Raw genomic sequence first — 55,397 nt, 5'->3', positions numbered from 1 at the left:
GACCCGTAAGCGTTTCTCATCCGGGGACGGCCCCAGCAAAGGAGCCTTATGTCCTGGATAGTCTTGTTTATCGCTGGCCTGCTGGAAGTGGTGTGGGCCGTCGGCCTGAAATATACCCATGGCTTTAGCCGCCTGGTTCCCAGCGTTATCACCATCGTGGCGATGGTGGCCAGCATGGCGCTGCTCTCATGGGCGATGAAAACCCTACCGGTAGGTACCGCCTACGCCGTCTGGACCGGGATCGGCGCGGTGGGCGCCGCCGTGACCGGTATTGTGCTGTTAGGGGAATCCGCCAGCGCCATGCGTATCGCCAGCCTTGTCTGTATCGTGATTGGCATCATTGGCCTGAAGATCAGCGCGCACTAATCATAGCGCTGATTGACCCAGACCAGTTTGCCGACATCAAAGCCCTGTCGGGTGGCAATGTCCAGCATCTGCTGCCTGACCTCCGGGGCGATGGTCGGCGCCCGGGCCAGCAGCCAGAGATAGTCGCGATCGGGGCCGCAGACCAGCGCGTAACGATACTCCTTATCCAGAGCAATGACGTTATAGCTGCCGTAGAAAGGGCCGAAGAAGGAAATCTTCAGCGCGGCGCGGCTGGGCTCCCCGGTAAAGTACGCTACCCCGTCCGTTTTCTGCCACATGCCGCGGTCGGGGTTATAACCTTTATTCACCACATCCAGACCGCTGTCATCACGTGGGTGCCAGGCGATCGTGACCTTTTCCAGACCGCTTTCAAAAGGGTGGTCAAAGCGGGCGATTTCATACCAGGTACCCAGATAGCGCTGAACGTCGAAGGGGCTGACCACGGTGACGCCCGGCGGCGGGGCGGGCGTGCTGCAGGCGACAGACAGGAACGAGACGGCAATCGCGGTGATTATCGGCAGGATACGCATGGCATGCTCCTTGCTGGCTTTTAAGCTAAGTGTAGAGTCCAGCAGGGAAAAGGCGGCAAGATTTTTCTATGAAGCGAGCCCGGTAGCAGAAATGCGACCGGGCTCTTGCAGGATCAGATAAACAGTACGCCAACGAGGGTGATGACGCTGAGGATTGCCGCCAGGCCGTAGAAGACCCATTTACCGTTTGGCACATGGATTTTCAGATCGTGCATGGCGTGGTGAATACGATGCAACCCACACCACAGCGGCAGGACAATCATCAGAAAGATGAACGCGCGGCCGATAAAGCTTTGGGCAAAGGCCAGCACACGCTCATAGCTGAAGGCGTCGGCCGGGGCGAGCCCCAGCGGCAGCAGGATGCCGACCAGCAGCACCATCACCGGCGCGACGATCGCGCCCCACATGCCACCTGCGCCAAACAGCCCCCAGAATACGGGTTCATCGGAACGTTTCGGATTGGGATTAATCATCTCAGCCTCCTTACCAGAACAGGGCGACAAACAGGATCACCACGGTGACCACCCCCGTCACCACCCAGAGCCCTTTAATGACCGGCTCTGGCCCCATTTTTTCGCCTTTGATGATGACGTTGGCGGCTTTCGGCGCCAGCTCAAACCAGGTTTTGGTGTGCAGCAGCGCCGCCGCCAGAGTAATCAGGTTGAGGATCACCACCACCGGGTTTTGCAGGAATCCGATATATCCCGCCCAGCTCTCGGCGCCGTGCTTGAGGGCAAACAGCCCATAAATCAGCACAATGCTAAACCATACCGTCGGTACCGCCGTGCCTTCCCGTACCATGTAGAAGCGATAAAACGGCAGCTTTTTCCACCAGGTGGAGGTCATTGGTCGCACGTAGGGTTTGCGTTTCGTCGTCATAATGCACTCCTTAGCGTGGTTTCAGGGTGGCGATAAGAAAGTCTTTCGAGCTTTCCACCTTGCCCTGCTGGATCGCGGCCGCCGGGTCGACGTGCTTCGGGCACACTTCCGAGCAGTAGCCCACGAAAGTACAGGTCCAGACGCCATTCTGGCCGTTAAGCTGCGCCATGCGTTCCTTTTTACCGTGGTCGCGGCTGTCTTCGTTATAGCGGTGGGCGAGGGTGATCGCCGCCGGGCCGATAAATTCCGGGTTCAGGCCGAACTGTGGACAGGCGGCATAGCACAGCCCGCAGTTGATGCAGCCGGAAAACTGATGGTATTTCGCCATCTGGGCCGGGGTCTGCTTGTTTGGCCCCTGGTCAGGCGTGCGGTTATTGCCGATGATATACGGCTTAATGGCTTCCAGGCTTTCGATAAAGTGGGTCATGTCCACCACCAGATCGCGCTCGATCGGGAAGTTGGCCAGCGCCTCAACTTTGATGCCTTTGGTGTAATCGCGCAGGAAGGTTTTGCAGGCCAGCTTCGGCACCTTGTTGACCATCATGCCGCAGGAACCGCAGATTGCCATTCGGCAGGACCAGCGGTAGCTCAGGTCTGGCGCCAGGTTGTCTTTGATGTAGCCCAGCGCGTCCAGCAGCGAGGTCTGTTCATCATAAGGCACGTCATAGAATGCGCTGTGCGGTGCGGTGTCGACCTCCGGATTGTAGCGCACCACTTCGACTTTCAGGTTTTTCATCTCAGCCATGGGTGGTCTCCTTCTTCTCAGCCGCGTCCGCTTCTGCGCCATAGACACGTTTTGCCGGCGGCAGCGTGGTGATCTTCACATCGCCATATTCCAGACGGGTAGTGCCATCGGCCTCGCGGAAGGCGAGAGTGTGCTTGAGGAAGTTGACGTCGTCGCGTTCGGTACAGCCTTCATCCAGACGCTGGTGCGCCCCGCGCGATTCTTTACGGGCGATGGCCGAGTGCGCCATACATTCGGCAACGTTTAAACCGTGCCCCAGCTCAATGGTGTAAAGCAGATCGGTATTGAACACGCTGGAGTTATCAGTAATGCGCACGCGCTTAAAGCGTTCCTGCAGTTCAGCCAGCTTGTCGATCGTTTTCTGCATCAGCTCCGGCGTGCGGTAGATGCCGCAGCCTTCCTCCATCGACAGCCCCATTTCATCGCGAATTTTCGCCCAGTTTTCGTTACCTTCCTGGTTGACGAGATCTTTCAGGCGCTGCTCCACATCGGCAGCCTGCGCATCGAGGGCGGCGCCGTTTGCCTCGCCCGCCTGAGCGGCGCGCTGCATGGCCTGCTCCCCGGCCAGGCGGCCGAAGACCACCAGCTCGGCCAGCGAGTTGGAGCCCAGACGGTTGGCGCCATGTAAGCCAACGGACGAGCATTCGCCCACGGCAAACAGCCCTTTGATTCGGGTTTCGCACTGCTGATCGGTTTCAATACCGCCCATGGTGTAGTGCGCGGTCGGGCGCACCGGGATCGGCTCTTTCACCGGATCGACGCCGACGTAGGCTTTCGCCAGTTCACAGATAAACGGCAGACGCTCGAGCAGTTTTTTCTCGCCGAGGTGGCGGAGATCGAGGTAGACCACGTCGCCGCGCGGCGTCGGGATAGTGTTCCCTTTCCGCCACTCGTGCCAGAAGGCCTGGGACACTTTGTCGCGTGGGCCCAGCTCCATATATTTATTCTTCGGTTCGCCGAGCGGGGTTTCCGGGCCCATGCCGTAATCCTGCAGATAGCGGTAGCCGTTTTTGTTGACCAGAATCCCGCCTTCGCCGCGGCAACCTTCGGTCATCAGGATCCCGGAGCCCGGCAGGCCGGTCGGGTGATACTGAACGAATTCCATGTCGCGCAGCGGCACGCCGTGTCCCAGGGCCATCCCCATCCCGTCACCGGTGACGATGCCGCCGTTGGTGTTGTAGCGGTAGACGCGCCCGGCGCCGCCGGTAGCCAGGACCACGGCGTTAGCGCGGATCTGCACCAGGGTGCCTTCCATCATATTCATCGCCACCAGGCCGCGGGCCTGCCCGTCATCGACCAGCAGGTCAAGGACGAAATGTTCGTCAAAGCGCTGAATTTGGGGAAACTGAAGGGAGGTCTGGAAGAGGGTATGCAGCATGTGGAAGCCGGTTTTGTCGGCGGCAAACCAGGTGCGTTCGATTTTCATGCCACCGAAGCGCCGGACGTTGACGCTGCCGTCGGGGCGGCGGCTCCATGGGCATCCCCACTGCTCCAGCTGGGTCATTTCCGTCGGGCAGTGATGAACAAAATAGTCGACGACATCCTGCTCGCACAGCCAGTCGCCTCCCGCGACGGTGTCGTGAAAATGGTACTCAAAGCTATCGTGATCCTGGGCAACGGCTGCGGACCCCCCTTCTGCAGCGACCGTATGGCTGCGCATCGGATAGACTTTAGAAATCAGGGCGATTTTAGCGTTGGGGTTGGCCTGAGCGGCGGCGATAGCGGCACGAAGGCCTGCCCCGCCGGCGCCAATTACGGCGAGATCGGCTTGAAAAGTTTGCACGACATTCCTCCAGTTTTAGTGTATTTCGCCGCCGGGCTGGCGAAAAAGTATCACTGCTCCTTTATAGGTACAGGAGTATAGCCTTAGGGTCAGTATGGAAAATTGACGTGTTCGATTTTTTTATCGATATGTGCGGTTATTTATCAGTGGTATTTATGCGTCAGGGTTAACGATAGATTAATGGCATGTAGTCTGCCGGAGATTGCACAAAATTTGTTTCACTCGCCGGTTGCGAGTAGACTTCGTGCCCTTAATTTGCAATCGGAGAAAGTACCATGAGCGAGACGGCAACCTGGCAGCCGAGCGCACCCATTCCCAATCTGTTGAAGCGCGCGGCGGTGATGGCGGAAATCCGCCGTTTCTTTACCGATCGCGGCGTGCTGGAGGTGGAGACGCCTTGCATGAGTCAGGCGACGGTAACGGATATTCATTTGTTCCCGTTCGAAACCCGTTTCGTCGGCCCGGGCCATTCTCAGGGGCTTAACCTGTACCTGATGACCAGTCCGGAATACCACATGAAGCGCCTGCTGGCGGCAGGTTGCGGCCCGGTCTTCCAGCTGTGCCGCAGCTTCCGAAATGAAGAGATGGGGCGTCATCACAATCCGGAATTCACCATGCTGGAGTGGTATCGTCCATGCTATGACATGTATCGCCTGATCAATGAGGTGGACGATCTGCTGCAGCAGGTGCTGGAGTGCCAACCGGCGGAAAGTCTCTCCTATCAGCAGGCGTTTCAGCGCCATCTGGAAATTGACCCGCTCTCTGCCGATAAAGCTCAGCTGCGTGAAGTCGCAGCGAAGCTGGATCTGAGCAATATCGCCGATACTGAAGAAGATCGCGATACCCTGCTGCAGCTGCTGTTCACCATGGGCGTGGAGCCGCACATCGGCAAAGATCGACCAACGTTCATTTATCATTTCCCGGCGACTCAGGCCTCTTTAGCGCAGATCAGCCCGGAAGATCATCGGGTCGCTGAGCGCTTTGAGGTCTATTACAAAGGTATTGAGCTGGCGAACGGTTTCCACGAGCTGACCGACGCCCATGAACAGCGCCTGCGGTTTGAGCAGGATAACCGCAAACGCGCCGCGCGCGGCCTTCCGCAGCAGCCCATCGATAACAACCTGCTGGCGGCGCTGGAGGCGGGTTTGCCGGACTGCTCCGGCGTGGCGCTGGGCGTTGACCGCGTGGTCATGCTGGCGCTGGGCGCTGAAAGCATCGGCGAAGTGATTGCCTTTACGGTAGACCGCGCCTGATCGCTTTTTCACCTCCCTCCGCCGGCGGGTGGGGGAGGTGAAAGACGACTTTGGACCTGACACCCTCGCCCCGGCTTTAGCCCGAATACCCACAATTTCCATCCGTGATTTTGCTACTATCCGCGCTCTTTTTATGAGGCCAGGCGTCGCTCGTCGGGCGATGCCCACGTTTGGATAGATTTATGCATCAACAACTCAAGAAGATGAGCCTGATCGGGCTGATTCTGATGATCTTCACCTCGGTGTTTGGCTTTGCCAACAGCCCATCGGCGTTTTATCTGATGGGCTATAGCGCGATGCCGTTTTACCTTTTTTCCGCCCTCTTTTTCTTTATCCCGTTCGCGCTGATGATGGCGGAGATGGGCTCAGCTTATCGTCGCGAAGAGGGCGGGATCTATTCCTGGATGAACCACAGCGTCGGGCCGCGCTTTGCCTTCATTGGTACCTTTATGTGGTTTGCCTCGTACGTAGTGTGGATGGTGAGTACCGCCGCTAAGATCTGGGTCCCGCTATCTACTTTTTTGTTTGGCGCGGACAAAACCCAGACCTGGGCGCTGGGTAGCCTGACGCCGACGCAGACGGTCGGTATTCTGGCGGCCTGCTGGATGGTCGTGGTGACCTTTATTGCCGTCAAAGGGATCAATAAAATCGCTAAAATTACCGCCGTCGGCGGTATCGCGGTGATGGGGCTTAACCTGGTGCTGCTGCTGGTGAGCGGGGCGATCCTTCTGCTTAACGGCGGTCATTTCGCCCAGCCGTTAAACTTCACCCTTTCGCCTAATCCCGGGTATCAGTCGGGCATGGCGATGCTGTCGTTTGTGGTATTTGCCATCTTTGCCTATGGCGGAATTGAGGCGGTTGGCGGCTTAGTGGATAAGACCGATAAGCCGGAAAAGAACTTTGCCAAAGGTATTATCATCGCGGCGATTGTTATCTCGATCGGTTACTCGCTGGCGATTGTGCTGTGGGGCGTGAGCGCCAACTGGCAGCAGGTGCTTGGCGCGCGTTCGACCAACCTCGGCAACATCACCTATGTGCTGATGACCAGCCTCGGGGCGACGCTGGGCCAGGCCCTGCACCTGACCCCTGCGGCGTCAGCCCTGACCGGGGTCTGGTTCGCCCGTATTACCGGCCTGTCGATGTTTCTCGCTTACACCGGCGCGTTCTTCACCCTCAGCTATTCTCCCCTGAAAGCGATTATCCAGGGCACGCCAAAAGCGCTCTGGCCGTCGGTGATGACCCGTCTCAACGTCAACGGAATGCCCGCCGCGGCGATGTGGCTGCAGTGTCTGCTGGTCGGGGTGTTTATCGTACTGGTATCGTTCGGTGGGGATAGCGCTTCCGCGTTTTATAACAAGCTGACGCTGATGGCCAATGTCTCTATGACCTTGCCTTATCTGTTCCTGACCATCGCCTTCCCGTTCTTCAAGGCGAAAACCCATCTTGACCGGCCGTTCGTGATCTTCAAAAACCGTCCGTCGACGCTGCTGGCGACCGGCGTGGTGCTGCTGGTGGTGACCTTCGCCAATATCTTCACCATTATCCAACCCGTCATCGACAGCGGGGACTGGAACAGCACCCTGTGGATGGTCGGTGGGCCGATCTTCTTCTCACTGCTGGCGCTGGGGATCTACGAAAGCTACCGTCGGCGCATGGCGTCCGGCGCGCTGGTGATGGAGAGTTAAAGAGCCTGCCCGGCGGTGCCGCCGGGCAGGGGATGGTTTACAGGCTACCAGCCGTACGGCGGCTGGTTTTTCCGGCCGAGGTCATGGTTTTACTGCTTTGCCTGCCGTCAATACTTTCCAGACGCATCTGGAACGGAGGGAACGGCATATCAATGCCATGCTCGCGGAAGCCCGCCAGGATCAGCTGATGCATCTCATGGCGCAGCGGCATGCGGTGCCCCATCTCCGCGGCAAAAATACGTAGCTCGAAAATCTGGATCCCCTGCTGCAGGTCGACGAGAAACGCCTCCGGCGCCGGGGTATCGATGACCAGCGAGCAGCGATGCGCCGCGGCGATGAGAATTTTCGTCACCTCTTCGGTATCGGCGTCCACAGGCGCCGGCACCGTCAGCACCACGCGGGTAACCGAGTCCGACAGCGACCAGTTGATAAACTGTTCGGTAATGAACGCCTTGTTCGGCACGATAATCTCTTTCCGGTCCCAGTCGCTGATGGTGGTCGCACGGGTATTAATGCGGGTGACGCTGCCCGTCAGGTCGCGAATGGTGACCGTATCGCCGATGCGGATCGGCTTCTCAAACAGGATAATCAGGCCGGAGATAAAGTTGGCGAAGATCTCCTGCAGGCCAAACCCGAGACCCACACCCAGCGCGGCGACCAGCCACTGCAGCTTCGACCACTCAATACCGATCATCGAGAAGCCCACCAGCCCGCCGACCAGCATCAGCAGATATTTAGTGATGGTGGTGATGGCGTAGCCGGTGCCGGGCGTTAAATCGAGATGCTGGAGGATCGCCAGTTCCAGCAGCGCGGGCAGGTTGCGTACCAGCTGAGTGGTGATGATCAGCACCAGAATGGCAATCAACACCGCGCCAAGCGTAATAGGCTCAAGGCTTTCCACCCCTTGTACCGTCGAGGTCACGTCCCACAGCGAGATATTCTCAAGGAAGCCAAACGCCGAGTGAATTTCCGACCACAGCACGATGACCGATAGCAGCGCGATCAGCATCAGCAGGGAGCGGACAAGCCGCAGCGACTGGGTACTGATGGCATCGAGGTCGACCTCGCTGACCTCCGTCTCCACCGACCCTTCCGGGCTGCTGACGTGAACGGGCTCATCTTCGCCGCGGGCGCGCTGAGCGAGAATTTCCGCGCGACGATGGCGGGCCCGGTCGAAGGCCAGCCGGCGGCGCTGGATCAGCATCCAGCGGCGGATGATGTGATAGACCACCAGCAGCAGGAACCAGATGGCGACCGAGGTTTCCAGACGCGCAAGCAGCGCCTGGGCGGTGGCGAGGTAGCCGACGGCGGCCGCCAGCATGGCCACCAGCGGGGCGCCAAGCATCAGGTTCCACAGCAGGCGGTTCACCATATTGTCGCCATTCCCCTCTTTATCCAGATAGAGCGGAATACCGGCGTGCTTAAGGCTCAGGGTGACCACCGCCAGCGCGCCGCAGATCAGCAGGAAGCACAGGCGGCCCAGCGAAGCGGAGAATTCGCGGTCGTTAAGATTATCGAACATGATCAGCGCCATAATCAGCGGCACAATCAGCCCGATGCTCATCAGGTAGTAGCGCATCGCCTTCGCCACGCGGCTACGCGGCCAGCCGAAGTGGGCGATAAACAGCCCGTTTGGCCGGGCGAAGGTGGCGCAGATCATCACCACCCACAGCAGAGGCACCGTCGCGGTGACTCCATCGCCAATCGCCACCGCCAACGGGAACGGCCAGGCGGACTGCAGACCATAGCCGAGCGTCATCCACAGCACCGGCAGCGGCGAGGCCACCAGTATCGACCAGAAGACCGTGCGCAGCGTCAGCCAGAAGTGATCCTGAGTGACTTTCCCCACCCGGGCGCTGGAGCGCTCGAGAAAGCGGGTGAAATGGCGCCGCGAGCTGATGCTAAAGCCAACCAGCAGCAGGGCGGCAAACAGCGGCAGCAGGGTCTCTTTGCTGGTAAGCATCATCGCGCTGGCTTTGCCCAGTTCGCTGATGGTATCCAGGGAGATCAGGCGCCGCAGATCCTGGACGATTTCCAGCGGCCAGGAGAAGCCGATGGGGCTGACGTCCGAAGTCCAGAACAGATAGCGGTGGGTGGCTTCGTTGATCTCTTTCAGCGCGTCTTCCAGCTGGCCGTTGGCGACCTTCAGCTTGGTGAGCTCCAGCATCAGGGTGTCGCCGCCGCGCAGCAGCGAGTTCAGCAGCTCGTTCTGCGTGCGCAGCTGCGCCTGCAGGATCTTGTTCTGCTCGCTGGTCAGCGGTTCGCCGTCGGCCTGGCGGATCTGCCGCAGCTGCGGCTGCTTACTCAGCAAATCTTCAAAGCGCAGACGCTGCACGCGCAGCTGCGCCATTTCCGTATCCAGCTGCTGCGGGCGAGGGCGCTCCGGCAGCCGCGCCACCTGGGCGCGCAGGGCTTCGCCCAGCAGATTGGAGGAGCCCAGCCACTGCGACTGCTCGCGCAGGGTGTTTAACGCCTGGCGCACCTGCAGCGTTTGATTCGTCGCCTGCCGCTGCTGGGACGCCACCAGATCCATGCGCTGCGCCTGCTGGTTCAGCGCCTGGGAGAGCTCACGGTTGACCTTAAACTGGGCGGTGATGTCCGGCGGCAGGTTTTCACTGTTCTCCGCCAGCAGTTCGGTACTCTCCAGCGCCTTTTCCGCCTCCCGCTGGCGCTGGCTGTTTTGCAGATTGCGCAGCGCCTGCAGATAGGCATCCAGCTGCTCGCTCTGCTTTTGCGCCAGCTCGGAACGGGCGCGCGACAGCTCCTGGCGGTTGTTGGCGGAGAGCTGGGCGAGGTCGAGTTCATCTACCAGCGCCTTCAGACGCGCTGATTCCGCCTGCAGAGCAAGATTTTGCGCCTGGGCGAGAGCATTGTTGCCGGTTTGCGTGCCGATGCGGCGCTCAACCTCATTGAGCTGACGACGGGCATCGGTTTGCTGCTGCGGCAGCTGGTTCAGGGAGTCGGCGATTTCACGCGCGCGATCCTGCTCCTGCTGCGCCTGGCGGCTCGATTCCAGCAGCTGGCTGCTGACCTGCAGGATCTCCTGGTTCAGCGCATCGGCGGTCAGGCCGGTTGGCACCTGGCGCGGCTCTTCGCTCAGATTATTGAGCTGGGCACGCAGGCTTTGAAACAGTTTGGGGAAATTGTCGATAACGTCCTGATACTGACGGGCGCGCTCGAGGGATGATTTTCGCTCCTCAAGCGCGTTCAGCGCGGACTGCAGAACTTCAACGGTTTCAGGCTGGGCGGGCTTTGCCGCCTTCGCCTGTTCCAGTTCCTGGGTTATCTGTTTAGCATCCGGGGCTGTCGCAGCGTACGCCCCGAAACTGAGGCTCAAGGCCAACAGGAAAGTGTATATCAGGCGCACGGCATAACCCTTTTGCTGAAGAATTAACCTTGGTCTTGTTTATCGTCAACCAGCGGGCTGGCGCGGTGTTCGGCGCGGATCTCTTCTTCCGGTAACGGCGCGGGTTCAGCGGCGGCGGTCGCTTCCACTGCTGTCGCCAGCGGTTGGCCGATCTTGGTCACGGACAGGCTTTGCAGCGTGTCGACCAGCTTCACCTGGCCCGGGGCAAACAGGTTGATCACGGTGGAACCCAGTTTGAAGCGGCCCATCTCCTGGCCTTTCAGCAAGGCGATGGAGCCTTCGTTGTCGCCAGCGGGCCAGGTCCAGCGTTTAATAATGCCTTCGCGCGGCGGGGTCACGGTGCCGGACCACACGGTCTCGATGCTGCCGACGATAGTTGCGCCCACCAGAATTTGCGCCATCGGGCCAAACTCAGTATCAAACAGGCAGATGACGCGCTCGTTACGGGCGAACAGGTTCGGGACGTTCTGCGCCGTCAAGTGGTTAACAGAGAACAGGTCGCCAGGAACGTAGATCATTTCGCGCAAGATGCCGTTGCACGGCATGTGTACGCGGTGATAGTCGCGCGGCGACAGGTAGGTGGTGGCGAAGCTGCCGTTACGGAACAGGTCGGCCATCTGATAGTTGCCGGCCAGCAGGGCTTCCAGACTGTAGTCATGACCTTTAGCCTGCAGGATTTTATCGTTCTCAATGGCGCCAAGCTGGCTGATCACGCCATCGGCCGGCATCACCAGCACGTTTGGATCGGTATTCAGCGGGCGAACGTCGTCGCGCAGCGGGCGCACGAAGAAATCGTTGAAGGTGCGATAAGCCGCGGTATCCGGCTTCTGCGCCTCTTTCATATCGACCTTGTAGTATTTCACGAACAGATCGATGACCAGCTTCGTCAGCCAACCTGCGCGTTTGCTCGCACCCCAGCCTGCGAGGCGGGTGAGCCACAGTTTAGGCAGAATGTATTGCAGTGAAAGTTTAAGATCGTTTAACAAAGTAGCCTCCAGGCCATGATATGTCGTTCCTGACCCCGCCTGCGGGCGGGGACCTGAAAAAAGGGGACGATTCTATACGTAAAACTCGCCAAATGGCATCCGCGTAAGCTGCGTCATCATCGCTGCCCGGCAGCGCCTGACGTGATGCTCAGCTTAATGATCAGTCATCGGACGAGGAAAAGTTTTTACGCGTTTTTACCTGTACCTGCGCCATGCTTTCCAGGATGCGGTGGTAGTTCTCAAAACGGCTTTCGGCGATCTTGCCGTTCTCTACCGCTTCGCGAAGCGCACAGCCAGGATCGGTATCGTGTTTACAGTCGCGATATTTGCAACGGCCTAAATAATCATGGAATTCGACAAAGCCGTTGGTGATTTGTTCCGCTTCCAGATGCCACAGGCCGAACTCACGTACCCCCGGTGAATCAATCACATCGCCGCCGTGCGGGAAGTGGTAGAGGCGTGCAGCGGTGGTGGTGTGTTGACCTAAGCCGGAAACGTCCGAGACATCATTGGTGAGGATCTGATCCTCGCTCAACCCGAGCAGGGCGTTCAGCAGGCTCGATTTACCGACCCCGGACTGCCCGGCGAAGATACTGATGCGGTCGGTCAGGGCCGCTTCCAGCGGCTTAAGGCCGTCCTGAGTCCGACTGGAAACCAGCAGCACGCGGTAACCGATGTTGCGGTAGATATCCATTTGCTCATTGACGAAGCGCAGACCATCATCATCCAGCAGATCGATTTTATTCAGCACAATGAGCGGCTCGATATCCTGCGCTTCGCAGGCCACCAGATAGCGATCGATAATATTCAGCGACAGCTCAGGCAGGATCGCGGAAACCACCACGATCTGGTCGATATTGGCGGCGATAGGCTTCACGCCGTCGTAAAAATCCGGACGCGTCAGGACGGAGTCGCGATCGTGCACCGCCTCGACGATCCCTTTGACGCTTACGCCGTCGGCGGCGTCTTTGCCCGGCCGCCAGACCACGCGGTCGCCGGTGACCAGCGAGCGGATCGTCCGGCGGATATTGCAGCGATGCACGCTGCCGTCAGCGGATTCGACGTCGGCATGCATACCAAAGCGACTGATGACAATGCCTTCCGACGTTTCGCCAAACAGGTTGTCATCGTAGTCGGCCTTCTCCGCAGTGGTTTTCAGACGGCGCTGGTGGTTGGCTTTGACGCGGCGCTGCTGGCCTTTGGAGAGTTTATTTTTACTCAATCGAACTGGCTCCTGGTCGCCCTGATGGGGCAAAACCTCTATGATACACGCTATTTTAGATGAATATAGTCACGCGAGAAGGGTGGAAAATAGCATGAGTGCAAATGAAAACAACCTCATTTGGATCGATCTTGAGATGACAGGGCTGGATCCGGAGCGCGATCGCATTATCGAAATCGCCACCCTGGTGACCGATGCCAACCTGAACATTCTGGCTGAGGGCCCGACCATCGCGGTGCATCAGTCGGACGCTCAGCTGGCATTAATGGACGAGTGGAATGTGCGGACGCATACCGGCAGCGGTCTGGTGGATCGCGTAAAGGCCAGCACCGTCAGCGAGCACGATGCCGAACTGGCGACCATTGAGTTTCTTAAGCAGTGGGTGCCGGCGGGCAAGTCGCCGATCTGCGGCAACAGTATCGGCCAGGATCGTCGCTTCCTGTTTAAGTACATGCCGCAACTGGAAGCCTATTTCCACTATCGCTATCTGGACGTTAGCACGCTGAAAGAGCTGGCGCGCCGCTGGAAGCCGGAAATTCTCGACGGCTTTAAAAAGCAGGGCACTCATCAGGCGATGGACGATATCCGCGAGTCGGTCGCCGAGCTGGCTTACTACCGCGAACACTTCATTAAGCTGTAAACCGCGACCGGGCCCTGTGCGCGGCCCGGTACACTTTTCTGCGTTATTTAAACCACTTCTGCTGCATCTGCTGGAAGTCAGGTGTCGCCATGACCGCGGCCAGGGCATCGTTGATGGCGTTCAGCAGCTCCGGATCGTCTTTGCGCACCGCAATCGCATACTGCTTACCGTAATAAGCCGGGTCGGTGGCCCGTTCATCCATGATGGCGTAGTCAGGGTTCTCCTGCTGCCAGGCGTCGAGGGTGGCGAAGTCGCCCATGACGCCGGTTATTTGCCCGGCTTTCAGCGCGGCCAGGGCGCTGGCGACATCGTCGTAAGGGACAGCCTGTACGGCTTTCTGTTTATCACGCAGGTAGCGCTGATGCAGCGTGCCTTTCACCACGCCGACTTTTTTAGCCTTCAGATCGGCAAAGGTATGGGCGACATCTTTGTTGACGATCACTACCCCGGAGAGCGCCTGGCGATAGGGTCGGCTGAAGGCGACCTGCTTCTCACGCATCGGGATCACTTCCATGCCGGCAATCACCGCGTCAAATTTCTTAAAGCGTAAAGCCGGGATCAGGGTATCGAAACGCTGCGCCGTGAACTGGCACTGCGCCTGCATCTGCTGGCACAGGGCGTGCGCGAGATCGATATCGAAGCCAACGGGCTGATTTTTGCCGTTGGCGGTGACAAACGGTGGATTGGCCGTGGTGGTGCCAAAATGGAGCGTCTCGGCTGACGCGGTTCCGATGGCCAGCGTGCTCAGCAGCAGGACGGTGAGGACTTTTCTCATGCTAATTCCCTGTTTGGCGTCGGGGTGGCCTCGTTATACGTCGCGCCACCGCTGTATGATGCGAGCGATTTTGCGTCATTCAGCCGGGCGGAAAAAGCGATTTTGCCCGTTATGACGCTTATTTATACAATTCAGCGGCGTAGATGGCGAGAAAATGTCCATTTAAACAAAAAACGCAAAAAAGTGATCGTCAGGGGGTTGCAGGGGCATCGAATTCTCGTATAATGCGCCTCCCGTAACGACGCAGAAATGCAAATTACGACGCCATCGAAATATGGCAAAAAATGCAGTAACGCGGGAATAGCTCAGTTGGTAGAGCACGACCTTGCCAAGGTCGGGGTCGCGAGTTCGAGTCTCGTTTCCCGCTCCAAAATTTGAAAGCACCATCCTGATCAAAGGATTTCATCTCGCAGATGCGGGGCGAAAGCCGAAGATTAAGCGGGAATAGCTCAGTTGGTAGAGCACGACCTTGCCAAGGTCGGGGTCGCGAGTTCGAGTCTCGTTTCCCGCTCCAAAATTTGAAAGACACACCACACCAGTCGCAGTTTTCAGGTTGCTAGACGGTAGCTTGAATGACGATGATTAAGCGGGAATAGCTCAGTTGGTAGAGCACGACCTTGCCAAGGTCGGGGTCGCGAGTTCGAGTCTCGTTTCCCGCTCCAAATTTTCTTCCATCTCTTATTTATCCACAGTGCAATCCAGCGCCGGGGATGATTTTCGTTTGGTCCGCAGAAATACTGTGAACAGAGTTATCCACAGGTTGTCGTTCCGTCACTGGCGGCGCAAATGCTTCGCTTTGTAAATAGTATCTTTGTATGTGATTGAAATTTAACAAATAAATTTCATTTCAAAATGTTAATCCGATCACTTGACCTTGGTCTGCGCCTTGAAACGCAATGTGTTTTAGATTTTATTCACAGCCTGTGAATGAATCAGGCGTCGCGCGGCAAGCCTTTCTCTACCACTCTGACCAGACGTAATTTTTTCGGCAGCTGTACTTCAACGGCGTCGGCGTTCCGCTTTTTCAGTTGCTGGGCAATCGCCCACTCAATGTGTTCATCGAGAAGCGGGTGCTCGCCCCGGCGGCTCTCCAGGGCGCGAAGATGGGCTTCATCCCAGGGCGCATTGCCCAACGCGACGGCGATATTGCGCAGCCAGCGCAGGTGGCCAATGCGACGAATCGCCGACCCTTCGGTCACCTTCAGAAACCACGCTTCGCTCCAGGCGAACAGCTCCACCAGCGGCGGGGCATGCAGCGCTTTGCGTGGGCTGAAATCCTCTTCATCGGTGAGCTGTGAGAAACGGTTCCACGGGCAGATCAGCTGACAATCATCACAACCGTAAATACGGTTGCCGATTAGTGGACGGAACTCCTCGGGGATTGCACCTTCCAGTTCAATGGTGAGATAGGAGATGCAGCGCCGGGCGTCGACGGTATAGGGCTCAACGATGGCCCCGGTGGGACAGATGGTCATGCAGGCGACGCAGCGCCCACACTCCTCCGCGACCGGGCTGTCGACCGGCAGGGGCAGATCAATCAGCAGTTCGCCGAGGAAAAAGAACGATCCGGCGTCGCGGCTTAAGATAAGTGAGTGCTTACCTGTCCAGCCTAGGCCCGCTTTTTCTGCGATTGGCCGTTCCAGGATAGGCGCGGAATCGACAAAAGGTCTAAAATTGAGCGAAGCACACTGTTCCTGAATCTTCTCCCCCAGCTTTTTCAGGCGATTACGTAGCAGCTTATGATAATCACGCCCGAGGGCATAACGGCTGACGTAACCCAGCGTGGGATCTTTCAGGGTGCGGGCAAAGGCGGCGTTAGCGGGCAGATAGTTCATCCGCACGCTGATGACGCGTAACGTACCGGGCAGCAGTTCGTGGGGACGGGCGCGCATCATACCGTGACGGGCCATCCATTCCATTTCGCCGTGGTATTGTTTATCCAGCCATGCCTGCAGTTTGGGTTCACTGGCGCTGAGGTCGGTATCGGCGATCCCCACCTGCTGGAACCCAAGCTCTGTGCCCCATTGTTTGATTTGTTGCGCTAACTGAACGAGATCGAGGGGCTGTGACATGATGGACCATACAATGACGAAAAACCCTGACAGTATACCATACAACATTTGGCCTGCGGAGGCGCTGCGCCTGGCCGAACGAGAGGCGGCGGACAGCCTGGGGCTGACGCTGTTCGAACTCATGCAGCGCGCGGGCGAGGCGGCGTTCCAGCTGGCCAGCGGCGCTTATCCTGCCAGCGCGCACTGGCTGATCCTCTGCGGACATGGCAACAACGGCGGCGACGGATATGTCGTTGCGCGTCTGGCACAGGCCGCGGGGCGGCGAGTGACGCTGCTGGCGGTGGAGAGTGACAGCCCGCTGCCGGAAGAGGCGCAGGCGGCGCGGGAGGCGTGGCTTAACGCCGGCGGCGTGATCCATGCGGCGACTATCCCATGGCCCGACGATATCTCACTGATTATTGATGGCCTGCTCGGCACCGGTCTGCACAGCGCGCCGCGCGATCCCGTTGCGGCGCTCATCCACCAGGCGAACCACCACCCGGCGCCGGTGGTGGCGCTGGATATCCCTTCCGGCCTGAATGCGCAGACGGGCGCGACGCCAGGTGCAGTGGTACAGGCCGACCATACGCTGACCTTTATCGCCCTCAAGCCGGGGCTGCTGACCGGCAAGGCGCGGGATGTCGTCGGGCAACTCCACCATCATGCGCTGGGGCTCGAACGCTGGCTCGCCGGACAAAGCACTCCTCTGACGCGGTTTTGCGCCGCCCACCTCGCCGACTGGCTGCCGCCGCGGCGGGCCACCTCCCATAAAGGCGATCACGGTAAACTGGTGATTGTCGGCGGCGATCGCGGCACGGCAGGCGCTATCCGTATGTGCGGTGAAGCGGCCCTACGCAGCGGCGCGGGACTGGTGCGAGTACTTACTCACCCGGAGAACGTGGCGCCCATTGTCACCGTGCGGCCGGAATTAATGGTAGATGAACTGACGCCGCAGACTCTGAAAGCCGCGCTGGAGTGGGCTGATGTGGTGGCGATTGGCCCTGGCCTGGGGCAGCGCGAATGGGGACGCAGCGCCCTGCGCACGGTGGAAAGTTTTAACAAACCGATGGTCTGGGACGCCGACGCGCTGAACCTGCTGGCATTCAATCCCGATAAACGTCACAATCGCGTGCTAACGCCGCACCCCGGCGAAGCGGCCCGTCTGCTGAACGTCAGCGTGGCAGAAATTGAAAGCGATCGCTTACTTTCTGCGCAGCGTCTGGTAAAACGGTATGGTGGCGTGGTTGTGCTGAAAGGCGCGGGCACGGTGGTAGCCAGTGAAAGCGGGGCGATGGGCATTATCGATGCCGGCAATGCCGGGATGGCCAGCGGCGGGATGGGCGATGTGCTCACCGGCATCATCGCCGCGTTGTTAGGACAGCACCTGACGCCGTATGATGCTGCCTGTGCCGGGTGCGTCGCTCATGGCGATGCCGCCGACCGACTGGCCGCCCGCGAGGGCACCCGCGGCATGCTGGCGACCGATCTCTTTTCCACGCTCAGGCGTGTTGTTAACCCGGATGTGATTGACGTAGACCATGATTAACCGAGTGATTCCTTTACCCGATGAGCAGGCCACGCTGGCCCTTGGCGACCGCATCGCGCAGGCCTGTACCGGCGCCACCGTGATTTATCTGTATGGTGATTTAGGCGCGGGGAAAACGACCTTCAGCCGCGGCTTTTTGCAGGCGCTCGGTCACCGCGGCAATGTCAAAAGCCCAACTTATACCCTGGTGGAGCCCTATACCCTCGAGAACCTGATGGTGTATCACTTCGATCTCTACCGTCTGGCGGATCCTGAGGAACTCGAATTTATGGGGATCCGTGATTATTTTGCCGACGATGCCATCTGCCTGGTGGAATGGCCGCAGCAAGGCGCAGGTGTCCTGCCTGACCCGGATGTTGAAATTCACCTTGATTACCAGGCACAAGGGCGTGAGGCGCGTATTACCGCGATCTCCTCACGGGGTGAATCTTTACTGGCGCGTTTAGCCTTTTAGCCTGAAGGATGACGGGATGAAGTATCGCATAACCACCTGGCTTGCCGCTGCGCTGATGCTGTCGAGTCTTCACGCCACTGCGGCGAGTTTATCCGATATCCAGGTCTCTAACGGAGACCAGCAGGCCCGTATTACCCTAAGCTTTGTCGGTGAGCCGGAGTACTCCTTTACCCCACAGGGTAAACGTCTGGTGGCGCTGGATATCAAGCAGACCGGCGTATTGCAGGGACTACCGCTGCAGTTTAGCGGCAGCAACCTGGTGAAGAGTATTCGCGCCGGCACGCCGCAGGATACGCAGACGCTGCGTCTGCTGGTGGATCTGACGGAAGATGGCAAAACCCGGGCGGTGAAGCAACAGAACGGGGCGAATTACACGGTGGTCTTTACCATCAACGCCGACGCGCCGCCGCCGCCGCCTCCGCCGCCCGTGGTGGTGAAACGGGCCGACCCGCCGCCGGTGATGCCTTCCCGGACGACGACGTCAGGGCGTAACCCGTTCAGCTCGTCGGGTCATGAACGGCAGACGGTGATGACCTCCTCTCAGCCGGCGATGACCAACAATCAGACCGTGACTCGCCCGGCGGCCCGCACGGTGTCGGCGGATGATAAAGTCATTATCGCCATTGATGCCGGGCACGGCGGCCAGGATCCTGGCGCGATTGGCCCGAACGGCACCAAAGAGAAAAACGTGACTATCGCTATCGCGCGCAAGCTGCGGGCGTTACTGAACGCCGATCCGCAGTTTAAGCCGGTGCTGACCCGCGACGGAGATTACTTTATTTCGGTGATGGGCCGCTCTGACGTGGCGCGTAAGCAAAACGCCAATTTCCTCGTCTCTATCCATGCTGACGCCGCGCCAAACCGCGATGCCACCGGCGCCTCGGTGTGGGTGCTCTCGAACCGTCGCGCCAACAGCGAAATGGCCGGTTGGCTCGAGCAGCATGAGAAGCAGTCTGAACTGCTCGGCGGTGCGGGCGATGTGCTGGCAAACAGCCAGGCCGACCCCTACCTGAGCCAGGCGGTGCTGGATCTGCAGTTTGGTCATTCCCAGCGCGTCGGCTACGATGTGGCGACCAACGTGCTGAGCCAGCTGCAGCGTATTGGCAACCTGCACAAACGCCGCCCGGAGCATGCTAGCCTTGGAGTGCTGCGCTCGCCGGACATCCCGTCGATCCTCGTGGAAACGGGCTTTATCAGTAACAACGGCGAAGAGCGGCTGCTGGGTAGCGATGATTACCAGGAGCAGATTGCGGAGGCGATTTATAACGGCTTACGCAACTACTTTATGCAGCATCCGCTGCAGTCGGCGCCTCGCGGCGAGGCGGCGCAGACCGCCAGCGCCGCGGCGCCGGGCGGGATGTTGATTAACTAAGGAGCAGGGGATGCCGATTCAGGTTCTGCCGCCGCAGCTCGCCAACCAGATTGCCGCCGGCGAGGTGGTGGAGCGGCCCGCGTCGGTGGTGAAAGAGCTGGTTGAGAACAGTCTTGATGCGGGCGCCACGCGGATTGACATTGATATCGAACGCGGCGGCGCGAAGCTCATTCGCATCCGCGATAACGGCAGCGGCATCAAAAAAGACGAGCTGGCGCTGGCCCTGGCTCGTCATGCGACCAGCAAGATCGCCTCGCTTGACGATCTGGAGGCCATTATTAGCCTCGGCTTTCGCGGCGAAGCGCTGGCCAGTATCAGTTCGGTAGCGCGCTTAACGCTGACTTCGCGCACGGCGGAGCAGCAGGAAGCCTGGCAGGCGTATGCTGAAGGCCGCGATCAGGCGGTGACGGTGAAGCCGGCGGCGCACCCGGTCGGTACCACTCTGGAAGTCCTCGATCTGTTCTATAACACCCCGGCGCGGCGAAAATTTATGCGCACCGAAAAGACCGAGTTCGGCCACATTGACGAGGTGGTGCGCCGCATTGCGCTGGCGCGCTTCGACGTCACTATCAACCTCAGCCATAACGGCAAGGTGATGCGCCAGTATCGGGCCGTCGCTCAGGATGGCCAGCGCGAGCGCCGGCTGGGGACAATTTGCGGCGCCGCTTTTCTCGAACATGCGCTGGCGATCGAGTGGCAGCATGGCGATCTGACCCTGCGCGGCTGGGTCGCCGATCCGCTGCATACCACCCCGGCGCTGGCGGAAATTCAGTATTGCTACGTTAACGGGCGGATGATGCGCGATCGGCTGATCAACCATGCTATCCGCCAGGCCTGTGAAGACAAGCTAGGGGCCGATCAGCAACCGGCGTTTGTGCTGTATCTGGAGATCGATCCCCATCAGGTGGATGTAAACGTCCACCCGGCCAAGCATGAGGTGCGTTTCCATCAGTCGCGCCTGGTGCACGACTTTATCTACCAGGGCGTACTGAGCGTACTGCAGCAGCAGCTTGACGCGCCGCTGGCGGAAAAAGACGACCCGCCGGTGCCGCGCCCGATGCCGGAGAACCGCATCGCCGCGGGAGGCAACCAGTTTGCGCGGCCAGCGGAAGCGCGGGAGCCTGCGACCCGCTTCAGCATCACGCCATCGCGTGAGCCTGCGGCCTCCAGCGGCAAACCGGGCGGCGCGAGCTGGCCGCATGCGCAGCCGGGTTACCAGAAGCAGCAGGGAGCGCTTTATCGTCAACTGCTCGACACGCCAACGGCGCCAAAGCCAGCGTTGCAGCCTCCGGCGGCGGCAGAGTTGGCCGGTCACAGTCAGAGCTTTGGCAGAGTGTTGACGATTGTTGGCGGCGACTGCGCGCTGCTGGAGCGCGAGGGCGGTCTGGCGCTGCTGTCGTTGACCGTTGCCGAGCGCTGGCTGCGCCAGGCGCAGTTGACCCCGGGAGCGGAGGCGGTATGTGCTCAGCCGCTGCTGATCCCGCTGCGGTTAAAAGTTACGGAAGGGGAAAAACAGGCGCTGGCCGCCGCTCAGCCGGCGCTGGCGCAGCTAGGGATCGATGTGCATACCGATGCCCTGCACGTGACGGTGCGCGCGGTCCCTTTACCCTTAAGACAACAAAATTTACAAATCTTGATTCCTGAACTGATAGGCTACCTGGCGCAGCAAAACGCATTCGACGTCGGCAATATCGCCCAGTGGATGGCGCGTAATCTGACGAGCGAACAGACGTCATGGAATATGGCGCAGGCGATTGCGCTGCTGGCGGACGTTGAGCGTCTTTGCCCGCAGCTGGTGAGAACGCCGCCGGGTGGCCTGTTACAACCTGTAGATCTCCATTCGGCGATGAATGCCCTGAAAGATGAATGATGTAACCGAGGCGAGCCTGCCCAAGGCAATTTTTTTAATGGGCCCGACGGCCTCCGGCAAAACCGCGCTGGCGATAGCCTTACGTAAAGTTTTGCCAGTAGAGTTGATTAGCGTTGATTCCGCCCTCATTTATCGGGGAATGGATATTGGCACCGCCAAACCGGATGCTGCGGAGCTTAGCGCTGCGCCGCATCGGCTGCTGGATATTTTGGATCCTGCGGAGGCCTATTCCGCGGCGGATTTTCGCCGCGATGCGCTGGCGGCGATGGCGGATATTGTCGCCGCCGGGCGAATTCCGCTGTTAGTCGGCGGAACGATGTTGTATTTCAAAGCGTTGCTGGAAGGATTGTCGCCCTTACCGTCGGCTGACCCAGAGGTCAGAGCGCGGATTGAGCAGCAGGCCGCAGAGCAGGGGTGGAATGCGTTACATCAGCAATTACAGGAGATCGATCCCGTGGCTGCTGCGCGTATTCATCCAAATGATCCGCAAAGGCTTTCCCGGGCACTGGAAGTTTTTTTCATTTCGGGTAAAACTTTAACGGAACTGACGCAAACGTCAGGAGACGCTCTGCCATATCAGGTGCATCAGTTCGCCATCGCCCCGGCGAGCCGTGAACTGCTCCATCAACGCATAGAACAGCGTTTTCATCAGATGTTAGCTTCAGGTTTTGAAGCAGAAGTACGGGCGCTTTTTGCCCGCGGAGATTTGCATACGGACATGCCTTCCATCCGTTGTGTCGGATACCGCCAGATGTGGTCATATCTCAATGGCGAGATCCCGTATGATGAGATGGTTTATCGAGGTGTTTGCGCCACGAGACAGTTAGCCAAACGTCAGGTCACCTGGCTGCGCGGTTGGGAAGGTGTGCACTGGTTAGACAGTGAACAACCTGAACAAGCGCTCAACAAAGTATTACAGGTTGTTGGTGCGAGCCAGAACTGAACGTGTACAATTAAACGGTATCGTGCGTAATTTTTTTTGAGAATCGTAAGGTTCTGAGTACAAAACAAGCATACATATAAGGAAAAGAGAGAATGGCTAAGGGGCAATCTTTACAAGATCCGTTCCTGAACGCTTTGCGTCGGGAACGCGTTCCGGTTTCTATTTATTTGGTGAATGGTATCAAGCTGCAAGGGCAAATTGAGTCTTTCGATCAGTTCGTGATCCTGTTGAAGAACACGGTCAGCCAGATGGTCTATAAGCACGCAATTTCTACTGTTGTCCCGTCTCGCCCGGTGTCTCACCACAGCAACAATGCTGGCGGCGGTTCCAGTAACTATCACCACGGTGGTAGCGCGCAGGGTTCTTCTGCGCCGCAACAAGACAGCGACGACGCCGAATAAGGCCAGTGCTGTTTTTCCACGCCGGGGAGCCAGGTTTTCTGCGTTCCCCGCTGGTATTTTATAAGGGGTTTACGCTTGTTTGACCGTTATGACGCCGGTGAGCAGGCGGTACTGGTACACATCTATTTTTCGCAAGACAAAGATATGGAAGATCTCCAGGAGTTTGAAACTCTGGCCTCTTCCGCCGGTGTCGAAGCAATGCAGGTGATTACCGGTAGCCGTAAAGCACCGCACCCGAAGTATTTTGTTGGTGAAGGTAAGGCAGTCGAAATTGCGGAAGCCGTTAAAGCGACCGGCGCTTCGGTCGTGCTCTTCGATCATGCCCTGAGTCCGGCGCAAGAACGTAACCTGGAACGCCTGTGCGAATGCCGGGTTATCGATCGCACCGGTCTTATTTTAGATATTTTCGCCCAGCGCGCGCGCACCCATGAAGGGAAATTGCAGGTCGAGCTGGCGCAGCTGCGCCATATGGCGACTCGCCTTGTCCGCGGTTGGACCCACCTTGAAAGACAGAAGGGCGGGATTGGTTTGCGTGGCCCGGGTGAAACCCAGCTCGAAACCGACCGCCGTTTATTGCGTAACCGTATCATGCAGATCCTGTCGCGGCTGGAAAAAGTCGAGAAACAGCGCGAGCAGGGGCGGCGGTCGCGTGCGAAAGCCGATATTCCTACCGTGTCGCTGGTGGGCTATACCAACGCCGGAAAATCAACGCTCTTTAACCAGATCACTGCCGCCGAGGTCTATGCCGCGAACCAGCTGTTCGCCACCCTGGACCCGACGCTGCGCCGCATTGACGTCCCTGACGTCGGCGAAACGGTGCTGGCCGATACCGTCGGCTTTATTCGCCACCTGCCGCACGATCTGGTAGCCGCGTTTAAAGCGACGTTGCAGGAGACGCGTCAGGCGACGCTGCTGCTGCATGTGATTGATGCGGCGGATGTCCGCGTGCAGGAAAACATTGATGCGGTAAATACGGTTCTCGCTGAAATTGAGGCCGATGAGATCCCGGCGCTGCTGGTGATGAACAAAATCGACATGCTTGACGATTTTGAACCGCGCATCGATCGCGACGATGAAAATAAACCGATTCGGGTCTGGCTTTCAGCCCAGACCGGGGTTGGCGTACCACTGCTTTTTCAGGCATTAACGGAGCGTCTTTCCGGTGAAGTGGCCCAGCATACGCTGCGCTTACCGCCGAAAGAAGGGCGACTGAGAAGCCGTTTCTATCAGCTTCAGGCGATAGAAAAAGAGTGGATGGAGGATGACGGCAGCGTGAGTCTGCAGGTGCGCATGCCGATCGTTGACTGGCGGCGCCTCTGTAAGCAAGAGCCAACGCTTGTTGACTATGTGGTTTAACCTTGCAGCTTGCCTGAAGATATTGACCCCTGTGGGGATATCAAAAACAAATATGGAGCATATACATGGCGTGGAATCAGCCCGGTAATAACGGACAGGACCGCGACCCGTGGGGGAGCAGCAAACCTGGCGGCAACTCTGAGGGAAATGGCAATAAAGGCGGTCGCGAGCAGGGGCCGCCGGATCTGGATGATATCTTCCGCAAGTTAAGTAAAAAACTTGGCGGGCTCGGCGGCGGCAAGGGCGGACTGGGCGGCGGCAATAGCGCGCAGGGGCCTCGCGGACCGATGGGCGGGCGTATTGTCGGCATCGTTGCCGCGGCGGCAGTGATTATCTGGGCGGCCAGCGGTTTCTATACCATTAAAGAGGCCGAGCGCGGCGTGGTCACCCGTTTTGGCAAGTTCAGCCATCTGGTTGAGCCTGGCCTGAACTGGAAACCGACCTTTATCGATAACGTTCAGGCGGTGAACGTGGAGTCGGTGCGCGAACTTGCGGCTTCCGGCGTCATGCTGACCTCTGACGAAAACGTGGTGCGCGTTGAGATGAACGTGCAGTACCGCGTCACCGATCCGGAGCGCTATCTGTTTAGCGTGACCAGCGCGGACGACAGTCTGCGTCAGGCCACCGACAGCGCGCTGCGCGGCGTGATCGGCAAATACACCATGGATCGCATTCTGACCGAAGGTCGTACCGTGATCCGTAGCGATACCCAGCGTGAGCTGGAAGAGACGATTCGCCCGTACAACATGGGTATCACTCTGCTGGACGTCAACTTCCAGACGGCGCGTCCGCCGGAAGAGGTGAAGGCCGCGTTTGACGATGCCATTGCCGCGCGTGAGAACGAGCAGCAGTACATTCGTGAAGCGGAAGCGTATACCAACGAAGTCCAGCCGCGGGCGAATGGTCAGGCGCAGCGTATTCTCGAAGAGGCACGCGCCTATAAGACCCAGACCGTTCTGGAAGCCCAGGGTGAAGTGGCTCGCTTTGCGAAGATCCTGCCGGAATACAAAGCCGCGCCGGAAATTACCCGCGAGCGTCTGTATATCGAAACCATGGAAAAAGTGCTGAGCCACACCCGTAAAGTGCTGGTCAATGACAGCAAAAACGGCAATCTGATGGTTCTGCCGCTGGATCAGATGCTGAAAGGCGCCGCTGCGCCGGCAGCAAAGAGCGATAGCAGTGACGCCAGCGATCTGCTGCGCCTGCCGCCAGCATCCAGCTCAAGCAGCGCCAGCACCTCATCAACCTCGAGCTCAACCGGGGGTAGCATTATGGACCAACGCCGCGCTAACGCGCAGCGTAACGACTACCAGCGTCAGGGGGAATAACGATGCGTAAATCTGTTATCGCGATCATTGTCATCGTGCTGGTAGTGCTCTACATGTCTGTCTTTGTCGTAAAGGAAGGCGAGCGCGGTATCACGCTGCGTTTCGGTAAAGTTCTGCGCGACGACGAAAACAAGCCGCTGGTGTATGCGCCAGGCCTGCACTTCAAGATCCCGTTTATCGAATCGGTGAAGATGCTGGATGCGCGTATTCAGACCATGGACAACCAGGCTGACCGTTTCGTTACTAAAGAGAAGAAAGACCTGATCGTCGACTCCTATATCAAGTGGCGTATCAGCGACTTCAGCCGTTACTACCTGGCAACCGGCGGCGGCGACGTCTCCCAGGCCGAGGTGCTGCTGAAGCGTAAATTCTCTGACCGTCTGCGGTCTGAAATTGGTCGTCTGGATGTGAAAGATATCGTCACCGACTCCCGTGGTCGCCTGACCCTGGAAGTGCGCGATGCGCTGAACTCGGGTTCGGCCGGTACGGAAGATGAGGTTAGCACCCCGGCGGCTGACGACGCGATTGCTAAAGCGGCAGAGCGTGTGGAAGCCGAAACCAACGGTAAAGTGCAGGTGATCAACCCGAACAGTATGGCGGCGCTGGGTATCGAAGTTGTCGACGTACGTATCAAACAGATCAACCTGCCGGCAGAAGTGTCGGAAGCGATTTATAACCGTATGCGCGCGGAGCGTGAAGCGGTTGCTCGTCGCCACCGTTCACAGGGTCAGGAAGAGGCGGAAAAACTGCGCGCGACTGCGGACTATGAAGTCACCAAGACGCTGGCGGAAGCCGAGCGCCAGGGCCGTATCCTGCGTGGTGAAGGTGATGCGGAATCAGCGAAACTGTTTGCCGACGCGTTCAGCCAGGATCCAGGCTTCTACTCCTTTATCCGTAGCCTGCGTGCCTATGAGAAGAGCTTCCAGAGCAATCAGGATGTGATGGTCCTGAGTCCGGACAGCGATTTCTTCCGCTATATGCGTTCACCGGATTCGGCGCGTAAATAAGCCGGAGAAGGTGTAAACCTGAAGTAATAATGCGAAAAGGCGCCTGAAACAGGCGCCTTTTTTCATGCTGCGAGGGCGGGAATTAGTTGCCGAGTAGCTTGTTCAGCAGGCCGCCGATCACCGGCAGGCCTGCCAGCGTACTTTCGATGGTGCCGCCGATAGAAGAGCCGATGCTTTCGCCTAAGGTTTTGCCCAGGTCCGGCGCCAGGTCGGCCAGATTGAGGGTGCCAAGCAGTGGCAGGTTAATGCTCAGGGCATCAGTGCCCATCGTCCATGCGGCTGCGCCGACCTTGCTGCCTAAGGCCGCCAGACCATCCTGTAACCAGCCTGCGCCGCTCACATTTTCGATTTCAAATGCGGTTAATTCTCTCATCATAATCTTCCTGATTAAGTAGACGTACCGGGTTGTAGTACGCGATGGCATAGTTACAATTTAAAAAATATCCAGCAATACAATTAGTTGTGAATTTTGTTTCACCTTTCCGGTTCATAATGAAGCTGAAATACGGGACAATGTGAAATGAGGGAATGAATTCACCATGCTGGCCGAGACGCCCGCGAGGGCGGCAATGATACTTTTCAATTAGGGTTGACGATGAACTCCACCATTTGGCTGGCGCTGGCGCTGGTTTTAGTACTCGAAGGGCTTGGCCCGCTGCTTTATCCGCGCGCCTGGCGCAAGATGGTCGCCAGCCTGAGCCAGCTACCGGATAATTTATTGCGTCGTTTTGGCGGCGGACTTGTGGTTGCCGGGATTGTGATCTACTACATGTTGAGGAAATCGATTGGCTGATCAAAAAGTGGTCGGATTTGCCTTATTTTGGATGCAAAAAGTGCTGTAACTCTGAAAAAGCGATGGTAGAATCCATTTTTAAGCAAACGGTGATTTTGAAAAATGGGTAACAACGTCGTCGTACTGGGCACCCAATGGGGTGACGAAGGTAAAGGGAAGATCGTCGATCTCCTGACTGAACGGGCTAAATATGTTGTGCGCTACCAGGGTGGTCACAACGCCGGCCATACTCTCGTAATCAACGGTGAAAAAACCGTTCTCCATCTTATTCCATCAGGCATTCTGCGTGAAAACGTCACCAGCATCATCGGTAACGGCGTCGTGCTGTCTCCGGCCGCGCTGATGAAAGAGATGAAGGGCCTGGAAGACCGTGGTATCCCGGTTCGCGAGCGTCTGCTGCTCTCTGAAGCCTGCCCGCTTATCCTTGACTATCACGTGGCGCTGGACGTGGCGCGTGAAAAAGCGCGTGGCGCGAAAGCGATCGGCACTACCGGTCGCGGCATTGGCCCGGCTTACGAAGATAAAGTCGCTCGTCGCGGTCTGCGCGTTGGCGATCTGTTCGATAAAGCAACTTTCGCCGATAAACTGAAAGAAGTGATGGAATATCACAACTTCCAGCTGGTGAACTTCTACAAAGCAGAAGCGGTTGACTACCAGAAAGTGCTGGACGATGTGATGGCGATTGCCGACATCCTGACCAGCATGGTGGTGGACGTATCCGACCTGCTGGATCAGGCGCGTCAGCGCGGCGACTTCGTGATGTTCGAAGGCGCGCAGGGTACGCTGCTGGATATCGACCACGGTACCTACCCGTACGTTACGTCCTCTAACACCACCGCAGGTGGCGTGGCGACCGGCTCCGGCCTGGGCCCGCGTTATGTGGATTACGTTCTCGGTATCATTAAAGCTTACTCGACTCGCGTCGGTGCAGGTCCGTTCCCGACCGAGCTGTTTGATGAAACTGGCGAGTTCCTCTGCAAGCAGGGTAACGAATTCGGCGCCACCACCGGCCGTCGTCGTCGTACCGGCTGGCTGGATGCGGTCGCAGTCCGTCGCGCGGTGCAGATTAACTCCCTGTCCGGCTTCTGCCTGACTAAACTGGACGTCCTCGACGGCCTGAAAGAAGTGAAAATCTGCGTTGGCTACCGTATGCCGGATGGCCGCGAAGTGACCACCACTCCGCTGGCTGCCGATAACTGGGAAGGTATCGAGCCTATCTACGAAACCATGCCGGGCTGGTCCGAAACCACCTTCGGCGTGAAAGAGCGCAGCGGCCTGCCGCAGGCAGCCCTGAACTACATCCAGCGTATTGAAGAGCTGACCGGCGTGCCGGTGGATATCATCTCTACCGGTCCAGACCGTACCGAGACTATGATTCTGCGCGATCCGTTCGACGCGTAATCACTCTCAAGGGGCGCCGTTCGGGCGCCCTTGTTTTTGCTGTTCGCCCGCCCCATTTCAAATAAATTAGCGGCCTGAGCGCTGGCTGGTTTATCATCAATAATAATGATGTCGCTCGACATACCCTGTTTTCTTTTCCCTGAGGTTTATGTGCAGTTAACGAGTTTCACCGATTACGGACTACGCGCGCTGATTTATATGGCGTCGCTGCCGGAAGGACGAATGACCAGTATCTCGGAAGTGACCGAGGTCTATGGCGTCTCCCGTAATCATATGGTTAAAATAATCAATCAGTTAAGTCGCATGGGCTACGTGACTGCCGTGCGGGGGAAGAACGGGGGCATTCGCCTCGGCAAACCAGCAGGACAGATCCGCGTCGGTGACGTGGTGCGTGACCTTGAACCCTTATCGCTGGTCAACTGCAGCAGCGAGTTTTGCCACATTACACCAGCCTGTCGTCTGAAACAGGCACTAGCTGAAGCCGCGCAGAGTTTTCTCAAGGAACTGGATAACTATACGCTGGCTGATTTGGTTGAGAAGAATCAACCGCTTTATAAATTATTGCTGGTGGAGTGACGCCACTCTACCGGAGATGACAACGGAGGAACCGATATGTCACAAGATCCATTCCAGGAACGCGAAGCTGAGAAGTACGCGAACCCTATCCCGAGCCGGGAATTTATCCTCGAACATTTAACTAAACGGGAAAAGCCTGCCAGCCGCGATGAGCTGGCCATCGAGTTAAATATCGAGGGCGAAGAGCAAACCGAAGCGCTGCGCCGCCGCCTGCGCGCGATGGAGCGCGACGGTCAGTTGGTCTTCACCCGCCGCCAGTGCTATGCCCTGCCGGAACGCCTCGATCTCCTCAAAGGAACCGTTATTGGCCACCGCGATGGCTATGGTTTCCTGCGCGTTGAAGGGCGCAAAGACGATCTGTACCTGTCGTCAGAACAGATGAAAACCTGTATTCACGGCGACCAGGTGCTGGCTCAGCCGCTGGGCGCGGACCGTAAGGGCCGCCGCGAAGCGCGCATCGTCCGCGTCCTCGTGCCGAAAACCAGCCAGATAGTTGGCCGTTACTTCACCGACGCTGGCGTCGGCTTTGTCGTCCCGGACGACAGCCGCCTGAGCTTCGATATCCTGATCCCGCCGGAAGAGATAATGGGCGCGCGGATGGGCTACGTGGTCGTGGTCGAGCTGACCCAGCGACCAACCCGCCGCACCAAAGCGGTGGGTAAAATCGTCGAAGTGCTGGGCGACAACATGGGCACCGGCATGGCCGTCGATATGGCGCTGCGTACCCATGAGATTCCTTATGTCTGGCCGCCGGCGGTGGAAAAACAGGTTTCCGGTCTCAAAGAACAGGTGCCGGAAGAGGCGAAGGCCGGACGCGTCGATTTACGCTCGCTGCCGCTGGTTACCATTGACGGCGAAGATGCCCGCGACTTCGATGACGCGGTGTACTGCGAGAAGAAACGCGGCGGCGGCTGGCGCCTGTGGGTCGCCATTGCCGACGTCAGCTACTACGTGCGCCCGGGGACGCCGCTGGATGCGGAAGCGCGCAGTCGTGGCACCTCGGTCTACTTCCCGTCGCAGGTAGTGCCGATGCTGCCGGAAGTGCTGTCTAACGGTCTATGCTCGCTGAACCCGCAGGTCGATCGCCTGTGTATGGTGTGCGAGATGACGATTTCGTCAAAAGGCCGTCTGACCGGTTATAAATTCTATGAAGCGGTGATGAGTTCACATGCTCGCCTGACCTACACCAAAGTGTGGCATATGCTGCAGGGTGACCAGGAACTGCGCGAACACTACGCGCCGCTGGTGAAGCACATTGAAGAGCTGCATAACCTCTACAAAGTGCTGGAGAGCGCCCGCGAAGAGCGCGGCGGTATCTCATTTGAAAGTGAAGAAGCTAAATTCATCTTCAATGCCGAACGCCGTATTGAGCGTATCGAACAGACTCAGCGTAACGATGCGCATAAGCTGATTGAAGAGTGCATGATCCTGGCGAACATCTCCGCCGCGCGCTTCGTTGAGAAGGCGCAGGAGCCAGCGCTGTTCCGTATCCATGATAAGCCAACCACCGAAGCGATTACCTCCTTCCGTACCGTGCTGGCTGAGCTGGGACTGGAGCTGCCTGGCGGCAACAAGCCGGAGCCGCGTGATTACGCCGAGCTGCTAACCTCCATCGCCGATCGCCCGGATGCGGAAATGCTGCAGACGATGCTCCTGCGCTCCATGAAGCAGGCGGTCTACGATCCGGAAAACCGCGGTCACTTTGGCCTGGCGCTGCAGTCATACGCCCACTTCACCTCGCCGATTCGTCGTTACCCGGACCTGTCGCTGCACCGCGCTATCAAGTATCTGCTGGCCAAAGAGCAGGGACATAAAGGCAACAGCACCGAGACCGGCGGCTGGCACTACAGCATGGAAGAGATGCTCCAGCTGGGTCAGCACTGTTCGATGACCGAGCGCCGCGCCGACGAAGCGACGCGCGAAGTGTCTGACTGGCTGAAGTGCGACTTCATGCAGGATCAGGTGGGCAACATCTTCTCCGGCGTGATCGCCAGCGTGACCGGCTTTGGCTTCTTCGTCCGCCTGAACGATCTGTTTATCGACGGTCTGGTGCATGTTTCCAGCCTGGATAACGACTATTATCGTTTCGATCAGGTGGGGCAGCGTCTCATTGGTGAGTCCGGCGGCCAGACCTATCGCCTGGGCGACCGCGTGGAAGTCCGTGTGGAAGCGGTCAACATGGACGAGCGGAAAATCGACTTTACCCTGATCTCCAGCGAGCGTGCGCCGCGTAATGTCGGCAAGACCGCCCGTGAGAAAGCGAAAAAGAGTACCTCTGGCAAGCCGGGCGGCCGTCGCCGCCAGGTGGGTAAGCAGGTAAACTTCGAGCCGGACAGCGCTTTCCGTAAAGAGAAAGAGACCGCCCGACCGAAGAAAGAGAAAAAAGCGAAAAAACCGTCGGCGAAAACACAGAAAATCGCCGCCGCGACGAAAGCCAAGCGCGCGGCAAAGAAGAAGATCGCCGAGTGATTGACCTCCCTTCACCCTGAAGTCTGCTGACGCAGGATGGGGTGAAGGGGGCAGATAACAGAACCTAAAACGAGTACATCAATGAGTGAAATGATTTACGGCATCCATGCGGTGCAGGCACTGCTGGAGCGCGCACCTGAGCGTTTTCAGGAAGTTTATATTCTGAAAGGCCGTGAGGATAAGCGCTTGCTGCCGCTGATCCATGCCCTGGAAGCGCAGGGCGTGGTGATTCAGCTGGCCAACCGTCAGTTTCTTGATGAGAAGAGCGAAGGCGCTGTGCACCAGGGGATCATTGCCCGCGTGAAGCCGGGGCGTCAGTATCAGGAGAACGATCTGCCGGATCTGCTGGCGCAGCTCGATCAACCGTTCCTGCTGATCCTCGACGGCGTAACCGATCCGCACAACCTCGGCGCCTGCCTGCGTAGCGCTGACGCCGCCGGCGTGCATGCGGTGATCGTGCCAAAAGATCGTTCCGCTCAGTTGAATGCGACGGCGAAGAAAGTGGCCTGCGGCGCGGCGGAGAACGTCCCGCTGATCCGCGTCACCAACCTGGCGCGCACCATGCGTCTGCTGCAGGAAGAGAACGTCTGGATCGTCGGAACCGCAGGGGAAGCCGACCATACGCTGTTCCAGAGCAAAATGACCGGCCCGATGGCGCTGGTGATGGGCGCGGAAGGCGAAGGCATGCGTCGTCTGACCCGCGAACACTGTGATGAATTGATCAGCATCCCGATGGCGGGCAGCGTCTCCTCGCTGAACGTCTCGGTGGCTACCGGCATCTGTCTGTTTGAAGCAGTACGCCAGCGCAGCTAAGCTGAACCATCGACGAATCAAAAAAAGCCATCCTCCGGGATGGCTTTTTTGTGACCGCTCTCGCGGGCGAGTATCCCTCCGGATAACCATACTTATGGCTATCGCCATTGATGGAGGGAGACACGATGCACTGGCAAACGCACACCGTTTTTAATCAACCCACCCCGCTGAATAACAGCAATCTGTTTCTGTCCGATACCGCTCTGCGTGAAGCAGTGGTCCGCGAAGGCGCCGGCTGGGATGGCGATCTGCTCGCCAGCATTGGCCAGCAGCTGGGGACAGCCGAATCGCTGGAGCTGGGACGCCTGGCCAACAGCAATCCGCCGGAGCTGCTGCGCTATGACGCCACCGGCGCCCGGCTGGACGACGTGCGCTTTCATCCCGCCTGGCACCTGCTGATGCAGGGGCTGTGCGCGAACCGGGTACATAACCTCGCCTGGCAGGAGGATGCCCGCGAAGGCGCGTTTGTCGCCCGCGCCGCCCGCTTTCTGCTCCATGCCCAGGTGGAGGCCGGGACGTTGTGCCCGATTACCATGACCTTCGCCGCGACGCCCCTGCTGCAGCACGCCCTGCCCGCGCCCTTTCGCGACTGGCTGTCGCCGCTGCTGAGCGACCGTTACGATCCGCACCTTGCGCCTGGCGGCCAGAAGCGCGGCCTGCTGATCGGCATGGGGATGACCGAGAAGCAAGGGGGGTCTGATGTGCTGAGCAATACCACTCGCGCGGAGAAAACGGCGGAAGGGTTTTACCGACTGGTGGGACACAAGTGGTTCTTCTCGGTGCCGCAGAGCGATGCTCACCTGGTGCTGGCTCAGGCTCCGGCGGGGCTCTCATGCTTCTTTGTGCCGCGTCTGCTGCCCGACGGGCAGCGTAACGGCGTGCGTCTTGAACGCTTAAAAGAGAAGCTCGGCAACCGCTCCAACGCCAGTAGCGAAGTGGAGTTTTATGAGGCCTGCGGCTGGCTGGTGGGCGACGAAGGCGACGGCGTGCGGCAGATCCTCAGGATGGGCGGCCTGACCCGCTTTGACTGCGCGCTGGGCAGCCATGCCCTGATGCGTCGCGCCTTCTCGGTGGCGCTGTATCACGCGCTACAGCGTCAGGCGTTTGGCAAAAACCTGGTCGAACAGCCGATGATGCGCCAGCTGCTGGGGCAAATGGCGCTCCGTCTGGAGGGGCAGACCGCGTTTCTGTTTCGCCTGGCGCGGGCCTGGGACCATCGGGATGATGCCCGGGAAAGCGCCTGGGCGCGCCTGTTTACGCCTGCGGCCAAGTTTGCCATCTGTAAGGCCGGTATCCCGTTTGTCGCCGAGGCGATGGAAGTGCTGGGCGGCATCGGCTATTGCGAGGAGAGCGAACTCCCGCGCCTCTACCGTGAGATGCCGGTCAACAGCATCTGGGAAGGCTCCGGCAATATTATGTGCCTCGATGTGATGCGGGTGCTGAGCAAGCAGCCGGCGGCGATGGAGCTGCTGGCCGCGGAGTGTGCGGAGGTGAAAGGGCAGAACCGCCATCTCGACCGCGCATGGCGTCAGCTGCAGCAACTGCTGAAACGACCCGCCGAAGAGCAGGGGAGAGAGATTGCCCGGCTGGTCTATCGTCTTGGCGCGGGGGCGCAGATGCTGCGCCATGCTTCGCCGCCGCTGGCCGAAGCCTGGTGCCGGATGATGCTCGACACCCGCGGCGGCATACGTCTTGACGCGCCGACCCTCGACGACCTGCTGCTGCGGGCTATGGGGCGCGGGCGCCAGGCGCCTCAGGCGTAGAGAATGGCCTGCACGCGCCAGCTGTCCGGCTGTTGTTCCTCGTACATCTGAATAATGCGATACCAGGAGGCGCCTTGCTCGTCTGCTTTGCGGGCAATGGCGTGCTCTACATCCTGTTGGCTACCGGAAAGATTAGTGACGGAGATCAGACCGATTTCATTCAGGCCAGTGACGCAATCCGCGCTGGCGAATTCGGCTGACTGCGCGGACGTATTGGCCGTCGCAGCGGTTAACAGCAGGCTGGATAGGGTAAAAGATCGTTTCATCGTCAGCTCCATTTCACGTAGTCCCAAGGGCAGTCCGTTGCTAACGTCCTGCCAGGTGGCTGGCCGAACGTTATTATGCACAGGAGAACGTGAATGGACGCAAAGCTGTGTAAAGCAGATTTAAAGACGCCGCCTCGTTATCGACGATAGAGGATCGCCTGCGAATACCACTGGCCGGGTACCATGGTGTCATCGATCATGATGATGACGTAGTAATCGGCTTTGGCCGCTTCTGCTTTGGCCTTCAGCGCCGCTTCGACATCCATCGGCGAACCGTACATCAGTACGCTTACCGTGGCCATTTTCTGCAGGCCAGCAGTCTGGTAGCGCTGGATCTCCTGCGGATGGTCGGTGGCGGGCGGCGGGGCTTCCGGCGTTCCCTGCAGGGCGCTACACCCGCTGAGGACGATAGCCAGTAACCACGGTGAAAACCTGCGCATAACCATATCTCGTTTCCTGATAGTGATAGTGTAGTGGTAGCCTTAACAGGATTGCCGGGGAATGTTCCCGAACTGTTATCTCTGACGCGATTTTCGAATGAAAATGTTGTGAAAGCGTAACCGGGCTCTCAACATTATGAATCGTAGCAAACTGGGTTGCCTGGTGAATGAATTTTCCCATGACGCCTAACCACGATAGAGAAGGAAGACGATAAATGATTGCACTAGAAATGCGCAACCTCGGCGGTGGTGAAATTTTACATGCCTGTCCGCAGGAGAGTCTGGATAAGCCCTTGCCCTGTATCGTCTTTTATCATGGCTTTACCTCGTCGAAGCTGGTCTACAGCTACTTTGCGGTGGCGCTGGCCGAGGTCGGATTCCGGGTGATCATGCCGGACGCGCCGGAGCATGGGGCGCGCTATCAGGGCGATGAGGCCGGGCGGATGCAGCGCTTCTGGCCGATTCTGCAGCAGAATTTCAGGGAGTTTCCTGCGCTGCGCGAGGCGATAATCGCTGAAGGATGGCTGGAAGGGGAGCGGCTGGCGGTGGCGGGCGCTTCGATGGGGGGAATGACGGCGTTGGGCATCATGACGCATCACCCCGAGCTGAACAGCGTCGCCTGTCTGATGGGGTCGGGCTATTTTCGTTCCCTGTCGCAAACCCTGTTTCCCTCGCCTGGCTTTGATGCTGACAGTCTCCGCGAATGGGATGTCAGCCATCAGCTGGCGTCCCTTGCCCGGCGACCGCTGCTGCTCTGGCATGGCGATGCCGATGACGTGGTGCCGCCGGAAGAAACCTTTCGACTAGAACAGGCGCTGCGGCAAGGCGATCTTGCCGCCAGGCTGACCTGTGTCTGGCAGAAAGGCGTCCGCCATCGCATTACGCCAGAGGCGCTGGCTACCACGGTCGCCTTTTTTCAGCAGCACCTTTAAACGCGGATTACGCTGACGCCTTGATCCTCAAGCTGTTTGAGGATCGCGGCATCGGCCTGTTTGCCGGTGATCACCACGTCTATTTGTCCGGACTGGCTGAATAGCATCCCGGCGCGCTCGCCGATCTTGCTGCTGTCGACCAGCACCGCCAGTTTGCCGACCACGTTAAGCATTTTTTGCTCGGCCATGGCGGTCAACATATCCGTTTTGTAGAGGCCTTCGGCGGTGAGCCCTTTGCCGCTGGTAAACATCCAGTGTCCGGCATAGAGGCTGTTCTCGCTACCGTGGGGGCTGAGGGTGATGGCGTGGCTGCGGTTGTACTGGCCGCCCATGATAATCACGCTGTCATGCTCCTGGTCGATCAGGTAGTTAGCCAGCGGCAGATAGTTGGTGATGATCTGCACCGGTTTGCCGCACAGTTCCCGACCCAACAGAAAGGCGGTGGAGCCGCAGTTAATGACGATGCTCTCACCCGGCGCGATCAGTTGCGAAGCGGCGCGTGCAATACGCACTTTTTCATCCAGATTTTGCGCCTGGTGGATGTTCATCGGCGTCCAGCGGGGGCGCTGTTCGCTAATGGCTTCCGCGCCATTACGAACCTTTTTCAGTTTGCCGCTTTCATCCAGCTTGTTGATATCACGTCGGGCGGTAGCGGGTGAGATCCCGAGCCGCGACATCACCTGCTCCACGGTAACAAACCCCGTTTGGGCGAGCAGATCCAGCAGAATTTGGTGCCTTTGCGCTTCCGTCATGAGCGAATCCGATTAAAAGTGAACGGCAAAGATGATATTTGAAATCATGTGAAAATACTAACCCTGCGGCGGGGTATTTCCGGCAGGCAGGGCCTGCCGGCGGCGACTTACAGGAAGGATTTGAAAGGCAGATCCGGCTCAATGGTGAAGCAATCGTCGAAACCGCGCGGGTAGTGATATTCGAAATTGTCTTTATCCAGCGGCCAGGTAAATTTGCCGCCGACCTGCCAGATAAACGGCTTGAAGCCGTACTTCAGACGATCCTTTTTCATCTCCCACAGAACGCGGATCTCCTGCGGATCGGCCTGAAAGTTTGACCAGATATCATGGTGGAACGGGATCACAACTTTGGCGTTGAGCGACTCTGCCATGCGCAGGATATCGGCGCTGGTCATTTTGTCGGTGATCCCGCGCGGGTTCTCGCCATACGAGCCGAGGGCGACGTCAATCTGATGCTCGTTGCCATGCTTCGCGTAGTAGTTGGAGTAGTGGGAATCGCCGCTGTGGTACAGGTTGCCGCCCGGTGTTTTAAACAGGTAGTTGACCGCGCGCTGGTCCATGCCGTCCGGCAGTACGCCAGCGGCTTTTTGGTCCGCCGGGAGGGTGATCAGCGCGGTGCGATCGAACGCATCGAGCGCATGGATCTCAATGTCTTTGATCTTCACGACATCGCCAGGTTTCATGACGATACAGCGCGCTTTCGGCACGCCCCAACCGATCCACAGGTCGACGCAGGTTTTCGGGCCGATAAACGGCACATCGGCCGGGCAGTTCTGCATGACGGCGGCGGCGACGTTGACGTCAATATGATCGTTGTGATCGTGGGTCGCGAGGACCGCGTCAATCTGGCGAATGGCGAACGGATCCAGCACGAACGGCGTGGTGCGCAGGTTAGGCTGTAATTTTTTCACGCCTGCCATCCGCTGCATCTGGTGGCCGGTTTTCATCAGCGGATTGCCGTGGCTCTGTTTGCCAGTGCCGCACCAGAAATCGACGCAGACGTTAGCCCCGCCTTCGGATTTTAACCAGATACCGGTACAGCCGAGCCACCACATGGCGAAGGTGCCGGGCGCAACCTGCTCCTGCTCAATCTCTTCATTCAGCCAGCTGCCCCATTCCGGAAAGGTGTTCAGGATCCATGATTCACGGGTGATGGTCTGTACTTTACTCATCGTGCTCTTCCTCGTATTTTCAATAGTAATCAAATTTTGATTGGTTTTGATTTATGTTGTCACTGGATTTTCAAGATTGCAATCTTGTTTTCCATCAATTTTACGAAGAGATGCGCATCATCTCTCAGGGGGTCCAGCATCCATAAAGGTTGTGCTTTGTTTTATCTATATGATTTTAAAATGTTTAATTATGTTTCGGCGCTACTGATCGGCAATAGTCACAATGAAATAGAGGATTATTGCGGCGCGCGTCACATTTAATCAAATTCAATCTTGTTGTGATTATTTTTGATTATTAGAGTGGGCAGCGAGAAATGCTGAGCGTAAGGCGCGTTCAGCGCCTTCACCATCGGGAGTGTGTTATGGCAATCCTCTACAACATCTTTACCGTTTTCTTTAATCAGGTGATGACCAATGCCCCGCTGCTGCTGGGTATCGTCACCTGTCTGGGCTATATCCTGCTGCGCAAAAGCGTCAGCGTGATTATTAAAGGCACGATCAAAACCATTATCGGCTTCATGCTGTTACAGGCCGGCTCCGGCATCCTCACCAGCACTTTTAAACCGGTGGTGGCGAAAATGTCAGAGGTGTACGGCATCAACGGCGCGATCTCTGACACCTATGCCTCGATGATGGCGACCATCGACCGGATGGGCGAGGCCTATAGCTGGGTGGGCTATGCGGTGCTGCTGGCGCTGGCGCTCAACATCTGTTACGTCCTGCTGCGCCGGATAACCGGCATCCGCACCATCATGCTGACTGGCCATATCATGTTTCAGCAGGCGGGGCTGATCGCCGTCTCGTTCTTTATCTTTGGTTACGGAATGTGGACGACCATCATCTGTACCGCCGTGCTGGTCTCCCTGTACTGGGGTATCACCTCCAACATGATGTTCAAGCCGACTCAGCTGGTCACCGACGGCTGCGGCTTCTCCATCGGTCACCAGCAGCAGTTTGCCTCGTGGATTGCCTACAAAGTGGCGCCGTATCTGGGGAAAAAAGAGGAGAGTGTGGAAGACCTCAAGCTGCCAGGCTGGCTCAATATCTTCCACGACAACATCGTTTCCACCGCGATTGTCATGACCATTTTCTTTGGCGCGATCCTGCTTTCCTTTGGTATTGACGTCGTGCAGGCGATGGCGGGGAAAACCCACTGGACGGTCTATATCCTGCAGACCGGTTTCTCCTTCGCGGTGGCCATTTTCATCATTACCCAGGGCGTGCGGATGTTCGTCGCCGAACTGTCCGAAGCCTTCAACGGTATCTCGCAACGCCTGATCCCCGGCGCGGTGCTGGCGATTGACTGCGCCGCGATCTATAGCTTTGCGCCGAATGCGGTGGTGTGGGGCTTTATGTGGGGCACCATCGGCCAGCTGATTGCCGTCGGCATTCTGGTTGGCATTGGCTCTTCAATTCTGATTATTCCGGGCTTTATCCCGATGTTCTTCTCCAACGCGACGATTGGTGTCTTTGCCAACCACTTCGGCGGCTGGCGCGCGGCGCTCAAAATCTGCCTGGTGATGGGCATGGTTGAAATTTTCGGTTGCGTGTGGGCGGTGAAGCTCACCGGTATGAGCGCCTGGATGGGAATGGCGGACTGGTCGATTCTGGCGCCGCCGATGATGCAGGGCTTCGCCTCCATCGGGCTGGCGTTTATGGCCGTCATCATCCTGATTGCTCTCGCTTATATGTTCTTCGCTGGCCGCGCGCTGCGCGCCGAAGAAGACGCGGAAAAACAACTGGCAGAGGCCTCTGCCCAATAAGGAGTTCTGATTATGACCGTACGTATTCTGGCTGTGTGTGGTAACGGGCAAGGCAGTTCCATGATCATGAAAATGAAAGTGGATCAGTTCCTGACGCAATCCAATATCGACCACACGGTGAACAGCTGCGCGGTGGGTGAATACAAAAGCGAACTAAACGGCGCGGATATCATCATCGCTTCAACCCATATCGCGGGGGAGATTACCGTCTCCGGCAATAAACACGTGGTGGGGGTGCGTAATATGCTTTCCCCCGCGGATTTCGGGCCAAAGCTGCTGGAGGTGATTAAAGCTCATTTCCCGCAGGACGTGAAATAAGGAGCGGCCATGAAACTCCATGAATCACTGGCGCAGAATCACTCCATTCGCCTGCAGGCGGAAGCGGAAACCTGGCAGGAGGCGGTGAAAATCGGCGTCGATCTGCTGGTGGCCGCCGATGTGGTGGAACCGCGCTACTACCAGGCAATTCTCGACGGCGTCGCGCAGCACGGCCCCTATTTTGTGATCGCTCCGGGATTAGCCATGCCGCACGGGCGGCCGGAAGAGGGCGTCAAAAAAACCGGCTTTGCGCTGGTCACGCTAAAGAAACCGCTGATTTTCAACCACGAAGATAACGACCCGGTCGACATCCTGATCACCATGGCGGCGGTTGACGCCACCACCCACCAGGAAGTGGGCATCATGCAGATCGTTAACCTGTTTGATGACGAAGCCAATTTCGACCGTTTACGCGCCTGCCGCAGCGAGCAGGAAGTGCTGGATTTAATCAAAAACGCCACCGCGGCGGCTGTTTAAAAGGAACACTATCATGTCATTACCTATGTTACAGGTCGCCCTGGACAACCAAACGCTGGCCAGCGCTTATGAAACAACCCGTCTGATCGCCGAAGAGGTAGATATCATTGAAGTCGGCACTATCCTCTGCGTCGGTGAAGGTGTACGCGCGGTGCGCGATCTGAAAGCGCTATATCCGCATAAAATCGTGCTGGCGGACGCCAAAATTGCCGATGCCGGCAAGATCCTGTCGCGGATGTGCTTCGAAGCCAACGCCGACTGGGTCACGGTGATCTGCTGCGCCGATATCAACACCGCCAAAGGGGCGCTGGATGTCGCCAAAGAGTTCAACGGCGATGTGCAAATTGAGCTGACCGGCTTCTGGACCTGGGAGCAGGCGCAGGCGTGGCGCGAGGCGGGTATTCAGCAGGTGGTCTATCACCGCAGCCGCGACGCGCAGGCGGCAGGCGTGGCGTGGAGTGAGGCGGATATCAGCGCGATTAAGCGTCTGTCTGATATGGGCTTCAAAGTGACCGTCACCGGCGGGCTGGCGCTGGAAGACCTGCCGCTGTTTGCCGGGATCCCTGTTCACGTCTTTATTGCCGGACGCAGCATCCGCGATGCCGCCTCGCCGGTGGAAGCGGCGCGCCAGTTTAAACGCTCTATCGCCCAGCTGTGGGGTTAAGGAGCGACTATGTTGGCGAAATCCATTCCGCTCGGCATCTATGAAAAAGCGCTCCCCGCCGGGGAGTGCTGGCTGGAGCGGCTAAAGCTTGCAAAAGCGCTGGGCTTTGATTTCGTTGAGATGTCTCTCGATGAAACGGACGCCCGCCTTGCGCGGCTGGACTGGAGCCCGGAGCAGCGTCTGGCGCTGGTCAAGGCGGTGGCTGAAACCGGCGTCCGGGTGCCGTCGATGTGCCTTAGCGCCCATCGCCGTTTTCCGCTGGGTAGTGAAGACGACGCGGTGCGGCATCAGGGGCTGGAAATTATGCGTAAAGCTATTCAGCTGGCGCAGGATGTGGGGATTCGGGTGATCCAGCTGGCAGGCTACGACGTCTATTACCAGCAGGCGAACGATGAGACGCGCCGCCGCTTTCGTGACGGCCTGAAACAGAGCGTCGAGATGGCCAGCCGAGCCCAGGTAACCCTGGCGATGGAGATCATGGACTACCCGCTGATGAACTCGATCAGTAAAGCGCTGGGCTATGCCCATTACCTGAATAATCCGTGGTTCCAGCTTTACCCGGATATCGGCAATCTGTCGGCGTGGGATAACGACGTCCAGATGGAGCTGAAGGCGGGGAGCGGGCATATCGTGGCGGTACACGTCAAAGACACGAAGCCCGGCGTCTTTAAAAACGTGCCGTTCGGCGAAGGGGTGGTCGATTTTGAACGCTGCTTCGAAACGCTCAAGCAGACCGGCTACTGCGGCCCGTACCTGATTGAGATGTGGAGCGAAACCAGCGCTGACCCGCTGGCGGAGGTGGCGAAGGCGCGTGACTGGGTGAAGGCGCGGATGGCCCGCGCGGGCCTGATGGAGGCGGCATAATGCAACAGCTGAAACAGCAGGTGTTCGAGGCCAATATGGATCTGCCGCGCTACGGCCTGGTGACCTTTACCTGGGGTAACGTTAGCGCCATTGATCGGCAGCGTGGGCTGGTGGTGATTAAGCCCAGCGGCATCGCCTACGAGTCAATGACCGTCGATGACATGTCGGTGGTTGATCTGCAGGGGCACGTGGTGGAAGGGCGCTGGCGTCCCTCCTCTGATACCGCCACCCATCTGGCGCTCTATCGCCGTTATCCCGACCTTGGCGGGGTGGTGCATACCCATTCGACGCACGCCACCGCCTGGGCGCAGGCGGGGCTGGCGATCCCGGCGCTCGGCACCACCCATGCGGACTACTTCTTCGGCGATATTCCCTGCACCCGGGCGCTTAGCGCACAGGAGGTGGACGAGGCCTACGAGCTGAACACCGGGCAGGTGATTATCGAAACGCTGGGTGAGGCCAATCCGCTGCATACGCCGGGGATCGTCGTCTATCAGCACGGGCCATTTGCCTGGGGCAAAGACGCCCACGAGGCGGTACACAACGCGGTGGTGATGGAAGAGGTGGCGCGCATGGCGTGGATTGCCCGCGGCATTAATCCGCAGTTGCAGCCCATCGATAGCTGGCTGATGAATAAGCATTTTCAGCGTAAGCATGGGCCAAACGCCTACTATGGGCAAAAGTAGATAGCGCGCTCCGGGGCTTTCACCCCTCACGGTGAAGCAACTGGTCTGGCCCCGGAGCCGTTTTTAATCCTGACGATAGGCCGACGGCATCACGCGCATGCCGATGAGCGTGACCACGCAAATTATCGCCCCAGCGTAAAACGTCGAGGCGGCGCCGAAGGTTTCCCACAGTACCCCCGCGCCGGTGCTGGCCAGCAGCAGAGCCAGGCCACTCATCAGATTAAACATACCGAACGCCGTGCCGCGTAGCTCCGGTGGCGCCGTATGGGCGACCATCGCCGCCAGCAGGCCCTGGGTCATTCCCATATGAATCCCCCACAGCGCGACGCCGATCAGCAGCGTGCTCCAGTGGCCGCTGAGCGCCAGCACGATATCGGCGAGGATCAGCACCAGCAGCCCCCACTGCAGCAGTTTGCTGTGGCTCATGCTGTCTGAGAGTTTACCGAACGGGTAAGCCGTGAGGCTGTAGACCAGGTTCATCGCCACCATCACCAGCGGGATGGTATAGAGCGGGATCTCCATCTGCTGGGCGCGCAGCACCAGAAAGGCTTCGCTGAAGCGGGCGAGAGTGAAAATGCTGCCGATCGCGACCACCCACCAGTAGGCGGCGGAGAGCTTTTTCAGGTTTTCGCGCTTCAGCGGATTGCTGCGTTTGTGCGCGATGGCGGATTTTGGCTCCTGTAGGCCGAATCCGAGCAGGAGAATGGAGAGCACGGCGGGAATGACCGCCACCCAGAAAATAGCGTGAAAATCGTTGGCCCAGATAAACATCAGCAGCACCGCCAGCAGCGGGCCGAGAAAGGCGCCGACGGTATCCAGCGCCTGGCGTAGTCCGTAGGCGGCGCCGCGGATCTCCGGCGGGGTGACGTCGGCGACCAGCGCATCGCGCGGCGCGCCGCGAATACCTTTGCCTACGCGGTCAATCATGCGGGCGCTAAACACCACCCCGGCGGTAGGGGCGATGGCAAACAGCGGCTTACTGAGCGCGCCCAGGCCGTAGCCCAGCAGCGCCAGTCCTTTACGCTTGCCGACATAGTCGCTGATTGCGCCGGAGAAGACCTTCAGGATCAGGGCGGTGGCTTCCGCCAGTCCCTCGATAAGACCGATAATTATCACGCTGGCGCCGAGGGTAGTGGCCATAAACAGCGGTAAGAGGCTATGGATCATCTCGGAGGAGACATCCATCAGCAGGCTGACGCCGCCGAGTACCCAAACGCCTTTGGGGATACGGCCTAAGGTGGCGAAACGCGGAACCATCAATCACTCCTGATTATCAAATGGCGAGTGGCTGATTAAATCAGGTTGCGATGACGCTGGTAAGTCGGTTTGTAAAATAATTCTCAATTGCGTTTAGGCGCAGACCTCGCTTCGCCCCTCGCGAGGAGAGGCGAAGAATCGGGCGGGCGTTAGCGGTATATCACCGCGCTGGCGCGAAGGGGGCCGTTGGTTTCGGGTTCGTGCATCAGGATAGGCTGAAAGTATTTCGCCCCCTGCGCATCGCTCATCTGGCTAAGGGCCTGTTCGGCCTCGTGCTCAGTGGCCATATTGTGATTGATATAGATAACGCCGAGGCTCTGCACGTCGTCCATGTTGCGGGCCTGACGTTCGGTGATTTGGATAGCTGCCAGCGCGTTGGCGCTGAAGAAAAGCGCAGCCATCATGGCGATGATTTTCAGTTTCATATACTACGCTCCTGACTGACAGTCCTGACGCTGACTCGGGGCTCTCCTGTGGTCGTTAGGCTTTGATATAAGTGTAATCGCTGCGCGTTCATCGCATGGCGACCTTTTCTGATGCAGTTGTTCAAAAAAATGCCGCTTCCTTTATTGGTTAATTTTAAATCACCCACTTAGCCCAGCTTGGCGCTTAGTGCGAATTATTTGTGCAAATGCGCTTGTGTTCCTGAGGGGCCGCCATTAGAATGACGCGTCAATTTTTCAGCCGCCCTTTAACACGTTCCTTGCCTCCATGGGCCGCGGCTGACCCAGACAGGAGGCTGAATAATCCGTAAGGAGCAATTCGATGCGTCATTACGAAATCGTTTTTATGGTCCATCCTGACCAGAGCGAACAGGTTCCGGGCATGATCGAACGTTACACTGGTGCAATTACTGCAGCAGCAGGTACGATCCACCGTCTGGAAGACTGGGGCCGCCGTCAGCTGGCTTATCCGATCAACAAACTGCACAAAGCTCACTACGTTCTGATGAACGTTGAAGCGCCGCAGGAAGCGATCGATGAGCTGGAAACTAACTTCCGCTTCAACGACGCCGTTATCCGCAGCATGGTAATGCGTACTAAGCACGCTGTTACCGAAGCATCTCCGATGGTTAAAGCGAAAGACGAGCGCCGTGAGCGTCGCGAAGATTTCGCCAACGAAACCGCAGATGATTCTGAAGCTGGGGATTCTGAAGAGTAATCCTGATGACCAACCGTCTGGAGCTGTCCGGCATTATTTGCAGGACTCCACTTCGTAAGGTCAGCCCGTCAGGAATTCCTCACTGCCAGTTCGTGCTTGAGCATCGTTCAGTGCAGGAGGAAGCCGGTTTTCACCGGCAGGCATGGTGTCAAATGCCCGTTATTATTAGCGGTCACGAAAACCAGGCCATTACTCACAGTATAACGGTCGGTAGCGCAGTAACCGTTCGAGGGTTCATCTCTTGCCATAAGGCAAAGAACGGCTTGAGCAAAATGGTTCTGCATGCCGAGCAGATTGAATTGATAGATTCTGGAGACTAGCCATATGGCACGTTATTTCCGTCGTCGCAAGTTCTGCCGTTTCACCGCGGAAGGCGTTCAAGAGATCGACTATAAAGATATCGCTACGCTGAAAAACTACATCACCGAAAGCGGTAAGATTGTCCCGAGCCGTATCACCGGTACCCGTGCAAAATACCAGCGTCAGCTGGCTCGCGCTATCAAACGCGCTCGCTACCTGTCCCTGCTGCCGTACACTGATCGTCATCAGTAATCGGTCACGGTCCATTAATACGACTTTGAGAGGATAAGGTAATGCAAGTTATTCTGCTTGATAAAGTAGCAAACCTGGGTAGCCTGGGTGATCAGGTTAACGTTAAAGCGGGCTACGCTCGTAACTTCCTGGTCCCGCAGGGTAAAGCTGTTCCTGCTACCAAGAAAAACGTTGAATTCTTCGAAGCACGTCGTGCTGAACTGGAAGCCAAACTGGCTGACGTTCTGGCAGCAGCTGAAGCTCGTGCTGAGCAGATCAACGCCCTGGAATCCGTAACCATCGCGTCTAAAGCTGGCGACGAAGGTAAACTGTTCGGTTCCATCGGTACTCGCGACATCGCTGACGCTGTTACTGCAGCAGGCGTTAAAGTTGCTAAGAGCGAAGTTCGCCTGCCGAACGGCGTTCTGCGTAACGTTGGCGAGCACGAAGTGAACTTCCAGGTTCACAGCGAAGTATTCGCTAAAGTTATCATCAACGTGGTTGCTGAGTAATCGGCCTCTGACGTTCTGGTAACAACAAACCGCCGGCCTTGTGCCGGCGTTTTGCTTTTTAGCGCCTTTCATTTTGCGGCGGCGTAACGCTTGCTGTCGTCTTCTCTGCTATCGCGCACGCACAAAGCTGCCGTTCGACTGGCGGGTAAACAGCACCTGCTGGCCGTTGCCGGTATCGATAGTGAGCCCGGTGACCACGCCGTTGGCGTTCTGCCGAATCTGCACCGTCTGTCCGCTCTGCAAAGTACTTAGCGGCTTGCCAGCGCCTTCAACCTGCGCCATGGCGTAGACGTCAGTGGCCGGCAGCCCATGATCGCGGAACAGCTGCGCCAGGGTTTTGCCTGACTCGATGCGATAGGTCCGCCACTGCTGCTCAATGCCCGGTGCGGACTGCTGCTGCGAGGATTGATACGGTTGGGAAGCAGGCTGCTGCGTCTGCGCCTGATCTGGCTGCTCGTCCTGAATCGGCTCCGGGGCGACCGGCGCCATCTGATCGGCATCGCTCACGGTCGGCGTATTGGTGATCGGCGGGAGCGGAACGGCCTGATTGCCGCCAGCTTGCGGCTGGGACTGCGACTGAAGATTCAGGTTCGCTTCGCGGCTGTTTGTCGCCGGGCTTTGGCTATCGTCGGAAGGAAGAAGGATACCGATAATGACCAACAGGAAGCCTGCGATGATACCCCGGCGGTGCATCGGGGGCAGCGGGTCCAGGAGGCGAAAATCATCCGGAGCGTGCCAGATTTTCGCCAGAATAGATGTCAGTTCAACGCGCCCGGGCATGGCTTTCCTCCTGCTCCGCATATTTTTATCCTGCCTATGAGTATAGATGGCTAACGTCCTGATGACCGGAACAAAGTAAAGTTAACCTGCTGCCGCCTATTGTTTCTTTTTCGCTGAGATTTGTCATCATCCGCCGACAAAGTTTTACCCATTTCGCTATGGCTGTTATGCTTTCGCACGCTTTTATCTTGATGTTTATCACCCAAAAAGGAACAACGATGGCAACCCCAACTTTTGACACTATCGAAGCGCAGGCAAGTTACGGTATCGGCTTGCAGGTTGGACAACAGCTGAGCGAATCCGGCCTGCAGGGGCTGCTGCCGGAAGCGCTGGTGGCGGGTATCGCCGATGCGCTGGAAGGTAACCAGCCGCAGGTGCCGGTGGAAGCCGTTCACCGCGCGCTGCGTGAAATCCACGAGCGTGCTGACGCTGTGCGTCGCGAGCGTTTTCAGGCCATGGCCGCTGACGGCCAAAAATACCTTGATGAAAACCGCGAGAAAGAGGGTGTGAACAGCACCGAGTCTGGTCTGCAGTTCCGCGTACTGACCCAGGGCGAAGGCCCGATCCCGGCGCGTACTGACCGCGTTCGCGTGCACTACACTGGCAAACTGATCGACGGCACCGTCTTCGACAGCTCCGTTGCTCGCGGTGAACCGGCTGAATTCCCGGTGACCGGCGTGATCGGCGGCTGGATTGAAGCGCTGACTCTGATGCCGGTAGGTTCCAAATGGGAACTGACGATTCCGCACAACCTCGCCTACGGTGAGCGCGGCGCTGGCGCATCGATTCCTCCGTTCAGCACCCTGATCTTCGAAGTTGAACTGCTGGACATTATCTAAACAGCAGCGGCTTCCTCTTCCCCGCGGCAGGGGAAGCCATAAAAATAGCGTAAAATCCTTAAGTTAAAAATTAATTGGAATTATGTTTTGCATTCATCACGTATGGGTGTATTTTTGTGAGCTATTTCGCGTTAGATGAGTGATATAACACTCACTTTAAACATAAAATTAACATTATATCTAAATCATAGTATTCATCCCTCCGATTCTTACCTAATATCGACTAGCCCTTGCTGGGGTTAATGACAGACGACGGGCCATCAGAGCCTGAACAACACAGACAGGTACAACAGGAAGAAATCACATGGTAGATCAGGTTAAAGTCGCTGCTGTCGAGCAGGAGCCGACTGAACAATCGCTACGGCGAAATCTCACAAACCGACATATTCAGCTGATCGCGATTGGCGGAGCGATCGGCACCGGGTTATTTATGGGTTCTGGCAAAACCATCAGCCTTGCCGGACCATCCATTATCTTTGTTTATATGATTATCGGTTTTATGCTGTTTTTCGTGATGCGTGCCATGGGCGAATTACTGCTGTCGAACCTCGAATATAAATCCTTTAGCGACTTCGCGGCCGATCTGCTGGGGCCGTGGGCGGGCTACTTTACCGGCTGGACCTACTGGTTCTGCTGGGTAGTGACCGGGATGGCGGACGTTGTCGCCATCACCGCCTACGCGCAATTCTGGTTTCCCGGACTCTCCGACTGGGTCGCCTCGCTGGCGGTGATCCTGCTGCTGCTGGGCCTGAACCTGGCCACCGTCAAGATGTTTGGCGAAATGGAGTTCTGGTTCGCGATGATCAAAATTGTCGCCATCGTGGCGCTGATCGTGGTCGGCCTGGTAATGGTGATGATGCATTTCAAATCGCCGACCGGGGTCGAAGCCTCTTTCGCCCACCTGTGGAATGACGGCGGCTGGTTCCCGAAAGGGCTGAGCGGCTTCTTCGCCGGCTTCCAGATTGCGGTGTTTGCCTTCGTGGGGATTGAGCTGGTGGGTACCACCGCCGCCGAAACCAAAGACCCGGAAAAGTCCCTGCCGCGAGCGATTAACTCCATCCCGCTGCGTATCATTATGTTCTACGTCTTCGCGCTGATTGTGATTATGTCGGTGACGCCGTGGAGCTCCGTGGTGCCGAGCAAGAGCCCGTTCGTTGAGCTGTTCGTGCTGGTTGGTCTGCCGGCGGCGGCGAGCCTGATCAACTTCGTGGTGCTGACCTCCGCGGCCTCCTCGGCCAACAGCGGCGTGTTCTCTACCAGCCGTATGCTGTTCGGTCTGGCGCAGGATGGTCAGGCGCCGAAGATGTTCGCCAAGCTGTCGAAGCGTGCGGTGCCGGCGAAGGGCTTAACCTTCTCCTGCATGTGTCTGCTGGGCGGGGTGGTGATGCTGATGGTCAACCCGAGCGTGATTGCCGCCTTCACCATGATCACCACGGTGTCGGCGATCCTGTTTATGTTCGTCTGGACCATCATCCTTTGCTCTTACCTGGCGTATCGCAAAAACCGCCCTCAGCTGCATGAGAAGTCAAGCTACAAGATGCCGCTGGGTAAAGTCATGTGCTGGGTGTGCATGGCCTTCTTCGTCTTTGTGCTGGTGCTGTTGACCCTGGAAGACGATACCCGTGAAGCGCTGATGGTCACCCCGCTGTGGTTTGTGCTGCTGGGCGCGGGCTGGCTGTTTGCCGGCAAAAAACGGCTGGCGAAATAAACGAAAATTTTAACGTTGCTTGCAACGGCCCGTCATAAAAAAGGCCACCCGGAGTGGCCAAATAAGACGGACAATGTCGAGGGCGCCCGCGGGCGCCTTTTTCTTTACTTTCCGCCGAGGGCGCGCGGGAACAGCACATTATTTTCCAGGCTGATGTGTTCCATCAGATCGTCGATCATCTCGTTGATACCGTTATACATCGCCTTCCAGGTGGTACAGGCTTCCGGCGGCGGCGTCACGTTGTGGGTGATGTGCTTAATGACTTCCAGCAGTTCACCCGCTTCATCATGCTCGCTTTCCATCACGCTGATCGGCCCCCCGGCCTGGGCGCCCATTCCCTGTTTGATCATCGGGAACAGGATCTGTTCCTCTTTCATCATGTGGCTGGAAAGCTCCTGATGCAGCATGGTCAGGTACTTAGTCAGTCCTTTCGGCACGTTCGGTTTATCGGCATGGACGCGTTCAACCTTGGTGGCCTGCAGGATCAGCTCCGGCAGCTGTTCACGGTGCCGGTCGTGATAGCGAACGATGATATGGTCGATAATCTCCGCGAGGGGCGCCGTGCGCCAGTCGCGGGAGAGAGGCTGCTCGGCCAGTTTCGCCAGCTCGGCTTCAATCACCGCGACATCCAGCGCTTTGCGCGATGCGGCGCGCGCCAGGGTCTGTTTGCCGCCGCAGCAGTAATCCATATCGTATTGACGGAACAGGGCGGAGGCGCGCGGGATGGTCAGCGCCAGCTCGCCTAAAGGTTGGTCACGGAAAGCCATAGCAGTTACCTCGTCATCAGGAATATAAGATGTATTTTAAATGCATCTTTTTGGCGAGGGAATACCCCTTAAGGAGGCGAGGCTACTTTTTTTCGTCCGCCAGCGGCTGCAGCATCGGTTTTTCCGGTCTGGCGCGTACGGCAGAGACCACGCCGAGCACCAGCAGCAGGATGCCGCTCAGGGTCAGCAGCGGCGGTAAGCTTTGCCGCAGCAGGAAGGTATACAGCAGTCCGGCCAGGGTTTCGAAGACGATAAGCGGGCCGAGGATCACCGTCGGCAGCCGCTGGCTGGCAATATTCCAGCATAGCGCGCCGACCCATGAGCAGAGCACCGCGATGGCCAGCATCAGCGTAATAAACACCGCCGGACGCGGGCCGAAGGGCAGGGGAAACCCGGCCTGCTGACCGTGCAGCCAGGCGCAGGCGGCGAGATAGCCGGCCAGCGAAACCGGAAGCGTCACCAGCGCCTGAGCGGTAGCCCACATCATTGGCGGTTGATGCGGGTTCTCCCGCAGCCAGCGGGCGTTGCGCAGAGCATACCAGGCCCAGCAGACCACCGATCCCAGCGCCAGCGCAATGCCGGAGCCGTAGCGCCACGGGCTAAAATTCGGCAGCCCCTGACGCAGCTCCGCGACGTTAACGCAGATCAGGCCCACAGCGATGCAGATCAGCGCCGGAAACAGGCGCCGCCACGGCAGCTTCCCGTCGCGCTGGCTGTAGAGCAGATTGGCGAACACCGGCAGTACCACCGGCAGCGTGCCGATAATCATGGTGGAAACCGGCGCCCCGGTGCGCTGTATGGCGCTGGCCAGGCAGACGTAATAGATAAGGTTCCCCATCATTGTCAGGCCCAGCGCGGTCCACCAGTCGTGCCGGCTCAACTGGCGCAGTCGCGCGCGCCCGAGCCACGCCAGCGGCAGAGCGATCAGGCCCAGCGCCAGATAGCGTCCCATCGACTGCAGCATCGCCGGATACTCTGACACCAGCAAAGGCCCGACGAAAATTAAACCCCACATCAGCCCCGCCAGCAGGGCGTATAACACACCACTAATCATCATTGCATCCGTTGTCATTACCGTTGTCTGCAGTGTAGAAGGGGGTCGGGCAGGAATATTGTATGAGATTGCGCATTAGCGCCTGGCGACCTGCTTCTGATAGCGCACCGGCGTAATGCCGTAACGCTGGGTGAAGGCGCGGGTCAGGTGGGACTGGTCGGTGAGGCCGACGGCAATCGCTACTTCGGCGGCGGGCATTCCGTGGGTGAGAAACGCCTTGGCACGCCACAGACGGATAGCCATCAGCATCTGGTGGGGCGTCACGTGATAGTGGGCTTTAAACTGGCGCTGAAAGTGGTACGGGCTCAGCGCCGCCACCTGCGCCAGCTCGTCGAGGGTGATGGGACGCATATAGTTATCGTGCAGGTAATCGCGCACGCGGTCAAAGCGATGTCCGGCCTCACCTTGCGCAGAGGCATAGTGGGCCAGAGGGCGGAAGGCGTCGACGAGGTCGAGCAGCATTCCCTGCTGGGCCAGCGGATCGTCGCTATGCCACAGGCCATAAATCAGTTGACCAATCTGTCGGGAACGCAGGGGATCCTCGCGGACCACCTCGCTGAACCACCAGTCTCGCACCCCGGTGATGGCTTCAAGACGGTCCGGCTCCAGATAAATCATCCGGTAGCGCCAGCCGTCGGCGGTTTCCGCTTCGCCGGTGTGCAGCTCGTCGGGATTCATGGTGACAATGGAGTTTGCGGCGGCAATATGCTGACTGCCGCGGTAGCGAAAGCGCTCCGCGCCTTGCTCAATCACGCCGATGCCGAAGGCTTCGTGGGTATGGGGTTCAAAGGCGTAGCGGGATATATGGGCGTGGTAAAGCTCCACCCCGGGCAGCTGTTCGAGATGGCGAAAGCGCGCGCGGTCTTTTTCATCACTAAATTGGAGTGGTACGCCCTGCATGCCTGCCTCCCGACGGTTATCCCTTCAATATGGGAGAGGAACCGCCGGGACGCAACCGCAAAAGCTGAGAGGGGCGGTTACAGAATGCCTTTCACGCTTTCAGCAAGGGAGGTGGTCGGGCGGCCGATCAGCGTACTCAGGGTGCGGCTGTCGTCAAACAGTCCGCCTTTCGACGCGCCGACATCGGAATCCGCCAGCATATCGGCAAGCCCGGCCGGCAGGCCGACGCTTTTCAGCGCGGCGGCGAAATCGGCTTCGCTGAGGTTCTGGTAGACCACGTTTTTCCCGCTTTGCTTGCTCAGCTCGGCAGCCAGGTCGCTCAGCGTCCAGGCGTTATCACCCGCCAGTTCGTAAATTTTGCCTTCATGACCCTCACTGGTGATAACGCGGGCGGCAGCGGTGGCATAATCCGCGCGGGTGGCGGAGGCGATTTTACCCTCGCCGGCGGCGCCGATAAACACGCCATGCTCCAGCGCCGGCGGCGCGCTGGCCAGATAGTTTTCGGTATACCAGCCGTTACGCAGCAGGGCGTAAGCGATACCAGAGTCGGCCAGCATCTGCTCGGTTTCGATATGCTCTGCGGCCAGACCCAGCGGCGAAGTGTCGGCATGCAGCAGGCTGGTATACGCGATGAATTTCACTCCGGCGGCTTTGGCGGCGTTAATGACGTTGCGGTGCTGTACAGCACGCTGGCCGACTTCGCTGGAGGAGATTAACAGCAGTTTATCCACGCCCTGCAGCGCGGCGGTCAGCGCCGCTTCGTCGCTGTAGTCGGCCTGGCGGACAACCGCGCCCTGCTGGCTGAGCGCCTGGGCTTTGGCCGGGTTGCGGACAATCGCCACAATCTGGCTGGCAGGGACGGTGTTAAGCAGGTCTTGCAGAACGTAGTGGCCAAGCTGGCCGGTGGCACCGGTAAGAGCGATCATGGGTCTTCTCCTTCGTGTTTATTGGCAGTTGTGGTAAGCTACCACCTTAACTAACTTTTAGTAAGTACATACAAAAAGGTAAGTGTGAAATGGCCGAACCGACGCTGAGCGAGAAACTGCGCACCGGCAATTTGTTTGCGGAACAGTGCCCGTCGCGCGATGTGCTTAAACATGTCACCAGCCGCTGGGGCGTGTTGATTCTGGTGGCGCTGCGCGAGGGAACCCACCGTTTCAGCGATCTGCGCCGTAAGATGGGCGGGGTCAGCGAAAAGATGCTGGCGCAGTCGCTGCAGGCGCTGGAGCAGGATGGTTTTATCGACCGCGTCTCTTATCCGGTGGTGCCCCCGCACGTTGAATATAGCCTGACGCCGCTCGGCCTGCAGGTGAGCGAGAAGGTGGCCGCCCTGGCGGACTGGATCGAGGTTAATCTGCCCTCGGTGCTGGCTAACCACGGGGAGTGAAAATGTATCACTCCCTGTAGCCCCGGTAAGCGCAGCGCCGCCGGGGAACAGGCATTACTTGCTCAAATCCAGCTGATAAATGGCGAAGCCGATATCATCGGTGGCCACCTGGCGCATTGGATACTGCGCTTTCTCTTTGATAAACGCCGCGGCTTTGTCGCCAGGCGAGGTCTCAAAACGAATATCCAACGGCGTGTTGCTGTGGATCGGCGCCAGACGCCAGTTGTTATCCGCCGCCGGATGGATCGCGCCTTCCTTCTTCGATTGCGCGCCAATCCACGCCGCCAGCACCGAACGGTTTTCATCCGGTGAGGCGAAGGCGATATGGCTCTCACCGGTGCCGGCGAATTTGCCGCCGTAAGCGCGATAGTTATTGGTCGCGACCAGGAAAGTAGCCTGCGGATCAACCGGTTTTCCATTGAAGGTCAGGTGCTTAATACGCTCTGCCTGCGGATGGATCATCTGACATTCGCCGTCGTAGCGGGCCGGCTGAGTGACGTCGATCTGGTAGTTCACCCCGTCAATGACGTCGAAGTTGTAGGTGCGGAAGCCGTCCCAGTTGATCAGCGACTGCGGCTTGCTGCTGGCGGGATCGATCTGGTTAAACTGTCCGGCAGAGCATTCCAGCCACTCCTTAACCTCTTTCCCGCTGACCTTCATCACCACCAGGGTGTTGGGGTAGAGATAGAGGTCGGCGGCATTGCGGAAGGTGAGCTGGCCTTTCTCCACTTCGACAAAGCTCGCCGGATCGTTTTTACGCCCGCCGACTTTAAACGGCGCGGCGGCGGAGAGCACCGGCAGCTTCGCCAGATCCGGGTCGCCCTGAATATAGTGTTCGACGTAGGCTTTCTGCGCCATGTTGACCACCTGCACCGTCGGGTCGTCCTGCACCAGCGCCAGATAGCTGTACATGTTGTCGGCGGACTTGCCGATCGGCTTGCTGACGAATTCGCGAGTGGCGTCATGATCGGCTTTCAGCACCGCCACCAGCTTGCCATCTTCGGCCGCCAGTGATTTCTTCGCCACCGCGTCATAGATTGGCCGCGCTTCCGCTTTACTCTGAGTTACCTGCCATTTACCGCTGTCGTTATTTAGCACCAGATCGACCACCCCGAGATGATCGCCCCACATTCCCGGCATCACCGCCGGTACGCCGTTCAGCGTCCCTTTGGCGATATCCGCGCCTTTGATGTTGGCGAAGTCTTTACCCGGGAACACCGCGTGGGCATGGCCGAACATAATGGCGTCCACGCCGGGCACCTGGCTTAAGTAGTAAACCGAATTCTCGGCCATCGCCTGATACGGGTCGGCGGAGAGGCCGGAGTGAGCGACCACTACAACCACATCAGCCCCTTTCGCCCGCATCTCCGGGATATATTTGCGCGCGGTTTCGGTAATGTCATTGACCGTCACTTTGCCGTTAAGATTGGCTTTATCCCAGGTCATGATCTGCGGCGGCACAAAGCCGATATAGCCGATGCGCAGGGTGTGGATTTGACCGTCGCTGTCCACGACCCGGGTATCCTGGATCAGGTACGGCGTAAACATCGGTTTTCCGGTTTTGGCATCGATGATATTGGCGTTCACGTAGGGGAACTTCGCCCCGGCCAGCGCCTTGTGCAGGAAGTCGAGACCGTAATTGAACTCATGGTTGCCCAGATTGCCGACGGCGTAATTCAGGGTGTTCATCGCCTTATACACCGGATGTACATCGCCCTCTTTGAGCCCTTTTGCCGCCATATAGTCGCCTAACGGGCTCCCCTGGATCACATCCCCGTTATCCACCAGCACGC

At 58.2% G+C, this 55,397-nt stretch carries 56 protein-coding genes and 3 tRNA genes (1 of these 59 only partly in view); 36 read left to right on the top strand and 23 right to left on the bottom strand.

The window, feature by feature from the left end; translation table 11 throughout:
* The first annotated feature begins 48 nt into the window (after positions 1-48).
* Entirely contained in the window at positions 49-366 is a 318-nt protein-coding gene (sugE, locus tag KHQ28_RS05895) for a quaternary ammonium compound efflux SMR transporter SugE (RefSeq protein ID WP_002885521.1), read from the top strand.
* Here the strand turns inward: sugE and KHQ28_RS05890 are convergent.
* The 5 genes from KHQ28_RS05890 to frdA all read right to left on the bottom strand — a co-directional run bounded on the left by KHQ28_RS05890 (position 363) and on the right by frdA (position 4,303).
* Positions 363-896, bottom strand: a complete 534-nt coding sequence (locus KHQ28_RS05890; RefSeq protein ID WP_004178328.1) for a lipocalin family protein — start codon at positions 894-896, stop codon at positions 363-365. The two genes, sugE and KHQ28_RS05890, sit on opposite strands and share 4 nt — an antisense overlap.
* Positions 897-1,009: 113 nt before the next feature.
* A complete protein-coding gene (gene frdD, locus KHQ28_RS05885) occupies positions 1,010-1,369 on the bottom strand; it encodes a fumarate reductase subunit FrdD (RefSeq protein ID WP_002885526.1) in 360 nt (119 codons plus the stop codon).
* Positions 1,370-1,379: 10 nt separating this feature from the next.
* A complete protein-coding gene (gene frdC / locus KHQ28_RS05880; RefSeq protein WP_023287031.1) occupies positions 1,380-1,775 on the bottom strand; it encodes a fumarate reductase subunit FrdC in 396 nt (131 codons plus the stop codon).
* A gap of 10 nt (positions 1,776-1,785) precedes the next feature.
* Positions 1,786-2,520 (bottom strand): fumarate reductase iron-sulfur protein, encoded by a 735-nt coding sequence (gene frdB / locus KHQ28_RS05875; protein WP_004177729.1) that lies wholly within the window; start codon positions 2,518-2,520, stop codon positions 1,786-1,788.
* A complete protein-coding gene (frdA, locus tag KHQ28_RS05870; RefSeq protein ID WP_004177727.1) occupies positions 2,513-4,303 on the bottom strand; it encodes a fumarate reductase (quinol) flavoprotein subunit in 1,791 nt (596 codons plus the stop codon). The genes frdB and frdA overlap by 8 nt, the downstream gene beginning before the upstream one ends.
* Before the next feature lie 275 nt (positions 4,304-4,578).
* Here frdA and epmA point away from each other — a divergent pair, with 275 nt between their 5' ends.
* Together epmA and yjeM are read left to right on the top strand one after the other, a co-directional pair.
* Entirely contained in the window at positions 4,579-5,556 is a 978-nt protein-coding gene (gene epmA / locus KHQ28_RS05865) for an elongation factor P--(R)-beta-lysine ligase (protein ID WP_004146714.1), read from the top strand.
* A 182-nt stretch (positions 5,557-5,738) separates the two neighbouring features.
* Positions 5,739-7,241: a glutamate/gamma-aminobutyrate family transporter YjeM gene (gene yjeM / locus KHQ28_RS05860; RefSeq protein ID WP_004178330.1), complete on the top strand. Its 1,503-nt coding sequence runs from the start codon at positions 5,739-5,741 to the stop codon at positions 7,239-7,241.
* A 37-nt stretch (positions 7,242-7,278) separates the two neighbouring features.
* On the opposite strand, the gene mscM is transcribed toward yjeM, so the two are convergent.
* The 3 genes from mscM to rsgA all read right to left on the bottom strand — a co-directional run bounded on the left by mscM (position 7,279) and on the right by rsgA (position 12,816).
* The gene (gene mscM / locus KHQ28_RS05855; protein WP_004146716.1) at positions 7,279-10,608 is read right to left on the bottom strand and encodes a miniconductance mechanosensitive channel MscM; all 3,330 of its coding nucleotides are present in this window, start codon (positions 10,606-10,608) and stop codon (positions 7,279-7,281) included.
* Between the two features lie 23 nt (positions 10,609-10,631).
* Entirely contained in the window at positions 10,632-11,594 is a 963-nt protein-coding gene (asd, locus tag KHQ28_RS05850) for an archaetidylserine decarboxylase (protein WP_002885536.1), read from the bottom strand.
* A gap of 160 nt (positions 11,595-11,754) precedes the next feature.
* Positions 11,755-12,816: a small ribosomal subunit biogenesis GTPase RsgA gene (gene rsgA, locus KHQ28_RS05845; protein WP_032418164.1), complete on the bottom strand. Its 1,062-nt coding sequence runs from the start codon at positions 12,814-12,816 to the stop codon at positions 11,755-11,757.
* A 94-nt stretch (positions 12,817-12,910) separates the two neighbouring features.
* On the opposite strand from rsgA, the gene orn reads away from it, so the two are divergent.
* Positions 12,911-13,456, top strand: a complete 546-nt coding sequence (orn, locus tag KHQ28_RS05840; protein ID WP_002885538.1) for an oligoribonuclease — start codon at positions 12,911-12,913, stop codon at positions 13,454-13,456.
* A gap of 43 nt (positions 13,457-13,499) precedes the next feature.
* On the opposite strand, the gene KHQ28_RS05835 is transcribed toward orn, so the two are convergent.
* The gene (locus KHQ28_RS05835) at positions 13,500-14,231 is read right to left on the bottom strand and encodes a transporter substrate-binding domain-containing protein (protein ID WP_004177719.1); all 732 of its coding nucleotides are present in this window, start codon (positions 14,229-14,231) and stop codon (positions 13,500-13,502) included.
* Between the two features lie 294 nt (positions 14,232-14,525).
* On the opposite strand from KHQ28_RS05835, the gene KHQ28_RS05830 reads away from it, so the two are divergent.
* From KHQ28_RS05830 to KHQ28_RS05820, 3 genes are all read left to right on the top strand, one after another.
* Positions 14,526-14,601: transfer RNA gene (locus KHQ28_RS05830), tRNA-Gly, on the top strand.
* Positions 14,602-14,669: 68 nt separating this feature from the next.
* Positions 14,670-14,745, top strand: a tRNA-Gly gene (locus KHQ28_RS05825).
* A 72-nt stretch (positions 14,746-14,817) separates the two neighbouring features.
* A tRNA-Gly gene (locus KHQ28_RS05820) sits at positions 14,818-14,893 on the top strand.
* 270 nt (positions 14,894-15,163) lie between these two features.
* Here KHQ28_RS05820 and queG read toward each other — a convergent pair.
* Entirely contained in the window at positions 15,164-16,303 is a 1,140-nt protein-coding gene (queG, locus tag KHQ28_RS05815; protein WP_004178333.1) for a tRNA epoxyqueuosine(34) reductase QueG, read from the bottom strand.
* 13 nt (positions 16,304-16,316) lie between these two features.
* Here queG and nnr point away from each other — a divergent pair, with 13 nt between their 5' ends.
* The 9 genes from nnr to hflC all read left to right on the top strand — a co-directional run bounded on the left by nnr (position 16,317) and on the right by hflC (position 26,559).
* The gene (gene nnr / locus KHQ28_RS05810) at positions 16,317-17,828 is read left to right on the top strand and encodes a bifunctional ADP-dependent NAD(P)H-hydrate dehydratase/NAD(P)H-hydrate epimerase (RefSeq protein WP_072158537.1); all 1,512 of its coding nucleotides are present in this window, start codon (positions 16,317-16,319) and stop codon (positions 17,826-17,828) included.
* Complete coding sequence (tsaE, locus tag KHQ28_RS05805; protein ID WP_002885589.1) at positions 17,821-18,282, top strand: tRNA (adenosine(37)-N6)-threonylcarbamoyltransferase complex ATPase subunit type 1 TsaE; 462 nt, start codon at positions 17,821-17,823, stop codon at positions 18,280-18,282. The genes nnr and tsaE overlap by 8 nt, the downstream gene beginning before the upstream one ends.
* A gap of 16 nt (positions 18,283-18,298) precedes the next feature.
* Positions 18,299-19,654 (top strand): N-acetylmuramoyl-L-alanine amidase AmiB, encoded by a 1,356-nt coding sequence (gene amiB / locus KHQ28_RS05800; RefSeq protein ID WP_004152021.1) that lies wholly within the window; start codon positions 18,299-18,301, stop codon positions 19,652-19,654.
* Positions 19,655-19,664: 10 nt separating this feature from the next.
* Entirely contained in the window at positions 19,665-21,524 is a 1,860-nt protein-coding gene (gene mutL, locus KHQ28_RS05795) for a DNA mismatch repair endonuclease MutL (protein ID WP_032418162.1), read from the top strand.
* On the top strand, positions 21,517-22,467 hold the full coding sequence (miaA, locus tag KHQ28_RS05790) for a tRNA (adenosine(37)-N6)-dimethylallyltransferase MiaA (RefSeq protein ID WP_002885652.1): 951 nt from the start codon (positions 21,517-21,519) through the stop codon (positions 22,465-22,467). Before mutL ends, miaA begins: the two co-directional genes overlap by 8 nt.
* Before the next feature lie 92 nt (positions 22,468-22,559).
* Entirely contained in the window at positions 22,560-22,868 is a 309-nt protein-coding gene (gene hfq / locus KHQ28_RS05785) for an RNA chaperone Hfq (RefSeq protein WP_002885659.1), read from the top strand.
* 75 nt (positions 22,869-22,943) lie between these two features.
* Positions 22,944-24,224, top strand: coding sequence for a ribosome rescue GTPase HflX (hflX, locus tag KHQ28_RS05780; RefSeq protein ID WP_004146725.1), 1,281 nt, complete (start codon positions 22,944-22,946; stop codon positions 24,222-24,224).
* Between the two features lie 65 nt (positions 24,225-24,289).
* The gene (gene hflK, locus KHQ28_RS05775) at positions 24,290-25,552 is read left to right on the top strand and encodes an FtsH protease activity modulator HflK (RefSeq protein WP_004146726.1); all 1,263 of its coding nucleotides are present in this window, start codon (positions 24,290-24,292) and stop codon (positions 25,550-25,552) included.
* A 2-nt stretch (positions 25,553-25,554) separates the two neighbouring features.
* Positions 25,555-26,559, top strand: a complete 1,005-nt coding sequence (gene hflC / locus KHQ28_RS05770) for a protease modulator HflC (protein WP_002885662.1) — start codon at positions 25,555-25,557, stop codon at positions 26,557-26,559.
* A gap of 82 nt (positions 26,560-26,641) precedes the next feature.
* Here the strand turns inward: hflC and KHQ28_RS05765 are convergent, their stop codons facing one another.
* Entirely contained in the window at positions 26,642-26,932 is a 291-nt protein-coding gene (locus tag KHQ28_RS05765) for a hypothetical protein (RefSeq protein WP_020324907.1), read from the bottom strand.
* Positions 26,933-27,154: 222 nt separating this feature from the next.
* Here KHQ28_RS05765 and KHQ28_RS05760 point away from each other — a divergent pair, with 222 nt between their 5' ends.
* The 6 genes from KHQ28_RS05760 (at position 27,155) to KHQ28_RS05735 (ending at position 34,374) form a co-directional block, all read left to right on the top strand.
* On the top strand, positions 27,155-27,352 hold the full coding sequence (locus KHQ28_RS05760; protein ID WP_002885664.1) for a DUF2065 domain-containing protein: 198 nt from the start codon (positions 27,155-27,157) through the stop codon (positions 27,350-27,352).
* A gap of 102 nt (positions 27,353-27,454) precedes the next feature.
* Positions 27,455-28,753 (top strand): adenylosuccinate synthase, encoded by a 1,299-nt coding sequence (locus KHQ28_RS05755; protein WP_002885665.1) that lies wholly within the window; start codon positions 27,455-27,457, stop codon positions 28,751-28,753.
* A 150-nt stretch (positions 28,754-28,903) separates the two neighbouring features.
* Positions 28,904-29,329, top strand: coding sequence for a nitric oxide-sensing transcriptional repressor NsrR (gene nsrR / locus KHQ28_RS05750; protein ID WP_002885667.1), 426 nt, complete (start codon positions 28,904-28,906; stop codon positions 29,327-29,329).
* Positions 29,330-29,365: 36 nt separating this feature from the next.
* Positions 29,366-31,798 carry a ribonuclease R gene (gene rnr, locus KHQ28_RS05745; protein ID WP_002885668.1) on the top strand — a complete coding sequence of 811 codons (2,433 nt, stop codon included), beginning with the start codon at positions 29,366-29,368 and terminating at the stop codon, positions 31,796-31,798.
* 81 nt (positions 31,799-31,879) lie between these two features.
* Positions 31,880-32,611 (top strand): 23S rRNA (guanosine(2251)-2'-O)-methyltransferase RlmB, encoded by a 732-nt coding sequence (gene rlmB / locus KHQ28_RS05740; protein WP_002885669.1) that lies wholly within the window; start codon positions 31,880-31,882, stop codon positions 32,609-32,611.
* A 125-nt stretch (positions 32,612-32,736) separates the two neighbouring features.
* On the top strand, positions 32,737-34,374 hold the full coding sequence (locus KHQ28_RS05735; protein ID WP_004177700.1) for an isovaleryl-CoA dehydrogenase: 1,638 nt from the start codon (positions 32,737-32,739) through the stop codon (positions 34,372-34,374).
* Here the strand turns inward: KHQ28_RS05735 and yjfN are convergent.
* On the bottom strand, positions 34,365-34,640 hold the full coding sequence (yjfN, locus tag KHQ28_RS05730) for a DUF1471 family protease activator YjfN (RefSeq protein WP_002885673.1): 276 nt from the start codon (positions 34,638-34,640) through the stop codon (positions 34,365-34,367). The genes KHQ28_RS05735 and yjfN overlap by 10 nt on opposite strands.
* 137 nt (positions 34,641-34,777) lie before the next feature.
* Entirely contained in the window at positions 34,778-35,086 is a 309-nt protein-coding gene (gene bsmA / locus KHQ28_RS05725) for a biofilm peroxide resistance protein BsmA (protein ID WP_002885674.1), read from the bottom strand.
* Positions 35,087-35,295: 209 nt separating this feature from the next.
* Here bsmA and yjfP point away from each other — a divergent pair, with 209 nt between their 5' ends.
* Complete coding sequence (gene yjfP / locus KHQ28_RS05720) at positions 35,296-36,012, top strand: esterase (RefSeq protein ID WP_032418160.1); 717 nt, start codon at positions 35,296-35,298, stop codon at positions 36,010-36,012.
* Here the strand turns inward: yjfP and ulaR are convergent.
* Both ulaR and ulaG read right to left on the bottom strand, forming a co-directional pair.
* The gene (gene ulaR, locus KHQ28_RS05715; RefSeq protein ID WP_004186641.1) at positions 36,009-36,764 is read right to left on the bottom strand and encodes an HTH-type transcriptional regulator UlaR; all 756 of its coding nucleotides are present in this window, start codon (positions 36,762-36,764) and stop codon (positions 36,009-36,011) included. The genes yjfP and ulaR overlap by 4 nt on opposite strands.
* Positions 36,765-36,871: 107 nt before the next feature.
* Positions 36,872-37,936 (bottom strand): L-ascorbate 6-phosphate lactonase, encoded by a 1,065-nt coding sequence (gene ulaG / locus KHQ28_RS05710; protein ID WP_008807182.1) that lies wholly within the window; start codon positions 37,934-37,936, stop codon positions 36,872-36,874.
* A gap of 362 nt (positions 37,937-38,298) precedes the next feature.
* Here ulaG and ulaA point away from each other — a divergent pair, with 362 nt between their 5' ends.
* From ulaA to KHQ28_RS05680, 6 genes are read left to right on the top strand one after another with little or no spacing between them, the layout of a single operon-like run.
* Positions 38,299-39,699: a PTS ascorbate transporter subunit IIC gene (ulaA, locus tag KHQ28_RS05705; RefSeq protein WP_002885681.1), complete on the top strand. Its 1,401-nt coding sequence runs from the start codon at positions 38,299-38,301 to the stop codon at positions 39,697-39,699.
* 12 nt (positions 39,700-39,711) lie between these two features.
* Positions 39,712-40,017 (top strand): PTS ascorbate transporter subunit IIB, encoded by a 306-nt coding sequence (gene ulaB / locus KHQ28_RS05700; RefSeq protein WP_002885682.1) that lies wholly within the window; start codon positions 39,712-39,714, stop codon positions 40,015-40,017.
* 9 nt (positions 40,018-40,026) lie between these two features.
* Positions 40,027-40,494, top strand: coding sequence for a PTS ascorbate transporter subunit IIA (gene ulaC, locus KHQ28_RS05695; protein ID WP_002885683.1), 468 nt, complete (start codon positions 40,027-40,029; stop codon positions 40,492-40,494).
* A gap of 13 nt (positions 40,495-40,507) precedes the next feature.
* Positions 40,508-41,158: a 3-keto-L-gulonate-6-phosphate decarboxylase UlaD gene (gene ulaD / locus KHQ28_RS05690; RefSeq protein WP_002885684.1), complete on the top strand. Its 651-nt coding sequence runs from the start codon at positions 40,508-40,510 to the stop codon at positions 41,156-41,158.
* 9 nt (positions 41,159-41,167) lie between these two features.
* Positions 41,168-42,022: an L-ribulose-5-phosphate 3-epimerase gene (locus tag KHQ28_RS05685; protein ID WP_004210671.1), complete on the top strand. Its 855-nt coding sequence runs from the start codon at positions 41,168-41,170 to the stop codon at positions 42,020-42,022.
* On the top strand, positions 42,022-42,708 hold the full coding sequence (locus KHQ28_RS05680; RefSeq protein WP_002885687.1) for an L-ribulose-5-phosphate 4-epimerase: 687 nt from the start codon (positions 42,022-42,024) through the stop codon (positions 42,706-42,708). The genes KHQ28_RS05685 and KHQ28_RS05680 overlap by 1 nt, the downstream gene beginning before the upstream one ends.
* A gap of 63 nt (positions 42,709-42,771) precedes the next feature.
* Here KHQ28_RS05680 and KHQ28_RS05675 read toward each other — a convergent pair whose 3' ends face one another.
* Positions 42,772-43,965, bottom strand: a complete 1,194-nt coding sequence (locus KHQ28_RS05675; protein WP_004177693.1) for an MFS transporter — start codon at positions 43,963-43,965, stop codon at positions 42,772-42,774.
* 149 nt (positions 43,966-44,114) lie between these two features.
* Positions 44,115-44,390 (bottom strand): DUF1471 domain-containing protein, encoded by a 276-nt coding sequence (locus KHQ28_RS05670; protein WP_002885689.1) that lies wholly within the window; start codon positions 44,388-44,390, stop codon positions 44,115-44,117.
* Between the two features lie 340 nt (positions 44,391-44,730).
* Here KHQ28_RS05670 and rpsF point away from each other — a divergent pair, with 340 nt between their 5' ends.
* Genes rpsF through rplI form a run of 4 tightly spaced genes read left to right on the top strand, consistent with a single transcriptional unit; the run spans position 44,731 to position 46,169 of the window.
* Positions 44,731-45,126 carry a 30S ribosomal protein S6 gene (gene rpsF, locus KHQ28_RS05665; protein ID WP_002885691.1) on the top strand — a complete coding sequence of 132 codons (396 nt, stop codon included), beginning with the start codon at positions 44,731-44,733 and terminating at the stop codon, positions 45,124-45,126.
* Positions 45,127-45,131: 5 nt separating this feature from the next.
* The gene (gene priB, locus KHQ28_RS05660) at positions 45,132-45,446 is read left to right on the top strand and encodes a primosomal replication protein N (RefSeq protein WP_002885722.1); all 315 of its coding nucleotides are present in this window, start codon (positions 45,132-45,134) and stop codon (positions 45,444-45,446) included.
* A 4-nt stretch (positions 45,447-45,450) separates the two neighbouring features.
* Positions 45,451-45,678: a 30S ribosomal protein S18 gene (gene rpsR / locus KHQ28_RS05655; RefSeq protein ID WP_000135199.1), complete on the top strand. Its 228-nt coding sequence runs from the start codon at positions 45,451-45,453 to the stop codon at positions 45,676-45,678.
* Positions 45,679-45,719: 41 nt separating this feature from the next.
* Positions 45,720-46,169 carry a 50S ribosomal protein L9 gene (gene rplI / locus KHQ28_RS05650; protein ID WP_002886682.1) on the top strand — a complete coding sequence of 150 codons (450 nt, stop codon included), beginning with the start codon at positions 45,720-45,722 and terminating at the stop codon, positions 46,167-46,169.
* A gap of 108 nt (positions 46,170-46,277) precedes the next feature.
* Here rplI and KHQ28_RS05645 read toward each other — a convergent pair whose 3' ends face one another.
* Positions 46,278-46,949 (bottom strand): LysM-like peptidoglycan-binding domain-containing protein, encoded by a 672-nt coding sequence (locus KHQ28_RS05645; protein WP_032412832.1) that lies wholly within the window; start codon positions 46,947-46,949, stop codon positions 46,278-46,280.
* A gap of 218 nt (positions 46,950-47,167) precedes the next feature.
* On the opposite strand from KHQ28_RS05645, the gene fklB reads away from it, so the two are divergent.
* Together fklB and cycA are read left to right on the top strand one after the other, a co-directional pair.
* Complete coding sequence (gene fklB / locus KHQ28_RS05640; protein ID WP_002886687.1) at positions 47,168-47,788, top strand: FKBP-type peptidyl-prolyl cis-trans isomerase; 621 nt, start codon at positions 47,168-47,170, stop codon at positions 47,786-47,788.
* A gap of 304 nt (positions 47,789-48,092) precedes the next feature.
* Positions 48,093-49,496 (top strand): D-serine/D-alanine/glycine transporter, encoded by a 1,404-nt coding sequence (cycA, locus tag KHQ28_RS05635; RefSeq protein WP_002886688.1) that lies wholly within the window; start codon positions 48,093-48,095, stop codon positions 49,494-49,496.
* 104 nt (positions 49,497-49,600) lie between these two features.
* Here the strand turns inward: cycA and ytfE are convergent, their stop codons facing one another.
* The 4 genes from ytfE to KHQ28_RS05615 all read right to left on the bottom strand — a co-directional run bounded on the left by ytfE (position 49,601) and on the right by KHQ28_RS05615 (position 53,143).
* Entirely contained in the window at positions 49,601-50,263 is a 663-nt protein-coding gene (ytfE, locus tag KHQ28_RS05630; RefSeq protein ID WP_004210666.1) for an iron-sulfur cluster repair protein YtfE, read from the bottom strand.
* Between the two features lie 82 nt (positions 50,264-50,345).
* Positions 50,346-51,317, bottom strand: a complete 972-nt coding sequence (locus KHQ28_RS05625; RefSeq protein WP_032418159.1) for a DMT family transporter — start codon at positions 51,315-51,317, stop codon at positions 50,346-50,348.
* A gap of 75 nt (positions 51,318-51,392) precedes the next feature.
* Complete coding sequence (locus KHQ28_RS05620) at positions 51,393-52,217, bottom strand: AraC family transcriptional regulator (RefSeq protein WP_032418157.1); 825 nt, start codon at positions 52,215-52,217, stop codon at positions 51,393-51,395.
* 77 nt (positions 52,218-52,294) lie between these two features.
* Positions 52,295-53,143, bottom strand: a complete 849-nt coding sequence (locus tag KHQ28_RS05615; RefSeq protein ID WP_004222093.1) for an SDR family oxidoreductase — start codon at positions 53,141-53,143, stop codon at positions 52,295-52,297.
* 89 nt (positions 53,144-53,232) lie between these two features.
* On the opposite strand from KHQ28_RS05615, the gene KHQ28_RS05610 reads away from it, so the two are divergent.
* A complete protein-coding gene (locus KHQ28_RS05610) occupies positions 53,233-53,604 on the top strand; it encodes a helix-turn-helix domain-containing protein (RefSeq protein ID WP_004152015.1) in 372 nt (123 codons plus the stop codon).
* A 54-nt stretch (positions 53,605-53,658) separates the two neighbouring features.
* Here KHQ28_RS05610 and cpdB read toward each other — a convergent pair whose 3' ends face one another.
* Positions 53,659-55,397: the 3' portion of a 2',3'-cyclic-nucleotide 2'-phosphodiesterase gene (cpdB, locus tag KHQ28_RS05605; protein ID WP_004222096.1), read on the bottom strand. Its footprint extends 205 nt past the window's final position; the window shows 1,739 of its 1,944 coding nt (coding positions 206-1,944); the start codon falls outside the window, past its right edge; the stop codon is at positions 53,659-53,661.

The organism is Klebsiella sp. 28, from assembly GCF_018223905.1.
In the GTDB taxonomy this organism is placed as follows: Bacteria; Pseudomonadota; Gammaproteobacteria; order Enterobacterales; family Enterobacteriaceae; genus Klebsiella; species Klebsiella pneumoniae.
This window is presented reverse-complemented; position numbering and strand designations above follow the sequence as displayed.

Bases quoted from the DNA above. Each gene is read 5' to 3' on its own strand.
- rlmB (WP_002885669.1), top strand. From the start codon at position 31,880: ATGAGTGAAATGATTTACGGCATCCATGCGGTGCAGGCACTGCTGGAG.
- ulaA (WP_002885681.1), top strand. From the start codon at position 38,299: ATGGCAATCCTCTACAACATCTTTACCGTTTTCTTTAATCAGGTGATG.
- KHQ28_RS05680 (WP_002885687.1), top strand. From the start codon at position 42,022: ATGCAACAGCTGAAACAGCAGGTGTTCGAGGCCAATATGGATCTGCCG.
- ulaR (WP_004186641.1), bottom strand. From the start codon at position 36,764: ATGACGGAAGCGCAAAGGCACCAAATTCTGCTGGATCTGCTCGCCCAA.
- KHQ28_RS05625 (WP_032418159.1), bottom strand. From the start codon at position 51,317: ATGATTAGTGGTGTGTTATACGCCCTGCTGGCGGGGCTGATGTGGGGT.
- KHQ28_RS05610 (WP_004152015.1), top strand. From the start codon at position 53,233: ATGGCCGAACCGACGCTGAGCGAGAAACTGCGCACCGGCAATTTGTTT.
- hflK (WP_004146726.1), top strand. From the start codon at position 24,290: ATGGCGTGGAATCAGCCCGGTAATAACGGACAGGACCGCGACCCGTGG.
- queG (WP_004178333.1), bottom strand. From the start codon at position 16,303: ATGTCACAGCCCCTCGATCTCGTTCAGTTAGCGCAACAAATCAAACAA.
- KHQ28_RS05765 (WP_020324907.1), bottom strand. From the start codon at position 26,932: ATGAGAGAATTAACCGCATTTGAAATCGAAAATGTGAGCGGCGCAGGC.
- rnr (WP_002885668.1), top strand. From the start codon at position 29,366: ATGTCACAAGATCCATTCCAGGAACGCGAAGCTGAGAAGTACGCGAAC.
- yjfP (WP_032418160.1), top strand. From the start codon at position 35,296: ATGATTGCACTAGAAATGCGCAACCTCGGCGGTGGTGAAATTTTACAT.
- rpsR (WP_000135199.1), top strand. From the start codon at position 45,451: ATGGCACGTTATTTCCGTCGTCGCAAGTTCTGCCGTTTCACCGCGGAA.
- KHQ28_RS05620 (WP_032418157.1), bottom strand. From the start codon at position 52,217: ATGCAGGGCGTACCACTCCAATTTAGTGATGAAAAAGACCGCGCGCGC.
- fklB (WP_002886687.1), top strand. From the start codon at position 47,168: ATGGCAACCCCAACTTTTGACACTATCGAAGCGCAGGCAAGTTACGGT.
- ytfE (WP_004210666.1), bottom strand. From the start codon at position 50,263: ATGGCTTTCCGTGACCAACCTTTAGGCGAGCTGGCGCTGACCATCCCG.
- ulaB (WP_002885682.1), top strand. From the start codon at position 39,712: ATGACCGTACGTATTCTGGCTGTGTGTGGTAACGGGCAAGGCAGTTCC.
- ulaG (WP_008807182.1), bottom strand. From the start codon at position 37,936: ATGAGTAAAGTACAGACCATCACCCGTGAATCATGGATCCTGAACACC.
- sugE (WP_002885521.1), top strand. From the start codon at position 49: ATGTCCTGGATAGTCTTGTTTATCGCTGGCCTGCTGGAAGTGGTGTGG.
- orn (WP_002885538.1), top strand. From the start codon at position 12,911: ATGAGTGCAAATGAAAACAACCTCATTTGGATCGATCTTGAGATGACA.
- KHQ28_RS05760 (WP_002885664.1), top strand. From the start codon at position 27,155: ATGAACTCCACCATTTGGCTGGCGCTGGCGCTGGTTTTAGTACTCGAA.
- amiB (WP_004152021.1), top strand. From the start codon at position 18,299: ATGAAGTATCGCATAACCACCTGGCTTGCCGCTGCGCTGATGCTGTCG.
- KHQ28_RS05615 (WP_004222093.1), bottom strand. From the start codon at position 53,143: ATGATCGCTCTTACCGGTGCCACCGGCCAGCTTGGCCACTACGTTCTG.
- frdC (WP_023287031.1), bottom strand. From the start codon at position 1,775: ATGACGACGAAACGCAAACCCTACGTGCGACCAATGACCTCCACCTGG.
- KHQ28_RS05735 (WP_004177700.1), top strand. From the start codon at position 32,737: ATGCACTGGCAAACGCACACCGTTTTTAATCAACCCACCCCGCTGAAT.
- tsaE (WP_002885589.1), top strand. From the start codon at position 17,821: ATGATTAACCGAGTGATTCCTTTACCCGATGAGCAGGCCACGCTGGCC.
- KHQ28_RS05755 (WP_002885665.1), top strand. From the start codon at position 27,455: ATGGGTAACAACGTCGTCGTACTGGGCACCCAATGGGGTGACGAAGGT.
- rplI (WP_002886682.1), top strand. From the start codon at position 45,720: ATGCAAGTTATTCTGCTTGATAAAGTAGCAAACCTGGGTAGCCTGGGT.
- ulaD (WP_002885684.1), top strand. From the start codon at position 40,508: ATGTCATTACCTATGTTACAGGTCGCCCTGGACAACCAAACGCTGGCC.
- hflC (WP_002885662.1), top strand. From the start codon at position 25,555: ATGCGTAAATCTGTTATCGCGATCATTGTCATCGTGCTGGTAGTGCTC.
- KHQ28_RS05890 (WP_004178328.1), bottom strand. From the start codon at position 896: ATGCGTATCCTGCCGATAATCACCGCGATTGCCGTCTCGTTCCTGTCT.
- KHQ28_RS05685 (WP_004210671.1), top strand. From the start codon at position 41,168: ATGTTGGCGAAATCCATTCCGCTCGGCATCTATGAAAAAGCGCTCCCC.
- KHQ28_RS05645 (WP_032412832.1), bottom strand. From the start codon at position 46,949: ATGCCCGGGCGCGTTGAACTGACATCTATTCTGGCGAAAATCTGGCAC.
- yjeM (WP_004178330.1), top strand. From the start codon at position 5,739: ATGCATCAACAACTCAAGAAGATGAGCCTGATCGGGCTGATTCTGATG.
- frdD (WP_002885526.1), bottom strand. From the start codon at position 1,369: ATGATTAATCCCAATCCGAAACGTTCCGATGAACCCGTATTCTGGGGG.
- bsmA (WP_002885674.1), bottom strand. From the start codon at position 35,086: ATGGTTATGCGCAGGTTTTCACCGTGGTTACTGGCTATCGTCCTCAGC.
- KHQ28_RS05835 (WP_004177719.1), bottom strand. From the start codon at position 14,231: ATGAGAAAAGTCCTCACCGTCCTGCTGCTGAGCACGCTGGCCATCGGA.
- yjfN (WP_002885673.1), bottom strand. From the start codon at position 34,640: ATGAAACGATCTTTTACCCTATCCAGCCTGCTGTTAACCGCTGCGACG.
- hfq (WP_002885659.1), top strand. From the start codon at position 22,560: ATGGCTAAGGGGCAATCTTTACAAGATCCGTTCCTGAACGCTTTGCGT.
- KHQ28_RS05670 (WP_002885689.1), bottom strand. From the start codon at position 44,390: ATGAAACTGAAAATCATCGCCATGATGGCTGCGCTTTTCTTCAGCGCC.
- mutL (WP_032418162.1), top strand. From the start codon at position 19,665: ATGCCGATTCAGGTTCTGCCGCCGCAGCTCGCCAACCAGATTGCCGCC.
- nnr (WP_072158537.1), top strand. From the start codon at position 16,317: ATGACGAAAAACCCTGACAGTATACCATACAACATTTGGCCTGCGGAG.
- ulaC (WP_002885683.1), top strand. From the start codon at position 40,027: ATGAAACTCCATGAATCACTGGCGCAGAATCACTCCATTCGCCTGCAG.
- KHQ28_RS05675 (WP_004177693.1), bottom strand. From the start codon at position 43,965: ATGGTTCCGCGTTTCGCCACCTTAGGCCGTATCCCCAAAGGCGTTTGG.
- priB (WP_002885722.1), top strand. From the start codon at position 45,132: ATGACCAACCGTCTGGAGCTGTCCGGCATTATTTGCAGGACTCCACTT.
- frdB (WP_004177729.1), bottom strand. From the start codon at position 2,520: ATGGCTGAGATGAAAAACCTGAAAGTCGAAGTGGTGCGCTACAATCCG.
- cycA (WP_002886688.1), top strand. From the start codon at position 48,093: ATGGTAGATCAGGTTAAAGTCGCTGCTGTCGAGCAGGAGCCGACTGAA.
- miaA (WP_002885652.1), top strand. From the start codon at position 21,517: ATGAATGATGTAACCGAGGCGAGCCTGCCCAAGGCAATTTTTTTAATG.
- rpsF (WP_002885691.1), top strand. From the start codon at position 44,731: ATGCGTCATTACGAAATCGTTTTTATGGTCCATCCTGACCAGAGCGAA.
- epmA (WP_004146714.1), top strand. From the start codon at position 4,579: ATGAGCGAGACGGCAACCTGGCAGCCGAGCGCACCCATTCCCAATCTG.